Origin of the sequence: Methanobrevibacter sp. (assembly GCF_045539575.1) — an archaeon.
Classification (GTDB): Archaea; Methanobacteriota; Methanobacteria; order Methanobacteriales; family Methanobacteriaceae; genus Methanocatella.
On sequence record NZ_JAZQFM010000014.1, the window covers coordinates 1 to 51,267 of the forward strand.

51 protein-coding genes are annotated in these 51,267 nt (G+C 35.7%); 43 read left to right on the top strand and 8 right to left on the bottom strand.

Going from position 1 to position 51,267, the window contains the following annotated elements; all coding sequences use genetic code 11:
* The first annotated feature begins 121 nt into the window (after positions 1-121).
* The 9 genes from ACKI30_RS01615 (at position 122) to ACKI30_RS01655 (ending at position 5,808) form a co-directional block, all read left to right on the top strand.
* Entirely contained in the window at positions 122-835 is a 714-nt protein-coding gene (locus ACKI30_RS01615; protein ID WP_407409316.1) for a (5-formylfuran-3-yl)methyl phosphate synthase, read from the top strand.
* Positions 836-848: 13 nt separating this feature from the next.
* Entirely contained in the window at positions 849-2,333 is a 1,485-nt protein-coding gene (guaB, locus tag ACKI30_RS01620) for an IMP dehydrogenase (RefSeq protein ID WP_407409318.1), read from the top strand.
* 262 nt (positions 2,334-2,595) lie between these two features.
* On the top strand, positions 2,596-2,865 hold the full coding sequence (gene rpl37A, locus ACKI30_RS01625) for a 50S ribosomal protein L37Ae (protein ID WP_292740060.1): 270 nt from the start codon (positions 2,596-2,598) through the stop codon (positions 2,863-2,865).
* 3 nt (positions 2,866-2,868) lie between these two features.
* Entirely contained in the window at positions 2,869-3,000 is a 132-nt protein-coding gene (locus tag ACKI30_RS01630; protein ID WP_292608962.1) for a DNA-directed RNA polymerase subunit P, read from the top strand.
* Between the two features lie 140 nt (positions 3,001-3,140).
* Entirely contained in the window at positions 3,141-3,530 is a 390-nt protein-coding gene (locus ACKI30_RS01635; protein ID WP_407409321.1) for a ribonucleotide-diphosphate reductase subunit beta, read from the top strand.
* On the top strand, positions 3,523-3,789 hold the full coding sequence (locus tag ACKI30_RS01640; protein ID WP_292740056.1) for a KEOPS complex subunit Pcc1: 267 nt from the start codon (positions 3,523-3,525) through the stop codon (positions 3,787-3,789). Before ACKI30_RS01635 ends, ACKI30_RS01640 begins: the two co-directional genes overlap by 8 nt.
* A gap of 24 nt (positions 3,790-3,813) precedes the next feature.
* Entirely contained in the window at positions 3,814-4,161 is a 348-nt protein-coding gene (locus ACKI30_RS01645; RefSeq protein ID WP_407409323.1) for a prefoldin subunit beta, read from the top strand.
* 35 nt (positions 4,162-4,196) lie between these two features.
* Positions 4,197-4,481, top strand: a complete 285-nt coding sequence (locus ACKI30_RS01650) for a DUF3194 domain-containing protein (RefSeq protein WP_292740052.1) — start codon at positions 4,197-4,199, stop codon at positions 4,479-4,481.
* Positions 4,482-5,118: 637 nt separating this feature from the next.
* The gene (locus ACKI30_RS01655; protein WP_407409325.1) at positions 5,119-5,808 is read left to right on the top strand and encodes a HisA/HisF family protein; all 690 of its coding nucleotides are present in this window, start codon (positions 5,119-5,121) and stop codon (positions 5,806-5,808) included.
* Positions 5,809-5,838: 30 nt separating this feature from the next.
* On the opposite strand, the gene ACKI30_RS01660 is transcribed toward ACKI30_RS01655, so the two are convergent.
* Together ACKI30_RS01660 and ACKI30_RS01665 are read right to left on the bottom strand one after the other, a co-directional pair.
* Positions 5,839-6,480 (bottom strand): hypothetical protein, encoded by a 642-nt coding sequence (locus ACKI30_RS01660; protein WP_407409327.1) that lies wholly within the window; start codon positions 6,478-6,480, stop codon positions 5,839-5,841.
* A 151-nt stretch (positions 6,481-6,631) separates the two neighbouring features.
* Positions 6,632-6,811: a hypothetical protein gene (locus tag ACKI30_RS01665; RefSeq protein WP_407409329.1), complete on the bottom strand. Its 180-nt coding sequence runs from the start codon at positions 6,809-6,811 to the stop codon at positions 6,632-6,634.
* 120 nt (positions 6,812-6,931) lie between these two features.
* On the opposite strand from ACKI30_RS01665, the gene ACKI30_RS01670 reads away from it, so the two are divergent.
* From ACKI30_RS01670 to ACKI30_RS01690, 5 genes are all read left to right on the top strand, one after another.
* On the top strand, positions 6,932-7,780 hold the full coding sequence (locus ACKI30_RS01670) for a cation diffusion facilitator family transporter (protein ID WP_407409331.1): 849 nt from the start codon (positions 6,932-6,934) through the stop codon (positions 7,778-7,780).
* Between the two features lie 44 nt (positions 7,781-7,824).
* Entirely contained in the window at positions 7,825-8,646 is an 822-nt protein-coding gene (locus tag ACKI30_RS01675; RefSeq protein ID WP_407409333.1) for a PfkB family carbohydrate kinase, read from the top strand.
* Positions 8,647-8,805: 159 nt separating this feature from the next.
* A complete protein-coding gene (locus ACKI30_RS01680; protein ID WP_407409335.1) occupies positions 8,806-16,149 on the top strand; it encodes a DUF3320 domain-containing protein in 7,344 nt (2,447 codons plus the stop codon).
* Between the two features lie 8 nt (positions 16,150-16,157).
* The gene (gene uvrC / locus ACKI30_RS01685; RefSeq protein WP_407409337.1) at positions 16,158-17,909 is read left to right on the top strand and encodes an excinuclease ABC subunit UvrC; all 1,752 of its coding nucleotides are present in this window, start codon (positions 16,158-16,160) and stop codon (positions 17,907-17,909) included.
* Positions 17,910-18,008: 99 nt separating this feature from the next.
* On the top strand, positions 18,009-18,548 hold the full coding sequence (locus ACKI30_RS01690; RefSeq protein ID WP_407409339.1) for a zinc ribbon domain-containing protein: 540 nt from the start codon (positions 18,009-18,011) through the stop codon (positions 18,546-18,548).
* Here ACKI30_RS01690 and ACKI30_RS01695 read toward each other — a convergent pair.
* Positions 18,545-18,841, bottom strand: coding sequence for a hypothetical protein (locus ACKI30_RS01695; RefSeq protein WP_407409341.1), 297 nt, complete (start codon positions 18,839-18,841; stop codon positions 18,545-18,547). The two genes, ACKI30_RS01690 and ACKI30_RS01695, sit on opposite strands and share 4 nt — an antisense overlap.
* A gap of 86 nt (positions 18,842-18,927) precedes the next feature.
* On the opposite strand from ACKI30_RS01695, the gene ACKI30_RS01700 reads away from it, so the two are divergent.
* From ACKI30_RS01700 to ACKI30_RS01780, 17 genes are all read left to right on the top strand, one after another.
* A complete protein-coding gene (locus ACKI30_RS01700) occupies positions 18,928-20,634 on the top strand; it encodes an ATP-binding cassette domain-containing protein (protein ID WP_407409343.1) in 1,707 nt (568 codons plus the stop codon).
* Positions 20,635-21,060: a universal stress protein gene (locus ACKI30_RS01705; RefSeq protein WP_407409345.1), complete on the top strand. Its 426-nt coding sequence runs from the start codon at positions 20,635-20,637 to the stop codon at positions 21,058-21,060.
* Positions 21,061-21,183: 123 nt separating this feature from the next.
* Positions 21,184-21,351 (top strand): 4Fe-4S binding protein, encoded by a 168-nt coding sequence (locus tag ACKI30_RS01710; RefSeq protein WP_407409347.1) that lies wholly within the window; start codon positions 21,184-21,186, stop codon positions 21,349-21,351.
* A gap of 4 nt (positions 21,352-21,355) precedes the next feature.
* On the top strand, positions 21,356-22,534 hold the full coding sequence (locus ACKI30_RS01715; protein WP_407409348.1) for an NAD(P)/FAD-dependent oxidoreductase: 1,179 nt from the start codon (positions 21,356-21,358) through the stop codon (positions 22,532-22,534).
* 9 nt (positions 22,535-22,543) lie between these two features.
* The gene (gene galE, locus ACKI30_RS01720; protein ID WP_407409350.1) at positions 22,544-23,512 is read left to right on the top strand and encodes a UDP-glucose 4-epimerase GalE; all 969 of its coding nucleotides are present in this window, start codon (positions 22,544-22,546) and stop codon (positions 23,510-23,512) included.
* Positions 23,513-23,521: 9 nt separating this feature from the next.
* Positions 23,522-24,415: a hypothetical protein gene (locus tag ACKI30_RS01725; RefSeq protein WP_407409352.1), complete on the top strand. Its 894-nt coding sequence runs from the start codon at positions 23,522-23,524 to the stop codon at positions 24,413-24,415.
* A 77-nt stretch (positions 24,416-24,492) separates the two neighbouring features.
* Positions 24,493-25,914 carry an amidophosphoribosyltransferase gene (gene purF, locus ACKI30_RS01730; protein WP_407409354.1) on the top strand — a complete coding sequence of 474 codons (1,422 nt, stop codon included), beginning with the start codon at positions 24,493-24,495 and terminating at the stop codon, positions 25,912-25,914.
* A gap of 6 nt (positions 25,915-25,920) precedes the next feature.
* Positions 25,921-27,165 carry a peptidase U32 family protein gene (locus ACKI30_RS01735; protein WP_407409355.1) on the top strand — a complete coding sequence of 415 codons (1,245 nt, stop codon included), beginning with the start codon at positions 25,921-25,923 and terminating at the stop codon, positions 27,163-27,165.
* Positions 27,166-27,212: 47 nt separating this feature from the next.
* The gene (locus ACKI30_RS01740; protein ID WP_407409357.1) at positions 27,213-27,713 is read left to right on the top strand and encodes a CDP-alcohol phosphatidyltransferase family protein; all 501 of its coding nucleotides are present in this window, start codon (positions 27,213-27,215) and stop codon (positions 27,711-27,713) included.
* Entirely contained in the window at positions 27,706-28,500 is a 795-nt protein-coding gene (gene cfbC / locus ACKI30_RS01745) for a Ni-sirohydrochlorin a,c-diamide reductive cyclase ATP-dependent reductase subunit (RefSeq protein ID WP_292739988.1), read from the top strand. The genes ACKI30_RS01740 and cfbC overlap by 8 nt, the downstream gene beginning before the upstream one ends.
* A gap of 113 nt (positions 28,501-28,613) precedes the next feature.
* Positions 28,614-29,057 (top strand): hypothetical protein, encoded by a 444-nt coding sequence (locus tag ACKI30_RS01750; protein ID WP_407409359.1) that lies wholly within the window; start codon positions 28,614-28,616, stop codon positions 29,055-29,057.
* A complete protein-coding gene (locus ACKI30_RS01755; protein WP_407409361.1) occupies positions 29,054-30,622 on the top strand; it encodes an L-aspartate oxidase in 1,569 nt (522 codons plus the stop codon). Before ACKI30_RS01750 ends, ACKI30_RS01755 begins: the two co-directional genes overlap by 4 nt.
* Positions 30,623-30,633: 11 nt before the next feature.
* Complete coding sequence (locus ACKI30_RS01760; RefSeq protein WP_407409363.1) at positions 30,634-31,305, top strand: 2Fe-2S iron-sulfur cluster-binding protein; 672 nt, start codon at positions 30,634-30,636, stop codon at positions 31,303-31,305.
* Between the two features lie 3 nt (positions 31,306-31,308).
* Positions 31,309-31,797 carry a methylated-DNA--[protein]-cysteine S-methyltransferase gene (locus tag ACKI30_RS01765; protein ID WP_407409365.1) on the top strand — a complete coding sequence of 163 codons (489 nt, stop codon included), beginning with the start codon at positions 31,309-31,311 and terminating at the stop codon, positions 31,795-31,797.
* Between the two features lie 33 nt (positions 31,798-31,830).
* Positions 31,831-32,922: a cation diffusion facilitator family transporter gene (locus tag ACKI30_RS01770; protein ID WP_407409367.1), complete on the top strand. Its 1,092-nt coding sequence runs from the start codon at positions 31,831-31,833 to the stop codon at positions 32,920-32,922.
* 106 nt (positions 32,923-33,028) lie between these two features.
* On the top strand, positions 33,029-34,195 hold the full coding sequence (locus ACKI30_RS01775; RefSeq protein ID WP_407409369.1) for an MFS transporter: 1,167 nt from the start codon (positions 33,029-33,031) through the stop codon (positions 34,193-34,195).
* A gap of 30 nt (positions 34,196-34,225) precedes the next feature.
* Positions 34,226-34,756 (top strand): YgjV family protein, encoded by a 531-nt coding sequence (locus ACKI30_RS01780; RefSeq protein WP_407409371.1) that lies wholly within the window; start codon positions 34,226-34,228, stop codon positions 34,754-34,756.
* Positions 34,757-34,767: 11 nt separating this feature from the next.
* Here ACKI30_RS01780 and ACKI30_RS01785 read toward each other — a convergent pair whose 3' ends face one another.
* Positions 34,768-35,625 (bottom strand): aldo/keto reductase, encoded by an 858-nt coding sequence (locus ACKI30_RS01785; protein WP_407409372.1) that lies wholly within the window; start codon positions 35,623-35,625, stop codon positions 34,768-34,770.
* 104 nt (positions 35,626-35,729) lie between these two features.
* On the opposite strand from ACKI30_RS01785, the gene ACKI30_RS01790 reads away from it, so the two are divergent.
* Genes ACKI30_RS01790 through ACKI30_RS01800 form a run of 3 tightly spaced genes read left to right on the top strand, consistent with a single transcriptional unit; the run spans position 35,730 to position 37,327 of the window.
* Positions 35,730-36,002 (top strand): hypothetical protein, encoded by a 273-nt coding sequence (locus tag ACKI30_RS01790; RefSeq protein ID WP_407409374.1) that lies wholly within the window; start codon positions 35,730-35,732, stop codon positions 36,000-36,002.
* Positions 35,960-36,874 carry an MFS transporter gene (locus tag ACKI30_RS01795; protein ID WP_407409376.1) on the top strand — a complete coding sequence of 305 codons (915 nt, stop codon included), beginning with the start codon at positions 35,960-35,962 and terminating at the stop codon, positions 36,872-36,874. Before ACKI30_RS01790 ends, ACKI30_RS01795 begins: the two co-directional genes overlap by 43 nt.
* 9 nt (positions 36,875-36,883) lie before the next feature.
* A complete protein-coding gene (locus ACKI30_RS01800; RefSeq protein WP_407409377.1) occupies positions 36,884-37,327 on the top strand; it encodes a MarR family winged helix-turn-helix transcriptional regulator in 444 nt (147 codons plus the stop codon).
* A 260-nt stretch (positions 37,328-37,587) separates the two neighbouring features.
* Here the strand turns inward: ACKI30_RS01800 and ACKI30_RS01805 are convergent, their stop codons facing one another.
* The gene (locus ACKI30_RS01805; RefSeq protein ID WP_407409379.1) at positions 37,588-38,082 is read right to left on the bottom strand and encodes a hypothetical protein; all 495 of its coding nucleotides are present in this window, start codon (positions 38,080-38,082) and stop codon (positions 37,588-37,590) included.
* 69 nt (positions 38,083-38,151) lie between these two features.
* Here ACKI30_RS01805 and ACKI30_RS01810 point away from each other — a divergent pair, with 69 nt between their 5' ends.
* The 6 genes from ACKI30_RS01810 to serS all read left to right on the top strand — a co-directional run bounded on the left by ACKI30_RS01810 (position 38,152) and on the right by serS (position 42,526).
* On the top strand, positions 38,152-38,796 hold the full coding sequence (locus tag ACKI30_RS01810) for an HAD family hydrolase (protein ID WP_407409381.1): 645 nt from the start codon (positions 38,152-38,154) through the stop codon (positions 38,794-38,796).
* Between the two features lie 269 nt (positions 38,797-39,065).
* Positions 39,066-39,377: a hypothetical protein gene (locus ACKI30_RS01815; protein WP_407409383.1), complete on the top strand. Its 312-nt coding sequence runs from the start codon at positions 39,066-39,068 to the stop codon at positions 39,375-39,377.
* Complete coding sequence (locus ACKI30_RS01820) at positions 39,374-39,742, top strand: DUF2283 domain-containing protein (RefSeq protein WP_407409385.1); 369 nt, start codon at positions 39,374-39,376, stop codon at positions 39,740-39,742. Before ACKI30_RS01815 ends, ACKI30_RS01820 begins: the two co-directional genes overlap by 4 nt.
* An 11-nt stretch (positions 39,743-39,753) precedes the next feature.
* Positions 39,754-40,104: an arsenate reductase family protein gene (locus tag ACKI30_RS01825; protein WP_407409387.1), complete on the top strand. Its 351-nt coding sequence runs from the start codon at positions 39,754-39,756 to the stop codon at positions 40,102-40,104.
* A 613-nt stretch (positions 40,105-40,717) separates the two neighbouring features.
* Complete coding sequence (locus tag ACKI30_RS01830; RefSeq protein ID WP_292742309.1) at positions 40,718-41,089, top strand: helix-turn-helix domain-containing protein; 372 nt, start codon at positions 40,718-40,720, stop codon at positions 41,087-41,089.
* Positions 41,090-41,245: 156 nt separating this feature from the next.
* Positions 41,246-42,526: a serine--tRNA ligase gene (serS, locus tag ACKI30_RS01835; RefSeq protein WP_292742310.1), complete on the top strand. Its 1,281-nt coding sequence runs from the start codon at positions 41,246-41,248 to the stop codon at positions 42,524-42,526.
* Between the two features lie 50 nt (positions 42,527-42,576).
* Here the strand turns inward: serS and ACKI30_RS01840 are convergent, their stop codons facing one another.
* The 3 genes from ACKI30_RS01840 to ACKI30_RS01850 are packed head-to-tail and all read right to left on the bottom strand — an operon-like array spanning position 42,577 to position 44,228.
* Positions 42,577-42,723, bottom strand: coding sequence for a hypothetical protein (locus ACKI30_RS01840; protein ID WP_407409390.1), 147 nt, complete (start codon positions 42,721-42,723; stop codon positions 42,577-42,579).
* 50 nt (positions 42,724-42,773) lie between these two features.
* Positions 42,774-43,439, bottom strand: a complete 666-nt coding sequence (locus ACKI30_RS01845; RefSeq protein ID WP_407409392.1) for an MATE family efflux transporter — start codon at positions 43,437-43,439, stop codon at positions 42,774-42,776.
* 21 nt (positions 43,440-43,460) lie between these two features.
* On the bottom strand, positions 43,461-44,228 hold the full coding sequence (locus ACKI30_RS01850) for an MATE family efflux transporter (RefSeq protein ID WP_407409394.1): 768 nt from the start codon (positions 44,226-44,228) through the stop codon (positions 43,461-43,463).
* Positions 44,229-44,719: 491 nt separating this feature from the next.
* Here ACKI30_RS01850 and ACKI30_RS01855 point away from each other — a divergent pair, with 491 nt between their 5' ends.
* The 3 genes from ACKI30_RS01855 to ACKI30_RS01865 all read left to right on the top strand — a co-directional run bounded on the left by ACKI30_RS01855 (position 44,720) and on the right by ACKI30_RS01865 (position 50,893).
* Positions 44,720-49,504, top strand: a complete 4,785-nt coding sequence (locus ACKI30_RS01855; protein ID WP_407409396.1) for a hypothetical protein — start codon at positions 44,720-44,722, stop codon at positions 49,502-49,504.
* 115 nt (positions 49,505-49,619) lie between these two features.
* Positions 49,620-50,252: a flavodoxin family protein gene (locus ACKI30_RS01860; RefSeq protein ID WP_407409398.1), complete on the top strand. Its 633-nt coding sequence runs from the start codon at positions 49,620-49,622 to the stop codon at positions 50,250-50,252.
* The gene (locus tag ACKI30_RS01865) at positions 50,249-50,893 is read left to right on the top strand and encodes a flavodoxin family protein (RefSeq protein WP_407409400.1); all 645 of its coding nucleotides are present in this window, start codon (positions 50,249-50,251) and stop codon (positions 50,891-50,893) included. Before ACKI30_RS01860 ends, ACKI30_RS01865 begins: the two co-directional genes overlap by 4 nt.
* Positions 50,894-51,267 lie beyond the last annotated feature (374 nt).

Here is a 51,267-nt window from a genome sequence, read left to right on the forward strand (position 1 = left end):
CGTCTCTAAAAATGATTCTCCTTACTAATTTTAAAATGATTTTTTTTAAAAAACAATAATATTATAAATAATAAAGAAGTAATATTTAAGTATTATAATTATATTTTATTGGAGGAAATACATGCTTCTATTAATAAGTCCTATAAATCATGAAGAAGCTCTTGAATCAATTAAAGGTGGAGCAGATATTGTTGATGTTAAAAATCCTAAAGAAGGTTCTTTAGGTGCTAATTTCCCTTGGGTAATTAAAGAAATCAGGGAATTGACTCCTGAAGACAAACTTGTCAGTGCAACTTTAGGTGATGTGCCTTACAAACCAGGTACAGTTTCCCTTGCAGCAATGGGTGCTCACGTTTCCGGAGCAGATTATATTAAAGTCGGATTATATGGAACAAAAGACCATGATGAAGCTGTTGAAGTCATGGAAAATGTAGTAAAAACTGTAAAAGATGTTAGTGAAGATACAATTATTGTAGCAGCAGGTTATGCTGACGCTCACCGTGTAGGTGCTGTAGGTCCTATGGAAATTCCAAAAGTGGCAAAAGATGCTGGATGCGACCTTGCAATGCTTGACACTGCTGTTAAAGACGGTCATACCTTATTTGATTATCTGGATATTGACCAATTAAAAGAATTTGTTGAAGAAGCTCACAGCTATGGATTGTTGACTGCACTTGCAGGATCTGTCAAAAAAGAACAGCTCAAACCGTTACATGATATCGGTTGTGATGTTGTTGGTATCAGAGGCGCTGCATGTGTTGGCGGTGACAGAAACACCGGTAAAATCCACCATACCGCAGTTGCAGAGCTCAAAGAATTATGTGATTCATTCTAATTAGGTGTAATTTATGTCATATTCAAAAAAAGTTCAAGAAGCAAGAATGTCTTATACTTTTGATGATTTTCTCTTAACTCCAAATGCAAGTTATGTTGAACCTAAGGACATCGACACTACTGTCGAATTAGGTAAAGGAATAAAATTAAACATTCCTGTTTTAAGTGCGGCAATGGATACCGTAACTGAAGCAGACCTTGCAATCGCTATGGCACAACAAGGTGGTATTGGAGTTATCCACAGAAACATCTCACTCGAAAGACAAGTTGAAGAAGTTAAAAAAGTAAAAAACGCTGAAGATTTAACAATTCGTGATGTTATAACCATTTCACCTGACTCCACTGTTGCTGAAGCTCAAGTGTTAATGCGCAATGAACTCATCAGTGGTTTGCCAGTTGTTGATGGTGACAAGATTATGGGTATTATCTCCAAAAGGGATATCAGACCTGTTTTAAAATCAGAACCTTCCACTGCAATTAAAGAAATAATGACTTCTGATGTGGTAACAGTTGAGGAAGGAGTTTCCGCTGAAGAAGCATTGAACGTTGCTTATGAAAATAAGGTTGAAAGACTCCCTGTTGTTCGTGACGGAAAATTAGTGGGAATTATTACTATTAAAGATATCTTAAATCAATCCCAATATCCTGATGCTGCACGTGACAAAAACGGTAACTTTTTGGTTGCAGCAGCTTGTGGTCCGTTTGATTTGGACAGAGCTATGGCACTTGACCAAGCGGGTGCTGATGTCATTTCCATTGACTGTGCTCATGCTCATAACATGAACGTTGTTAAATTCACTGAAACCATTAAAGATAATATTGATGCTGAATTATGTGTTGGTAACATTGCTACCGCTCAGGCAGCAGAAGACTTAATATCCATGGGTGTAGATGCACTTAAAGTAGGTATCGGTCCAGGTTCAATGTGTACCACTCGTATTGTAGCAGGTGTCGGTGTACCTCAACTCACTGCTATTTCCGATGTGGCTGATGCAGCTGCAGATTCAGGCGTTCCTGTAATCGCAGACGGTGGTATCAGATATTCCGGTGATGTTGCAAAAGCTATCGGTGCCGGTGCAGATGCAGTAATGCTTGGAAACTTACTTGCAGCATCCTTAGAAGCTCCTGGTGAAATTGTTGTAATGAACGGAAAACAATACAAAAAATACCGTGGAATGGGATCCATGGGTGCAATGACCAGTGAGTACGATGGTGGAGCAGACAGATACTTCCAAGGTCAAAAAAGTAAAATGAACCATACTAAATACGTGCCTGAAGGAATTGAAGGTGCTGTACCATACAGAGGAACCATTGCAGAAATTTTATTCCAATTAGTAGGTGGTTTAAAATCATCTATGGGTTACTGCGGTGCAAAAGATATTGCTGCAATGAAAGAAAAAGCAAACTTTGTTAGAATTACAAGTAGTGGTATTAAAGAATCCCACCCTCATGACTTGTTAATTACTAATGAAAGTCCTAATTATCCAACTCTTGACTAGTTGGGTAATCACTTATATTTTTAGATGAGATTATTGGTAGTGACATAAAGATTTATAGGTAAATAAAATTCTCATCTAAATCAATATTTTTTATGCATTTTTAATGGTTTTTTCTTAAAAATGCTTATTTTTAGCAAACCTTTAAATATTAGTTTATACTATATTATCATATTAGATAATTTTATGATTATTTTAGATAATCTATGTAAATTCAAAGAATTTACAACTTAATTAAATTTTATTTATTACGGAGAGAATATAAATGGCAAGAACTAAAAAAGTTGGTATCACAGGTAGGTTCGGTGCAAGATACGGAAGAAAAGCAAAAAGATCTGTTAAACTCATTGAAGAAAACATGAAAAAGAATCATGTTTGTCCTAAATGTGATAGACCTTATGTAAAAAGACAAGCTGCTGGAATTTGGAAATGCAGAAAATGTGGTGCAGTATTCACTGGAGGAGCATATGTTCCACAAACTCCTATGGCAAAATCTGCAGCACGCAGTATCAGAGACATTAAAGTGGAGGAATAGGCTTTGTATAGATGTCCACGTTGTGGAGCAGAAGTAGACCATAAAAGCTACATGGAAAATAAATGTCCTAAATGTAGATATAGGATTTTATTTAAAAATGTTCCAGAAACTACTAGAGTAATAAAAGCAAGATAATTTCTTTGCTTTTACTAAATTTTTTACTATTTTTGATTTAAATGTTAATTTCAACTTCTAGAAAACCTTCTCAAAAAACTAGAAAGTTTTGTAAAACTTTAGCGCGCACTACAGATTCAACCTCTGTTAACAGGGGTAAAATGAACATGCGTGAACTTCTCCTTAAAGCTCTGGAATTGGATGAAATTAACGTGGCTGTTGTTAATGAGATAAAGGGAAATCCGAGTAAGATAACATTTTACTCAAATAAGGGTGAAGTCTTGCTTGTGCTTCTCATCAGCGTCTCAATGGATAACAATGAAAAGCTTAACATTGCGCCGTCACAATTGAAAATAGTTTCAAGTTTTGATAAGCTCAATGTCTTAAGTGATATTTTAGATATTGACCTGGTAGATATAGCTGAGGACAATTTTATTATTATTTCTCAAGATGATGATTTAGTAGCTAAAATTAATTTTGTTAATAAATTTGGAGAAAAACTCAAATTCCAAATCAACGTCAAAAAGATTTTAGAGGCGACACATGATTGATGAAACTCCTCTTGAATCAGTCAAAAGTAACATATCAGTTGAATTTGAAAATAGCACTCAGGCAAAAATAATTTATGATGCTATTATCTTAGAGTTTGAAACAGCTCCGGATTTCAGATCATCCATGACAATCGAGCTGGATGATTCAAATATTTTAATTAATATTGATGCGGAAGATTCCACTTCTTTTAGGGCTTCCGTCAATTCAGCTATTAAATGGATTAAACTGGCATTAGAAATAAATAATTTAACAAACTAATAAAATAATTATATAGGTGATATTATGGAGATTCCTGAAAACATTCAAAACCAATTAAATCAGTTTCAACAATTACAACAACAAGCTCAAGCAGTAACCATGCAAGTTCAAAATGTTGAAATTCAAATTCAAGAAACTGAAAAAGCTTTAGAAGAACTCAAAAAAACCGATGATTCTACTGAAGTATTCAAACAAGCTGGAACTTTACTTATTAAAGTTGAATACGCAGACGCATTATCTGAAATGGAAGACAAATTAGAAACTCTTCAATTAAGAAAACAAACCATGACCCGTCAAGAAGAAAGAGTCATGAAAAAACTTGAAGAAATGCAATCAACCATTCAAAATGCAATGCAAGGTATGGGCCAATAGGCTTAATACTTTTTCCTTTCTTTTTTTAGATTATTATGTCCAAACTTAAAAAATTAACTCAAGATGATTTATCCACTATTTCTGACGATTTCGGTGAAATATTAGAGCGTGAAGTTTCTAAAAACATTTCAACAAAAGAAATTGAAGATTTGGATTTGGATATTGTTCTCAATTATGAAAATGATCAGCTGGATGTTGACGTTGATGTCGGCGTTCTATTTGATGAGCTTTCCGAAATCAACCAGGACCAGATTATGAAATCAATTGACGAGGCTTACTTGAAATTTGATTCATACATTGATGAGAACTTCAGGGAATAGTCCCTGTTTTTTTTTTTAAATTTTTGTGTAATACTTTTATTATCTTTTTTATTATATGAAGTAATACTTTTTTTTAAAAAAGTATTTATACTACTAATTTATAAATAATTATTGTGTAAGAAAAAAATTAAAATTCTGCCATTTTAATTTCAATAATTTACCGAATTGGTTTGGAGTAACTTCAATAGCTTAGCAATATTTACATTACATTTATGACTATCTTTCAAATTCCCTCTTTTTGTTACTTCAAACTGATTTTTTTCAAATGAACTTTATCAAGATAATTTTATTAAATTTTAGTGATTTTCTGTTCTTAAAAATTTGCTGTTTTATTATTTTGAGAATGTTTATAATTATTGTTTAATTTTGAATATTTAAATTAAACATATAGTTTATTTTTTCATAAAAAATTAAAAACTTTATATTCAAGTTTACTTTAATTTTTCTAAAATAGAGTAACATTTATATACTATGTGACTAAAAATAATAAGTAGAGGTTCATAACATATTGTTATTAATCAAAATTGATCATTATTTTTATTACTCGGAGGAAGGCTAAAAAACACATACGTCTTCCTCACCTCCTTGAATTTTTTTTTTTAAATCTTTTTATACTTTGATATTCTAATTATCTATTATGTTAAAGAAAATTCCAGTCATTGATTTAAAACAACACCAGGCCGTAAGCGGTAAATCCGGAATGAGGGACACATACACACCACTAAACACTATTTTTGCACCTTCTTCAAACCCTGTTGAAATTGCACAGGGATTGAAACTGAACGGTGCTGACGAAATGTACATTGCTGATTTGGATTTGATTGAATCTCAGGGCCACAATATTGATGATATAAAGATGGTCAACACAATTCTGCCAGTCATGTTTGACGGCGGCGTGAAAAACCTTGAGGCATTCGAATTTTTCCTTGATTATGCATACAAAATCATCGTGCCGACAGAAACTCTTGAAAGCATTGACGAGATGAGAAAAATCTTTGAAAAGTATCCGAAAGAAAGGATTGTAGTAAGCGTTGATGTGAAAAACAATGAGCTTTTGTCTAAAAATTTTGATATGAGTCTCGCTGAATTCAAGCAAATCCTAAAGGAACTTGATCCTAATGAAATAATTCTGCTGGATATTACTGGTGTTGGCACTGAGAAAGGATACAACAGGCAGCTTTTGGATGAATTTGAGGACTTAAAGGACAAGCTCATAATTGCTGGAGGCCTGAACAAGCAGTCCATTGGCGAGCTGGATGCTCTTGGAATAAAAAAAGTGTTGATAGGAACAAGCCTGCATTCCGGTGAAGTAAATCTCATAGGTTAAATTAAAAAAAAGAATAAAAAGGTAGGAATATTATTTTTTAACCACTTCCCCTACCGTATGACAGTCACTGTCCTTGTTCATGGACAGTTCGATTTGGAAGGTGATGATGTCATTTTGAGTCTTATCTTCCAAAATCAGATCTTTAAATTTTCTAATTACCTCATCAAACTGCAATGACCTTCTAAGAAGATCTGCCTCAATAAGTATCAAGGCAGTCTTTTCATCGGTATCTTGAGCTTTCATTTTATTCATTGATTTTAAAGCCATTTTTCTAATTTCAACTGCAAGTTCATCACCATTATCGTCACATGTCCAGGCACAATGCAATAATGATAAAAATTCAGCCCCATAATCTTTTTCCGCTTTGGATATCAGATAATGTTTGTAGAATCTTTCAGACAGTTTGGATTTGAAACTTTTGCCTTCACAGGTTAAATATTCATCTGTATTTAAAAGGTCTGCCGGTACTTCTAGCTTGTTTTCAAGATTGCTCGCCACATAACCGCAATGTGGGCATTCCTCAAGCCAGGTATCCATGGTGCTTCTTTGCATTTCAGGGGGCCTTAAATCAATGTCAGGGTATCCCCATGAATTGGTACTTGATAAAACAGGGTGCATGCTTGTTCTGCCACAAACAGAACATTTCTTTTCAAAATCTCTAATGATGGTCATAATTTAGTGATGTTTTCAGGTTATATTTAAATCTTTGTTTATTTGGTCGGGTGTTGTCAAAAAAATATGAAAAAATAGTGTATTTTAAAATGTATATAAAGTAATATTTTTTAGAAAAAATAATGAAAAAGCTAAAACTTTCATGAAAGTCTTATACTAAAACGCTTAGGACAATATATGGGAAAACACATGCAATAATAAATAAAGCAATTCCTAAACCTAATTTAGGTTGGTCTTCGTCTAATGCTCCTGAAATAATTAATATAATTGAGAAAATTCCGAAAATTACAGGTAAAATATGAGAAAATATTGTTGTTCCAACCATTGCCATTTTTAATCACTACTATAATTTACATTTTTTAATTATATAAATATAACTTAATTTCACTTTAAAATTTATATCTCCTAATTTAAATAAATTTTTTATTATATGATGAACAAATTTAAAGTTATGAGAATTGACGTACATCATCATCACAAAAAAGCGGGTGAGAATTTAGCATTTGTATTTTTCATGAATCTGGCATTCAATATAATTGTCATTGTTGGGGGTTTGGCAACCAACAGTATGGCGATACTGGCTGACTGTATTCATGACCTGGCAGACACAATATCAATTGCAATTGCATGGATTCTTGAGCATGTTGCCCAAAGGGACTCAACAGACAAGTATTCCTATGGATATCAGAGATTTTCAATTTTAGGTGCTGTCATCACATCTGTTTTTGTTATCATATTGGCATTTGTCATTCTCTCAGAGGCTATTCCAAGGCTGTTTTCTCCGGAAGGTGTTGATGCAGGGGGAATGCTCATATTGGCTATCATCGGAATAGTATTCAAGTCATTGTCAGTTTACCGCCTTCATGGAGGTGAAACCTTCAATGAAAAGGCTATCTTTTTCCATCAGCTGGGTGACATCTTTGAATGGGTAACCATTTTGGTATTGAGTTTGATTCTGATTGTTTGGGACGGTGCACCATACCTTGATCCGTTCGTTTCAATAGGCATTGCATTATGGCTCATATTCAATCTTGGAAGAAATCTCTACCATGCCATTGAGGTCCTGCTTCAAAAGACTCCGGACTACTTTGATGTTGAGAAGTTTAAAGGACAAATCCTTGCAATAGATGGTGTAAACGGCATTGATGACTTTCATATATGGTCACTTGACGGAATCGATTCAGTAATGACACTGAAAGTCGATGTGGACTTTGGCAAGAATGTGGAACTTATCAAAAATGAAATCTATGAAATTTCACAGGAGTACCATATTGTTGATATTACCGTTGAGCTGGACTAGGCTAAAACTGTTGATTTTAATTTGTAAAAGGTTAAAGTATTATTATGACACTGGTTATCATAGGTCCTGTAACTCAGGATGTAATAAGGATTGGTGGTGATGAGTCCCACAAGGTTGGAGGGGCGACTTACTACCAGAGTTTTGTCTTTGAAGAATTCTTCAGCGATTATCTGGCTTTTGTAAATTGCAGTGATGAAAGTCTTGTAAATGATTTTCCCGATTTGTCAAAAGTTAGGCTAATCGGTAAGGATGACACTCATTTTTTCATAAACGATTATCCTGACCGTGATGATTTGAATGTTAGGCATCAATTGAGCAATTTTGCACAGGTTCCTGTTTTAAAAAGTGATTTGGAAGAAATCTTGCCTGATGATATAGATGCATTTGTATTGAATCCACTTAACCGCTATGATTTTCCTGCCGAAACAGTTGATTATCTGAAAAGTTTCGGGGTTCCTATATTTTTGTCAATACAGGGTTTTATGAGAATTCCTGGCGATGAAGTAAATGGAAACTACACTATAAAATTATCAAACTTTGATGACTTGACAAATGTTTTGTCAGGTGTCAATGCAATATTTATGGATGAAGCGGAAGCAAACATGATTGGCATGGGTCATGATGTAGATGAGATGGTGATAACTAATGGAAGTCATGGATCTAGAATTGTCAGTGAAGATGAAATAAAAATTGAGGCTATAAAATGTGATAATCCTGTGGATACTACCGGTTGCGGTGACACATATATGGCAGCTTATATTTCACAAAAATTACTGTCCAAATCATCTGAAATTGCAGGTAACTTCGCTTCAAGAATTGCCAGTGAAAAAATAGAATATTCTGGACCTTATAATAAAAATAGATAACTATTTATAATAAATAGTTTAATTGTCTTTTTTTAATTTTTTATTTTTAATTTTTACTCAATTTTAATTAAATTCACATTATTTAGTAAACTTTATTAATTAATATGATTATAATTATATATGAATTTCTGAATTTTTTTTACACTATAAAGGGTCATCATGTTAAACAAATCAAACAACTTAATCGAAAAGGAATTTAAGAATTTACGTAGGGAGCTATTGGACTTAACATTAAGAAACCAGCTTCTTAACTTTAAATCAAGAGCTAAAACAATCACCATAGTAAATCAATCCCCGACAAACCTTTTCCAGACATTGGTTCTTCAAGACAGCAAAATGTATTTTGTAGCCAACAAGAAGGACAAAAAGGAAGACAAGTCTTCAGTTTGGGATCACATTCCGTTTGATTTTTCCAAGTTTTCAGAAGGAGACAGAAAGCTAGCCACTGATTTGACCCCAAAGGAACTTCAAAAAAGATTATATTACATTAACAACCAGGCAAAGACAATGCTTCAGGAGCAGGGTTATAACATTCTATACTTGGCTGTTGGATTTCTTGAATGGAAGGACAAGTCCAAACCTAGGCAGAAAAACAAGGCTCCTCTGGTTTTGATTCCTGTTGCAATGGAAAGGAAGAAGGTAGGGGAATCATTTAACCTTGAATGGACTGGTGAGGATATTCAAACCAACATCTCACTTAAGGCCAAACTCAGGGAAGCGGGAATAGAGCTCCCTGATTTTGAATTCAAAAGATATGGTGAGGTAATTGACCATTATATTGCAAGCGTTCGCCGTGCAGTGTCACGTATGGACGGATGGGAAGTGAACCATGATGTGGCTTTAGGTTTCTTCAGCTTTACAAAATTCGTAATGTATAATGACTTAAACCCTGAAGCTTGGGCAGATAATGTTGATTTAACCAAGAATGAACTTATTCAGGCTATTTTCAATCCTGCAAAAAACGACCAGGAAGCATTCAGGGAAGAAGACATTGATTCACAGCTTGAATACAGAACAATGTATCAGGTTTTGGATGCAGATTCATCCCAGATTGCAGCTATCCAGGACGTTAAGGCAGGACGTAACCTTGTGGTGGAAGGACCGCCGGGAACAGGTAAGTCCCAGACTATCGTAAACCTTATAGCTGAGCTTTTGGCAGAAGGAAAATCAGTCTTATTTGTATCAGAAAAGATGGCAGCATTGGATGTTGTAAAGGACAGGCTTACAGGTGTTGGTCTTGGAAAATTCGTTCTTGAATTGCACTCTCACAAGACAAGACGTAAAAAGTTCCTCAAGGACCTTCAAAAGGCTACCAATGTACGTGCTCACGAGCCTTTAAACATTGACCAGACAATCCGTAAGCTGGAAACATTGCGCCGTCAGCTTGACGATTATTCTCAAATTATTCACAAACCTGTATTTGCAGTAAACCTGTCAGCATTTCAATTGTACGGTATGAAGGAATCTGCTGACGATCATTTTGCAAGAAAGGATGCTCTGATGCCATTGGTCAGATTTGAAAGCCCTGAAACCGTCACCCTGAAAGATTTGGATGACATGAAAATAGCTTTGGAAAACCTGGCCGAACTCTATCAGACTATCTCTAAGGAAAATCCTTGGAGCAAATGTTCACCGAAAAGCTTGCTTCCTGCTGATTTAAGGGAAATTGAAATACTGATAAACGATTCACTTCATGCGTTGGATAACTTCCTGGTGGAACGTGGAAGGGTTTATGACATTTACGGAATCAAGAAACCTGACACATTAAATGAGTTCCAGAATTCACTTTCAGCATTTGAAATAATCAAGTCACAGAATGCTGAGCTGATTGACGGCAGTATCCTCAAGTCAGGCGCATGGAACAACAACAATGATGATGCTTATTTATTAATTAGGGAACTTGAGAAATATCAAAAGTATGCTCCGGCATTGGATAAATTCAATCAAAGCATTTTCCAGGCAGACATTGACAGGATTATCTTTGAGCTGCAGCAGCTTTCCCATAAGAGGTTCCGTTTCTTCAACTCAAATCAGCACATTGAAATGGTTCAAATGTATTATGCAGTTCCTGTAAACGGAAGCATTGACGACATCATCCGTGAGCTCAAGCAGGCAAAGGCAATCATTAAAATCAGAAAAAACCTCGAAGCCAATAATGCTCTAGGCCAAAAGTATTATGGTGGATACTGGCATTTGAATGCTGATCCGAATGATTTGAAGGCAATAGCAAGATGGATGCATGAATTTACCGCACTTGTGCGTGAAGGAACATTTTCCGAAAATACAATAGACCTCATGAGTAAGGATTTATTCGACATCAAGCCTGAAAGGGACCTTGCGGAATACATTGATGCCGGTGAGGAATTCGTAAGGGTATTGTCAAGATTAAAAGATAAGCTAAATCCTAGAAGCAAATTGATTTTCAAAAGAGAAACTGGTGACGTGCCGTTTGAAGCATGGCAGGAACAGTTGTATAATTGGAGAGGACAACTATCAAGCCTTCATTTATGGTCACAATACCTCAATACCAAAAATGCTCTAAAAACATCAAATGCAAAGATGTTCGTTGATTCAATTGAAAAAAGAAACATCAAAAAAGAGGATATTGAAGCATTGGTTGACGGAAACTTTGCAGATTCACTCTTAAATATATTATTCGTTAAAAACCATGAACTTGCAACATTTGTCGGTGAACTTCACGAGAACAGAATCCGTGAATTCAAGGACTTGGACAAGAAGATTTTAACACTTAACCGTAAGAGAATTTTCCATAAGCTGAACAGCAACATTCCAAAGATATTCGGCGGAACAGAAAATCCTCAGGCAAAAATATTGGCCGGTGAGTTCACACGTAAAAGCGGGCACATGCCGGTTAGAAAACTCCTTGAAAAAGCCGGTGGAATGATTAAGCAAATCAAGCCATGTTTCATGATGTCTCCTCTGTCCATTGCACAGTACCTGGACCCGACAAATGAAGAACTGCAATTTGATGTCGTTATTTTCGACGAGGCAAGTCAGGTAAAACCTGAAGATGCACTTGGTGCATTCATGAGAGGAAAAACAGCTGTTGTTATGGGAGATACCCAGCAATTGCCTCCAACTTCATTTTTCGACCAGATGTCCGATGCCGAAAGCGATGAGGAGGAAGCGACATCACTGGATATGGAAAGTATCCTTCATTTATGTAAACTCTCTTTCCCTGTAAAAATGCTTAAATGGCACTACCGTTCACGCCATGAATCATTGATTACAGTATCAAACCGTGAATTTTATGACAATGATCTGTTGGTTTATCCGTCCCCGTCACATTCAGACCCGGAACTTGGATTGAAGTTCCATTACAATCCTAATACTCAATACTTAAGAGGAGCATCATCCAAAAACCCTCTTGAAGCTGAAGATGTGGTGGAAGAGATATTCAATCACTTCGAAAAATACGGAGATACAAAAAGTTTGGGTGTCGGAACATTTTCCGTAGCACAAAAAAATGCAATTCTGGAAGCATTGGAAGTAAAACGTAAGGAAAGACCTGAATTCGAACCGTTATTCTCAGACAATAAGGAAGAAAGATTCTTCGTCAAAAACCTTGAAACAATTCAGGGGGACGAAAGAGACGTTATTCTAATCAGTGTAGGATACGGTTTTGACCAGGATGGAAAGATGTCATTGAACTTCGGTCCTCTTAACCAGGACGGTGGGGAAAGAAGATTAAACGTATTGATTACACGTGCAAGAGAAAAATGTGTAGTATTTTCAAACTTTAAGGCTTATGACATGAACCTGACCGCAAACCCTCCATACGGTGTAAAATCCCTGAAAGAATTCCTTGAGTATGCTGAAAACCTGACTCTTGGAACTCAGGGTGCGGATACATACACAAAAGAACCGTTTGAAGATGCAATCGCAAGCTTCTTGGAGGAAAACGGTTACACTGTTGACAGACAAATCGGATGTGCAGGATTCAGGGTTGATTTAGCTATTGTAGATGATGAAAATCCTGGAAAATACATTTTAGGAATCACAACCGACGGAAAAATGTACTCTTCAAGCAAAGTGGCCCGTGACAGGGACAGACTTCGTGAACAGGTATTGACAGGTTTAGGCTGGAAGCTCTATCACTTATGGTCAACCGATTGGTACAGAAACAGGGATTTGGGACGTAAGAAACTCCTTGAAAATGTTGAAAAATCAATCAAGAAGTCACGTGAAGAGGAAAGGCGCAGGTCTGAAGAAGAGAAAAAACTTGCTGAAAAAAGAAGACTTGAAGCTGAGAAAAAGGCAGAAGAATTACGTTTGGCACGTGAAAAAGAGGAAAAGGAACGTGCTGAGAAGGAAGCTGCAGAAAATGAAATCAATGCAGAAGACATTGGTCCAAGTGATTTTGTAGAAGTCGAAAAAGCCGATGACGGTGACTTTTTAGAAAAACCGATTGATGTTTCAGAAATTGATCCCGAAGAGTTCTTCGGGGAAGATGCAAAGGCAACTTCCGGAGATTCCAAACCAATCAATGAAGATAACAGTTCTCAAAAGGAAACTCCATCTGAGTTTGTCGTAGTTGATACTCCTGATGAAGATGTAAAATATGAGGAAACTCCGTCAGAGTTTGTTGCATCTGATGATGCTGATGAAGATAATCTGGAAATTAATTCCAAAGAAAAACAAGAGAGTGAACCTTCAGATGTTAATGTTGATTCCGCTGTTGATGATATAACTGTTGAAGATGTTACTCAAAGTGATGTTGAAACTCCAATGGATGATATTGTTAGTGAAGATGTGGAACCAACTGTAAGTGAAGAAGTAATTGAAGAAACCCCTCAAAATGATATAGAAACTCCAATTGAAGATGAAACTTCCAAAAATGAATCAGAAGATGACAAGGAAGTTTGGGAAGCAGAAGATGAAATGCCTTCTCAAAATGATGATGCTGAAGTTTGGGAAGATGATGAGGGTGTTTCACCTGAAGACAATGCCGAAGTTTGGGAAGATGATAAAGATTATGCGGATGACCCTGAATCAGAATCAAGGTCATTCAAAGACAGAATAAAATCATTTATCAAACATGATAATGGTGATGAGGAAGAAAGTTCACCAAAAACTTCATTTTTCGAATCACTTAGGTCAGTAAAAGATTTCAATGAGGATTCAGATTCCAAGGATGAAATGGAAGAGGAAATAACTGACAATACTTCTGTCAAAAGTCATTTTGAAGATATTAAGGTTGATTTGGGTTCTGATGATGATTACATTTATGTTGATCATTCAAACGATGAACTGCATGAGGAATTTGAGGAGTCAGCAAAGCCTGACATTGAAGATTATGCAACAAAAGATGATATGGACTACTCATATGATGATGAGATAATTCATGATAAAACACATCAAGAGGATGATGTTAAGGAAACCACATTTAAAAAACCAATTTTCAGCAATAAAATTAATATAAAATCAGATGATTCTTCAAAAGAAAATGAACCTATTGACGAGCATGACAATATTGATGTAAACATGCCTGAAAACGATAATGCTGATGAGGAAGTGGTTTTCGAAGAAAATCATGAACCTGAAAGCGATAAGGTTGATTTGGGTTCTGATGACGATTACATTTATGTTGACCACAGCGGTGATGAGACAGTAGAAGATAAAGATGATGATGCTCATGAGGATGTAAGTTTCGATGAGACTCCTCAAAAAGAAGTGAAAGTCAAAAACAAATCCAGAAGATCCAATTTTGTAAAGTCAATCATTTCCGATGTTGTCGGTGGCGAATCCAGATTGGAGCCTGAAGAGGTGGAGACAGTTCGTGGTGAAGTCATTGAAGAGGATGAGGTTCCACTTCACAAGCCTGCACCTAAAGATGAATTTGTAGTGGAAGCAGAGATTGTTAATGGGGTTAATCCTTCTGAGGATAATCTGGAAAGGCCAACTCCTAAAGACGATTACTTTGAAGAGGATGAGGAACTTAACATATTCACCGATGAACTTCCAGATTTAAGTCATGATGAGTATGATGAAATTCATGAAGAGGCTACACGTGTCATTGACAAGGCTATGGATGAATTCATGGATGACGTATTTGATAAAAAACCGGTCAATGATTCCTTTGAGGAAAAAATCAGGGATAAATTTGTTGATGAGGAAATTATTGATGTTGAATCCGAAAACATTGCAGACGTTAAAGTTTCTGATGAAATTAACTTCAATGATTCCAAAGCTGCAAAAGACTTTGTCAGACATTCTGATGACATTGACATTCGGGATAATGATGTTGCAGATAAAGCAGTCAAATCACCAAGTGAATTTAATGACATTAACGTTCAAGATAATGAAATAAAAGATGGAGTAATTAAGAATGATGCTTCAGATATTCAAGATTCTCAAAGCATTGATGATACAGAACCGATTGTGGACGATGCATCTACTGTTGAGGAAGTAATTTACTTTAAAGGTGCAAATGATGTCACCAATCCGTTAAGGAAAAATAATGTATATTATAAAAATGAGCATAAAAACAAGTCCATAAGGGATTCCATTAAAGGATTTAAAAAGGACATGCAATACATTAACAAGTCCCTTAACGAAATTGAAAATCCTACACAAATCGATTATGTTTCTGTAGTCGACAGAACTGAAGAATATGACCCTAACGATTATTTATCAAGACCTAGTGATGACGATTCCGATAAAATAATTCAAATGGAAGAGGAATTGACATTTGCAGAAAAAGAAGAAAGAAGAATTGAAAGAGATTTGAATGAGGAAAGATTTGAAAACAGCATGCCTTCCAATGATGACGTTATTGTAACCGTCAATAATCCTCAAGTTCGCGAAGAGCTAAAAGATCAGGCTTTGGAAAACATCATTCAAACTGCAAATGAGGACTATAAGGAAATTGAAAAAGAAAGATTCAAAAATGAAAACCAGCTGAAGGCTTTTGATGATAAAAAGCTTCCGGGTAAAAGAAAACTGGAAGATGAGATAGTCGATTATGTCCAGGCCTCAGACATCGGTTTAACTCCTCAAAACGATTTGTATGCAGTGCCGATTTCCAAAGTTGCCGAATCAGTTAATGCAATTGTGGATATTGAAGGACCTATACACATTAAGGAAGTAACCAACAGGGTTAAGGATAGCTGCAACATTAAAAGGGCAGGCTCAAATCTCAAAAAGACTGTTAATCTAGCTATTGATGAGGCTGAAAATGCCGGAGATATTATCAAGATTGGTGATTTCTTATACGATGCTTCAAACAATAACGTTCTTGTCAGGAAGAGAAACAAGCCTAATGTTGATTTGATATCCGATGAGGAAATCGCAAAAAGCATAGAGCTGGTATTGCTTTATAAGGATAATCTTACAACAAAACAGATTGCAAAAGAAGCTTCACGTAACTTTGGATTCAGGTCCACTTCCAAAAAGACCGCTTCCAGAATAAATGGCGTTTTGGATTTGATGATTGCAAACAACAGAGTTAAAATCGTCAACGATTATGTTGAGCTTAACTAGGTGGGATTATGTCAACAAAAGTCAAATCTCCCGATAACCTGCCGAGCAAACCCGGCGTCTACATCATGCGTGATGCATCAGACACAATAATTTACATAGGCAAGGCAAAAAACCTTATCAAAAGGGTAAAATCTTATTTTCGAGAAAAGCTTGACAGGCCAAAGACTCAAATCCTGATGAGTCACTTTGACAGCTTGGAATACATTGTAACCAATTCCGAAAAGGAAGCTCTGATTCTAGAGGCTACATTAATCAAGAAGCATCGTCCAAGATATAATGTTCAGCTTAAGGATGACAAGAGATATCCTTATGTTAAGATTACCGATGAGAAGTTTCCCCGCTTGGTCATTACAAGAAACGTCACTAAAAATGGAATTTATTACGGTCCGTTTACCGATGTAGGCTCAGTTAAACAGACTGTCAAGTTTTTAAAGTCATTATTTAAAATCAGAACCTGCCGTAACATGAACGGACCATGTCTAAACTCCCAAATAGATTTGTGCTATGCTCCGTGCATCGGCAAAATCACAGAAAAGGAATATTCAGAAATAATCAATAAGATCGATTTGTTTTTCCAGGGCAAATACTCTACAATTGTCAAGAACCTTAAAAGGGAAATGATGGATGCCGCAGCCAATGAGGAATATGAAAAGGCGGCAGTAATCAGGGATCAGATTGCATCAATTGAAGAGATTATGGAAAAGCAGTTTGTTGATTTGGTTGATGATGATTTGGACCAGGATGTAATAGCCCTTGCTCCCGGAGATGATGAGGTCGTTGTAATTATCATGCCGATTCGTAACGGTAAGATAGTGGGCCGTGATGACTTTTTAATGAGCGCATCCCAGTATGATTCATCATCCGAAATCATGTTTTCATTTATTCAGCAGTATTACGGCTATAACAGGCACGTTCCAAAACAGATTCTTTTGGATGAGGACATTGATGATAAGCAGCTGTTGGAAGAGTGGCTGAGTGATTTGAGAGGAAATAAGGTTTCCATCAAGGTTCCTCAAAAAGGGGTCAAGGCAAGGCTTGTTAAAATGGCCCGTAAAAATGCTGAAATCATCAAGCATCAAAAGAAAAAGATGGAGTCATCATTGATTGAACTTAAAAAATACCTGAAACTTGAAAAGGTCCCTCACGTTATTGAAGGGTATGACATAAGTAACATTTCAGGTAAATTTGCGGTGGGTTCAAAAGTGTCGTTCAAGGACGGAAAACCCAACAAAAAAATGTATAAACATTTCAAAATGGAAACTCCCGGACCGAACGATTTTGCCATGATGGAGGAACTGCTGACTCGCAGATTGAAAATGATAGATAAAGATCCCGAACCAGACCTCATAGTCATCGATGGAGGTAAGGGACAGCTGGGTATGGCATGTGGAGTTTTAGAGAAATTGAATCTCACTCATATTCCAATCATTGGTCTTGCAAAGGAGTTTGAAGAAGTGTTTACTCCAAATTCTTCTCGTCCAATTATCATTCCTAAAAACAATCAGGCTCTGTACTTGCTTCAGCAAGTTCGTGATGAATCTCACCGTTTTGCGATAACTTATCATAGAAAGCTTCGTAGCAAAAATATCTCGGCTTCTTCATTGGACGATATCGCTGGCATTGGTAAAAAACGTAAGGTTAATCTTTTAAAAGAATTTGGTACAATAGATAATATTAAAAATGCTTCTGTTGAGGATTTGGCTAAAACGGAGGGCATGAATCAAAAAACGGCGGAAAATGTCTATAATTATTATCACTAAATTCTTATTTAGTTTCAGTAAAAACAACTAATTTTCCATTAACTTTAAATATAAGTATTTTTAAAAGTCTTTATAAAGAATATAAAAGGAATTAAAGTTATGGTTAAATGTCCAAGATGCGGATACGAAAATGCATCCTCATCTGTATATTGTGATAACTGTGCCTACCTCCTTTCTGAAAAAAATAGTGCTAGGGTAACTAAAGAAAATAAACCTGGCAGGTGGAATGTGGGCATAGCTAGAAAAATTGTGATTGTTTTGGGTATAATTGTTATTGCATTATTATTGTTCTCTTTTGCGTTTAATAATTCACAACCTTCTCATAACGATACACTAAATGTTATTTACGATGATGGAAGTCACCATCAGTCATCTACTTATCCATTCAAAGCTATTGTCAAAGGCGACGGTAACTGGTATGCCGAAATGGGTAATCCTGATTATCTTGTTTCTAAATCAGGTTCAGGTTCAAAATCATTTTCACTGGATTGTGCTGCATGGGATGATGTTGAGATAAATGCTCAAAAATATAGTGGTGAAGGTGAACTTTCCATTCAACTTTTAAGAAATGGTAAAGTTGTAGCTGAAAATTCAACTACAAACGGTACAGATAGTGTTTCAATTTATTTTGACAGTTAGATTTGGCCAACAGCCTTTTCTAATAACTCTATCAGCTCTTCAGTTTTGTAGAGTCTAATTTCCTGCTCATCGTTTCCTTTAAATATTTTGATAAATGTGATCATGTCATTGCATAACTGCTCATATTGAATATTTAAGGTGTTAAAGTTAGACAGTAGTCCGAATGCTCTTTGCTGATCTAATTTGGGATTGTCCATTAAAAGGCGTTCCATATTTGCAAAATGAGTTTCAATCATTATTTTTTCCTGTTCTAATGCATCTAAATATTCTTGAATTTTACTTTCATTTGCCATTTTTATCACTTGTTTTTAAATATGTCAATATAAAATATAAATAGTTTCATGAATATAATTGTATTATTATAATAGGGGCATCGAGAATGATAAAAGTAGAAAACGTAAGTAAAGATTATGAATTAGATGGCGGAACTAAAATTACTGCACTTAAAGATGTCAGTTTTGAAGTAAAAGAAGGTGAAATTTTAGGAATCATGGGAAAAAGTGGTTCCGGTAAGACTACACTTTTAAGGGCTTTAAGAGGAGTTGAACACATTGATGCGGGAAGCATCACTGTTGGAGAAGTTACTGTTACAGAGGACTCTTCTCAATTTTATTATAATAATCTTAAAAAGGAAACTGCAATCCATCTTCAAAGGTCTTTCGGTTTATGGCCTGACACAGTACGTGAAAACGTATTGAGAAAGTTATATGCCAGGGAATACTTTGATGAGGGAGACACTAATTTTCAACTTGCTGAAAGTGAATTCGGTGATGAGGCCGATGAGCTTCTGGAACTGGTTTCACTCACCCACAAGGCAGACCATTATGCGTCAGTCTTAAGTGGTGGTGAAAAGCAAAGACTTATTATGGCTCGTCAGCTTGCAAAAAGACCTAAAGCCTTACTTCTTGATGAACCTGCTACCATGGCATGTCCTAAAACTAAACAGGAAATTTTAGATGCTGTTAAAAAAATCAATGATGAGTTAAATATTACTGTTATTCTTGTTTCTCACTTGCCTGATGTCCAAAAATACCTGGCGGATAGGGTGATTTTACTTGAAGATGGTGAAATTGCCGATGAGGGAAATGCTGATGAAATCTGTGATAAGTTCATGGCGGACATGGAGCCTGTTGTGGACATTGAAAACATCGCAACCGATGAGGACTTAATTGACGTTAAGGATGTAAGAAAAAGGTTTTATCTCCTGACCGGTGGGGAAGTTCTTCAGATGGAAGATATCAACTTCAAAGTTCAAAATGAAAATATCTTAAGCATTATCGGACCTAGTGGTGCAGGTAAAACAGTTCTTTTAAGAATGCTTGGAGGGCTTGACCATCCAGATGATGGGGATGTGCTCTATTATGCCGACGGCGAATGGAGAGATATTGAAATTCCTGGAATGAGCCGTATGAAAATCCGTTCAAAATTAGGATTCATGCATCAGGAATTTGCTCTAACCCATTATGCAACAGTTTTAAGCCAGCTTGCAACCAGATTAGGTTATAAAAATCAGAATATTGTTAAGGAAGCACAAAAAAGAGCTGAAAGACTTGGTATTGGTGAAGAATTATTGGATTCATTCTATCAGCTCACTGACTTGCCAGAAGCGGAAGCTAAACGTCGTTTGGAACAGGTCGGTTTGGATGCTGAAATCTTGAATGATTTATTCCCAAGATTCCCTGAAACCGCAACTAAAGAAGCTGTCGCTGATATATTTGAAAGTCTTGACCTTGATTTGGATATCCTTTACAGAAAATCATATGAACTGTCCGGTGGTCAGAAGGTACGTGTAATGCTTGCACTGATTTTAGTCTCAAGACCTAAATTCCTTCTATTGGATGAACCGTTCGGTGATTTGGACCCTGTAACATTAAGGGATGTAACAAACTCCCTCAAAAAGATTTCAAAAACATACGGAATTACCGTTGTAATGATTTCACATAACACTGACTTCATTAAGGAACTGTCCAACAGGGCAATCTTTATGGATGACGGTAAAATCATAGACGACAGCGATAACATCAATGAAATAGTTGACAACTTCATTGATTTCTGTCATGCCGACTACCTTAAAGGGGACTGCTGAATGTTTGACGTAATAATGGTTCCCGTTGACGGCTCAGAATATTCTTTCAAGGCTGCTGATGTTGCAATTGAAATAGCTCAGAAATTTTCATCCAAAATTGCCGCAGTTCATGTTCTGGAGGAATTTTCATTCAACAGCTATGATTCCGAAGAGGATTCCGGTGATGCGATTTTAGGAAAAATCACCAAAAAGGCAGGTGAAGTTGGTGTTGAGGTTACAGAACACCTACTTACTGCAGATCCGTTAAGGGATATGAGCTTCATTGTTGCCCAGACACGTGCTGATTTGGTTGTTATTCATGCTCATGGGGCTAACAATAATAGATTCGTATCTTTTGAGGAAAATGACGTTTCAGATACTCAAATAGGTTCCGTTTCAGAAAGATTGTTGAGGAACTCTAACGTCCCAGTATTATTGGTTAAATAATACTTTTAAACTTTTTATTTTCTTTTTTTATTCATTTAATTACTGTTTTTTAACTAAACTTTTAAATATAATAAAAATCTAACTTAAAATAACATAAATTGTTTATATTAAAGGAGATATTTTATGATTGTTAAAGATTGGTGCTCATTCTGCGGAGAATGTGCCGGAGTTTGTCCAAGAAATTTAATACAAGTAAGAGAATACGCTTTAGTGTTCGATGATGATGACTGTAAAGATTGTGATACATGCATAAAAGCATGTCCAATTGACGCTTTAGAAAAAGAGGAATGATTATATGATTGAAACTGATGTAATTGTAGTGGGATCAGGACCTGCAGGTTCTAGCGCAGCAAAACACGCTGCATTAGGTGGAGCAAAAGTTATTTTAATGGATAAAAAATCTGAAATTGGTTCTCCAAAAAGATGTGCAGAAGGAGTTTCAATTGAAGGGTTAGAAAAATTAGGAATCGAACCATCCCCTCGTTGGGTTACCCAAAAAATCGAAGGTGTAAGAATCCAAACCCCTGACGGAACTGACGTATGGTTAACCGAAGACGAAGTAAAATTGCCTGAAGCAGGATACATCTTAGAAAGAAAAGTATTCGATAAGCATATGGCAATGGACGCTGCTAGAGCTGGTGCGGAAATCAGAATCAAAACATTAGTTACAGGCGTTGAAAAAATAGACAACGGTTACATTGTCGAAACCGAATGCATGGGCGAAAAAATTGATTACAAATGTAAAATCCTAATCGCTGCAGACGGTCCTGAAGGTCACGTTGCAAGATGGGCAGGTTTAAGACCAGCTGCAAAAGCAAAAGAAATGGAATCAGGTGTACAATACGAAATGTGTAATGTCGAATTTGAAAAACCTGGAATCATTGAATTCTACTTAGGTTCATGTGCACCTGGTGGTTACGTATGGATTTTCCCTAAAGGTGATGACATTGCAAACGTCGGTTTAGCAATATTACCTCACAAAGCCGAAAAAACCGCAAAAGAATACTTAGACGACTTCATTGCTAAATGTCCATACACACAAAACGCTCAGGCTGTTGAAATGAATGTCGGTGGTGACCCTGTCGGTGGAATGACCAAAAAACTTTATGCTGATAACATAATGGTTGTAGGGGACGCAGCAGGACAAGTAAACCCATTGACCGGTGGAGGAATCATTTCCGGTATGACCGGTGGAATGTGCGCAGGTCAAGTGGCTGCTCAAGCTATCAAAGAGGACTGCTCTAAAAAATTCCTAAAACAATATGACAAAATGGCTCACGAAGCTTTAGACCATGAAATCAAAAGGTATAAAAAAGTGCAAGAATACTTATTAACTTTATCCGATGATGAACTCAACAGTATTGCACACGCATTTGAAGGAGAAAGCTTTGATAAAATCTCAACAACTGAAATCGTACAGAAATTAATTAAAGTATCTCCAAAAGCATTACTCAAATTAGGTAAATTTATCTAAGGTGTTAACATGATTTTAGTTACTGGTGGAGCAGGTTACATAGGATCACATACAAATAAGGCCCTACATGCTGCAGGTTATGACACTGTTGTAGTGGACAATCTGTGCAAAGGTTATGAAAACTTTGTAAAATGGGGATTTTTTGAAGATTGCGACTTCGGTAGTGGCGATTTAAGAGAAGTCTTTAAAAACTATGACATTGATGGTGTTATCCATTTTGCTGCTTTTTCATCAGTGGCAGAATCAGTACAAATGCCTCAAAAATACTTTAAAAACAATTATAAAAACACTCTAAATCTTTTAAAGATTATGAGGGAATTCGGTGTAGATAAATTCATTTTATCATCAACCGCTGCAGTATATGGAAATCCTAAACAGATACCAATAACAGAAGACAGTGAATTAAAACCAATCAATCCTTACGGACACTCCAAATTCATCACTGAAAAGGCTCTTGAAAGGGAAGCTGAAAAAGGTGATTTCAATTATGTATCTCTAAGATATTTTAATGCGGCAGGTTGTGATTTTGATTGTGAAATTGGGGAATTGCATGACCCTGAAACTCATTTGATTCCTTTAGTATTGGATGCTGCTATCGGAAAAAGGGACAGCATTTCCATCTTCGGAGATGATTACGACACTCCTGATGGAACATGTATCCGTGATTATATTCACGTAAATGACCTTGCAGATGCACATATTAAGGCATATGAATACTTATGCAATGAAAATGAATCAAACATTTTCAATTTAGGTAATGGGGAAGGTTATTCCGTACGTGAAGTAATTGACATGTGTAAAAAGGTTACCGGACGTGATTTTGAAGTTAAAATCGATGAACGTCGTGAAGGAGACCCTGCTGTTTTGATAGCTGATTCAACCAAAATTCATGAAAAGCTAGGCTGGACCCCTCAATATGACCTTGAACAGATTGTTGAGTCCGCCTGGAAATGGCATGAAAAAATTAATAAAATTTAGGTAATTTTCATGGAAAATGAAAATCACGAATCAAAAATAGATGTTAGAATAATAGTACAGGATTTGAATATTGCACAGCTTGTTTCAAAAGCTGTCAATAATATTCAACTTGAAAGGGATTATAACATTATTGTTTCATCCATAATCCCGACCAATGAAATAAGCATCGTTAAAAAGGTAGCCGGCGGTGCGGACATTTTACTGATCGGTGGCTATGGTCAGGATGAAACATACAACATTCTTTTTAATGAATTGAAAACTGATTTTAATCATATTGGGTTATTTGATTACAATAATATTATTGTTGATGATGAATCCGTAGATTTCAGATTGGCTGAAAAGGAGATTCTAAATTCAATAATAAAATCAACATTGTCTTATTCTTTAAATTTAATTAACATCCACACTTTGGAAAACAAACTGATGAAAGTAACTCATAATTACAATAATTTGCTTGATGATTACAATAAGCTAATAAAAGAAAGTGAAGTATTATCTCAGCAAAACAGGGAACTGATAGAGGATCTTGATGAGGTAAAATCTGATTTTTCAGACTTTAAATTACGTTATGAGGACATATATTCCAAAGATATTTTAGAAATTTTTAATCTTGAAGAGCTTTGGCAGGAAACATTCAGGCAGGATTTGTCTGATGAGGATAGAATAGTAATCGCAACAAACAAGTTCAGGCCTGAAAACATCATTGTCGGTCAAAACTATATTGCGGCAGAATCCAAATCAAAAGCTGTTGAATGGCTGAATATTGTCAGAACCGCTTTGATATTTGTAGATGATAATGCTGAAGACTTGAAAAAAGAATTGAATGAACATAAAGAAGAGGAAATTCCTGAAGTTAGACAGGATTATGATATGAACAACACATTTGAAAATTTCTGGGATTGAACATATTAAAAACAATTATTATTTTATACTAGTTTTTAGATAATTATTATTATACTATTTTATAGGGAGTTTAATAAATGCAAGGTGAAATGGAAGATAAGTGTGGTATTGTTGGAATTCATTGTAATGATGAATCCAAGGATGTCGCATCTTTTGTTTATTATTGTTTGTATGCTTTACAGCACAGAGGTCAAGAATCAGCAGGTATTGCTACTTTTAATCCAGAAAATGGTCTTAATCACTACTGCGGAATGGGTTTAATCACTGACGTATTTAAAGATGATATAATCCACAGTCTCAAGGGCAGTATGGCCATAGGTCATGTAAGATATTCCACCACCGGCCAGTCAAAACTGGAAAATTCACAACCGTTTGTAACTGATTTTGGTGACGGATTTATTGCAATGGCTCACAATGGTGACATTGTCAACTCTGATGAGTTAAAAAAAGAGCTTATTGATGACGGATTCTATTTCAAATCAGACAGTGATTCTGAAGTAATCTGTTACATGCTTAAAAAAGAGCACTATGACAACAAAAAGAGTGTCATTGAAGCTATTGAAGCTGTATGTAAAAAACTTGTCGGATCATATGCATTGACAATTCTTGTTGACGGTGAATTGTATGGTGTAAGAGACCCTATGGGAATTAAACCGCTTGCCGTTGCAAAAAGAGATGACGAATTTATTTTAGCCTCTGAAACTGTTGCTTTTGATGTTATTAATGCTGAATTTATAAGAGATATTGTTCCAGGTGAAGTCGTTTACTTTGAAAACGATGAAATCAACTCCCACATGTTAGAAAGTGCAGGAAAATGCAAGCTTTCACATTGCATGTTTGAATATGTTTACTTTGCAAGACCTGACAGTACAATTGATGGTATTAACGTTTATGAAACCAGGATGAATATTGGCCGTCAGCTGTATGAGTTATATCCTATTGACGCTGATGTTGTAATTCCTGTTCCGGATTCATCAATTCCTGCAGCTATCGGATATTCCAGAGCATCAGGAATTCCATATGGTGAAGGTTTAATCAAAAACAGATATGTTGGAAGAACATTCATCATGCCGACTCAGGAAGAAAGGGAACTTGCAGTCAGGCTAAAATTGAATCCTATTAAGGAAGCCATTAAAGGCAAAAAGATTATTTTGATTGATGACAGTATTGTAAGAGGAACCACCTCCAAACAATTGCTGGACCTTGTAAAAGAATCAGAACCTGCTGAAATCCACTTTTTAGTGGGATGTCCTCCTGTAGTTGCTCCATGTTATTACGGTGTGGCAATGGCAACCAAAAAGGAACTGATTGCAGCAAATTATTCTGTTGAAGAAATCCAAGAGCAGCTTGACATTGATTCTTTAGGTTACATTACCCTTCCGGCTTTGGTTAAAGCTATTGGAATGGATGAGGATAAGTTATGCTTAGGCTGTCTGAATGAAGATTATCCTACTGAAATTCCAGAAGGTCTTGAAGCTGAAACCTATTATAAACCTTAGATAATCATGGTTGAATTATTAGCTCCTGCCGGAAATTTCATTTCACTTCGAGCAGTTTTGGAAAATGGTGCCGATGCTGTTTACTTTGGCCTTGATGATTATAACATGAGGGCCAATGCTAAGAATTTTTCCTTGGATGACTTAAGTCAGGTGTCTAAGACAGCCGGTGAATATGGAGCTAAAACTTATTTATGCACCAATATTATTTTAAATGAAAAGCTGGCTTGTGAGCTGGAGTCAAATTTGGAAAAAATATCATCATCTGAAATAGATGGACTGATTCTATCGGATATCGGTTTGATAGAGGATACCGTTTCACATGGTCTTGAGGCGCACATTAGCGTTCAGGAAAACGTAACTAATTCTTATACTCTTAAAACTCTTAAAAAGCTGGGTGCAAAACGGGCAATTCTCTCTCGTGAGCTCTCCCTTGCTGAAATAACTGATATTACTCGGAAATCGCCGATTGAAACTGAAATATTCGTTCACGGTGCAATATGCATGGCAATTTCAGGAAGATGCTTTTTGAGTTACGGATTATATGGGAGAAGTGCAAACTGCGGGGACTGCCTGCAGCCTTGCCGCAAGAACTGGACACTGACATATGAGGAAGGTGATGATAATGTTGTCAATTTCTCTGAAGTGGAGGATGAAACATTCATCGTTACCGGAAGTGATGATGTAAGCTATAGAACCAACTTCTTCTCACCAAAAGACATGTGCATGATTGAATACATTCCAGAGTTGATGAAAAGCGGCGTTGCATCATTCAAGATTGAAGGAAGAGCCAGAAGCCCTGATTATGGTGCAATGGTAACCGGAATCTATCGTGAGGCCATTGATGATTATGAGAGGGATCCTCTAAACTATAATGTCAGGGATGAATGGATGGATGAGCTGACAAGTGTATTCAACAGAGGATTTGACACTAACTTTTACTTTAACACTCCTTTTGAGGTAAGTGAGGACAACCAGGCAAAATACATTAAAAAGGACATCGGTCAGGTTGTCAACTATTACAATAAGGTCGGTGCCGCTGAGCTGAGGATTTGGGATGACTTGAAAATAGGCGATAAAATCATCATTCAGGGCCAGACTACAGGCTCAATCACACATACTATTGATTCTATGCAAATCGAGGGAGAATCTGTGGAAAATGTCAGTAAAAATTCCAATGTGGCCATTTTGATTCCAACAAAGGTTCGAAAAAACGATTTTGTTTATAAATTGATTGAGAGGGAATCAGTTTAATTAATATCAAAAACTTCAATCAATTATTTTTTTCTTGAGGTAATATCGTGAACAGAAGTATTGTTAATGCATTATCCGTTTCAAGAATACTGTTTGGATTTTTCTTTTTAATTGCAGTAATTTTGGATTATAACATTGCTTGGCTGATAATCATATTCGCTTTAGCTATCCTCAGCGATATTATGGATGGATACTTAGCCAAAAAATATGGTCTGATTGTTGATAACGGGTCTAAAATCGATGTTATCTGTGATTTTTTATTCATCATATTTTCAACATTTGCAGTTGTCTGGATTGATTTGGCACCTGCATGGTTTTTATTGGTTATCATTTTGAAATTAATCGAGTTTTTTGTCACTTCAGGCAAAGGTGCATTGAAATACGACAGATTCGGAACTTTTGTAGCATACATGTTTTATGCGTTTCCTATTGTCGCAATGTTAATAAATTCTAAAAACATAACATTAGTATTGACTATAATTATAACTATATGTGCAATAACATCTTCACTTTTGAGAATTAAAAATACGAGAGAATTAAATGATTAAAAAAATAGCTATTTATGGAAAAGGTGGAATTGGAAAAAGTACTACAGTGGCTAACCTGACTGCAGTATGGGGTAGTGACGATTTGAACTGTCTGGTTATCGGCTGTGACCCAAAAGCGGATACCACACGTACTTTATATGGTAAAAGAATTCCTACAGTTGTAAATACACTAAAGGATAACAGGTCACCTGAAAAAGAGGATTTGGTTTTCACAGGTTTCAAGGGCATTCAATGTGTTGAAAGCGGAGGGCCGGAACCTGGTGTAGGATGTGCAGGCCGTGGTGTTATTGTTGCAATGAAAAGGCTTGAAAAGATAGGAATATTCGATGATGATTTGGATGTTGTCGTATATGACGTTTTGGGCGATGTAGTATGTGGTGGTTTTTCAGTGCCTTTACGTGAAAAATACGCTGATGAAGTGTTGATTGTTACATCAGGCGAATACATGTCACTTTACGCTGCAAACAATATCGTTCGTGGTGTTAAAAAGCTTAAGGGTAACTTGAGCGGTATCGTGTGCAACTGCAGAAATGTCGACAATGAAGAGCAGATTGTCAATGACTTTGCAAAAAAGATAGGAACACATGTAGTTGGTACAATTCATAGGAGTAATTTAATTCAAGATGCTGAATTAGATGCAAAAACCGTTGTAGAAAAATACCCTGAAAGTGAAGAAACTCAAGAATACATTAAGCTTGCTTCAAGCATTATGGCTAATGAAAACATATCAACTCCCGAACCTATGAGCGATGAGGAATTCGAGGACTTCTTCAAGTCATACCTCTAGATAATATGATTTCACTTAGAAAAATAAATAGCATATTAATAGTCATTCTAATCCTGATGCTGGTCTATCATGCATTGCTGGCCACTTTATATTTTTTAGGCATTATAGGTTATATGCCGGATTTCAAGATCACCGGAAGACGACTGTTCTATCCTCTTGTTTTGCATATAATAATCAGCCTATATCTTTACCTTAAGGAAAAAACAAAATCAAAAAGGTACTCAAATCTGATAAAGGAAACAAATCAGCAGCTGATAACAGGTATTTGCATCATAATATTTGCTGCACTCCATATTGTTAATTATTCATTAGGCAGTGTAAGCGATAATGCAGACATTTTCAGGACTTTAAGCCATATTATTGTAGATAATCTGTTGATTGTTTCAATTGCACTTCATTTGAGAGTGTCAATTCCAAGACTTATGATTTCATTTGGATTTTTAGAAGGCAAAAATGATTATGCAAATGCCAAAAGCAAAATTAACATGTTTATTTTAGTTTTATTGATTATTATTTTCATGGCGGAGGCAATATTTTACATTGGAGGAATATTATGAGTGAGATAATTGTTGTTGGAGCTGGGATAGCAGGTATGACCGCAGCAATCAAGGCAAGTGAATTGGGCTCTCATGTCACTCTCATTTCTCCGGATTACTCGGAGCGCTCACAATCAGTAATGGCTATGGGAGGAATAAACGCCGCATTAAGCAAAAACGATTCTGTAGAGGAACATTTCGCAGACACCATGAATGGGGGATGTGGGATAAATGACGTTAAAGCGGTGAAAAGGCTTACAGACGATGCTCCACAAATCATTAATTGGCTTTCCAGTATAGGAACGACATTTACAAGAGACGGTGAAGGCAAAATTGACCAAAGATACTTTGGAGGTCAAAAGAAAAAACGAACCGCCTATGCAGGTGCAAGAACCGGAAAGCAAATAGTTACTGCACTGATAAATGAATGCAGGAAAAATGAAGCTGCAGGCAGTATCACCAGAGTTATCGGCTGGAGATTCCTATCATTAATTATAAAGAATGGAAAATGTTTAGGTGCAATCTGCATTAATGAAGACACTTCAGAAATCATGGAATTCATATCTGACAGTGTCATTATTGCTACCGGCGGCTTGAATAAGCTGTTCGGAAAAACCTCAGGTTCCATCCATAATGACGGTGTTGCAACAGCAAGGCTTTTCATGCAGGGTGTAGAACTGGCTAACCTTGAAATGATACAGTATCATCCGACCACTGTAAATACTCCGGTCAAGAGAATGCTGATAACCGAAGCCGCCCGTGGTGAAGGGGGAAAGCTATACACTATTCGTGATGGCGAGAAATGGTATTTCATGAAGGAATGGTATCCGGAACTTGCCGAGCTGATGCCAAGGGATGTGGTGTCAAGAAGCATATATAAAGCTTCAGAGGCAGGTAAAAATCATGTTTATCTTGACATAAGCCATTTGGAGGAGAGTATTATTAAAACCAAATTGGATGAGGTTTATGAAATATGCACAAATTACCTTAATCTTGATCCGACTTCAGATGCAATTCCTGTCTATCCTGGTGTGCACTTTTTCATGGGAGGCATAAAAACAGATGAAAATCACAAAACCAACATTCAGGGTTTATATGCCGCAGGAGAATGTTCAGTGCAGTATCATGGAGCAAATAGACTTGGCGGAAATTCCCTCTTGGGTGCCGTTCATGGAGGGTGGATTGCAGCCGAAAATGCCATAATGGATTCAAATGATGATTATATGAATCAGATTGGCGATGAAATTGAAGCATTCAATAAGTTTGCAAAAAGTGGAAAATCAGCAGATGTTGAAGATGAGCTGGCCGGAATAATGGCGCAATGCATGGGAATATATAGAAATGAAGAGGATTTAAAAGAGGCATTGGCGAAACTGGATGAACTGAAAGTAAATGCCGATAGCTATTATGATCATATCAAGCTGGAATCATTAATATTGCTTGCAAAAGCATGTGTAATTTCAGCATTAATGAGAAAGGAAAGCAGAGGAGCCCATCAAAGAACAGACTATCCTCAGACAAGTGAAGAATTTAAAATGACAACATGTGTGACCTATGACGGTGAGATTAATGTTGCCTTCAGATAGTTGGTGGGAAAATGAGCATTAAGGTTAAAATTAAAATCGATGGGAAATATCAGCTGTTTGACTATGACGGCGATTTGAATATCCCTGTGACAACACTCCTTGAAAGACTTGACTATCCTATAGAATATTCCTGCAGCTGCCTTCAGGGACTTTGCGGAGCATGCGCAATGGTAATAAATTCCCAGCCAAAACTTGCATGCAAAACCTTTGTAAATGAAGAAATAATGGTTAAGGAGTATGGAATAATTACAATTGAGCCTTTATCAAAGTTCCCACTTGTTAAAGACTTGAAGGTTGACAGGTCCATTTTGCATGATGTTATGATTGACTGTGAACAATGGCTTGAAAGCGATGCAAGAGTCGGTGATGATTTGAAATTTGATTATGAGATGTCAATGTGTCTAATGTGCGGATGCTGCACGGAGGCATGTCCGAACTATGGCTTTGATGATTTTGTAGGAACACAGGTTGCCGTTTCAGCATCCAAACTGATTTCACAGGAAAGCGACAGGGACCATTCAAAATCAATCAAAAAGAAATACAAGGACAATTTTTATCCTCATTGTCTAAAGACTTTGGCTTGCGAGGATGTATGTCCTATGAAGATTCCGACACAAAGGGCAATATCAAAAATGAACAGGAAATCAGTATGGAGAATCTGGCAGATTTTAAGTGGAGATTAGATAATGTATTTTTCAACAGATTATGATTCTCCATTGGGTAAAATGCTGATTGTAAGTGACGGTGAAGCTATTTGCGGTGTTTGGTTTTACGCCCAGAAACACTTTCCGTCATTAAATCTTGAATTCAAAGATGACTTGACTATTTTTAAAGAGGTAAAGAATTGGTTTGACGATTACTTCAACGGTGAAAATCCGAAAATCAATTTCAAATTGAATCCTAAAGGGACTGATTTTAGAATTAAGGTCTGGAAGATTTTATCAGGGATTGACTACGGTGAAACATTAACGTATGGTGAGATTGCTTCAAGAATCTCTCCTACAATGTCTGCCCAGGCTGTGGGCGGTGCTGTAGGCCACAATCCGATTTCAATTTTAATACCCTGCCACAGGGTTTTGGGCGCTGACGGGAAATTAACCGGTTATGCTGGCGGAATTGATAGAAAAATTAAATTGCTTAAATTGGAAGGGATTTCTTTTGACGATGGCAATTAAATTTAAATTAATAAAAAGTCAAAATAAATAATTATGTCACGACAGGATAAAATCGTAAAGACAAGTATAATTGGTATTGTTGTTAACCTTATACTGGTTGCATTTAAGGCTGTTGTTGGTATTGTTACCAATTCCATTGCAATTACCTTGGATGCAGTTAACAATTTAACTGATGCATTATCATCCATTATTACAATTATAGGAACTAAACTAGCAGGCAAGGCTCCGGATAAGGACCATCCATACGGATATGGCCGTATTGAATATTTTTCATCTGTAATCATTGCGGCAATTGTGTTGTGGGCAGGTGTCACCGCATTCATGGAGTCATGGCCAAAGATATTCACACCTGACGTTACAAATTATACGACTGTTTCTCTTGTAATTATTGCAGTTGCAGTCGTTGTCAAATTTGTTTTGGGCCAATATGTAAAGAAGGTTGGTGAAGACATTAACTCCCAGGCTCTTGTTGCTTCAGGAAGTGACGCATTCTTCGATGCAATTTTATCACTTTCCACTTTGGTTGCAGCTATAATTTCAATATTTTTCAATATTTCCCTTGAGGGAATTCTTGGGGTCATTATTTCAATTGTCATTATTAAGGCAAGTATTGACATGTTGAGGGAAACATTGGACAGCATGATTGGTGCAAGGGTTGACTCTGAATTGTCCCGCAAGATCAAGAATTCCATTCTTGAAGTCCCTGGTGTTTACGGTGCATATGATTTGAGCTTGCATAATTACGGCCCTGAAGATATGCAGGGATCCGTTCATGTTGAAATTGATGACTCCCTAACTGCACTGGATATTCAAAAGCTGTCAAGAAGCATTTCCGCTAAAATATTCAAGGAGTTCTCAATTATCTTGACTGTTGGAATTTATGCGCACAATGACACATTCAGTGATGTCCGTGATGATTTGTACCACATTGCTTCAAAATATCCGGAAGTCTTGGAGATACACGGTTTCATTGTTTATGAAGAGGAGAATCTAATCACCTTTGATATCATCGTTGACTTTGATGCGGACCGTGAATCAGTAAAAGAGAAAATTTTAACTGAAATTAAAGCAAAACATCCTGAGTTCAATTATGTGATGATTGACGATTATGATGTCAGTGATTAAAAGGATGTTAAAGTGATTTTTAATTAAAAAATCATTTTATTTTTTTTATTTTTTTATAAAATTCAAAACGAAAATATTTTAAATTTGTTTTAACTATTTTTAATTAATGAATGCTGGGGTAGACGAAGACAGGATATTTACAAAATCATTTTTTCTAGTTTTTGGAGCTTTACTGTTTACGGCTCTTGTGATGTATGTGCTGATGTCTACCGTAACTGAGTATGCCACTGCAATGGGCTCCTCGGCCATGATTGCAGGGCTTGTTTCTGGAATTTATATTTTTGGCGGACTGTGTTCCAGAATATATTCCGGAAATGCGCTTGAAAGAATCGGTTGGAAAAAGACTGCACTTATTTTCATGAGCATCCATTTCATCTCATGTCTTTTGTATTTTCTCGTCAGTGATGTGACTCTGCTTATCATTGTCAGATTTATTCATGGAATAGGTTTTGGAGCTTCTGCAAATGCAATTGTGACAATAGCTTCTGATGTGCTTCCTAAAAAACGTTTCGGAGAGGCATTCGGATATTTCATGCTTGGAACCACATTAGCGGTAGGTCTTGGACCTTTCATTGGAGGATTTGCATATGATTTTACAGGTTCCAACGGATGTTTTCTTTTGGCAAGCATATTTTCAGCTTTAGCCTTGATTTCTATTTATTTTGTTGATGTTTCCGCACATGATCCTGGAAATAATCCTAAAGATAGTGAATCTTCTTTTGGGATTGACAAGGTATTTGAAGTCAGTGCGATACCTGTTTCACTTTTTACAGCTCTTACAAGTCTGGGATACATTTCAATATTATCATTTAATAGGCTTTATGCAGCAGAGATTAACTTGACAAGCGCATTTTCATGGTTTTTCATAATATACTGTGTTGTTTTAATCATATCAAGACCGATTGCAGGTAAAATTCAGGACAGGGGTGGTGATATGATAGTATGCATCACCGGAATTGTTGCACAGGCAATTGGACTCTTTTTAATAGCTGTTTATCCATCAACATTAACAGTCATAATCTGTGCAGTGTGCGCAGCTTTAGGATTTGGAACACTGAACTCAGCATGCACAACAATCGTCACTAGAAACGTATCTGAAAACCGCAGGTCTTATGCCGTTTCAACATTTTTCATATTCTGTGATGCTACAATGGGTTTTGGACCAGCACTTTTAGGAATATTTGCAGCAAACGGTTATGCGCCTGTTTATTTGATATCTTCAGCAATAACTCTATTGGCTCTGCCGGTCTGTATTTTTGCTCTTCGAAAATAATTTTTAACATGAAGTGTAAAATATTCTAATATGGATTGGGCAATAAATTTAGTCATTGGTAACATCATATCATTGATTGCGGGAATTTTCATAATTCTGAGCATGTGGGTCAATGATGAGAAGAAAGCCTATTTTTACCAGTTCTTAAATGCTTTTATCTTAATGATATCATCAGTTTTTTTCTTTTCATGGACTGGTGTCGTTACCATGGCCATTGCCGCTTCAAGAAATCTCATGGTTTATTATGATAGGCTGACCATGAAATGGACAGTATTTTTTATAATACTTTCAGTTATTTTGGGTGTTGCGGTAAACACTTTAGGCTTTGTCGGATTATTGCCTATAATTGCAATAATTCAGATTACATTATGCAATTACTATCTAAAGACTATCAAGCCAATTAAAACAAGTTTCATTGTAAACAGCGGAATCTATATTGTCTACTTTTTGGCGATTCTTGATTTCTCATCAGCAGCTATCGAAAGCATAACTGCCTTGATTGGTGTGGTTTCACTTATAAAACTGATTTTGGATACAAAAAAGGAAAAAAAGATAAATTAGTTAAAATTTAACTAATCGTTTGCATGAACGTCAAATGCATTCAACAACATCTCACCGACACCGGGAGCGTCAGGGTCATGTGATCCTTTACCGGTATCCAATGCTCTGATTTGTAAAATTTCATCTTCTGTTAATTCAAAGTCAAAGATATCCATGTTTGATTTGATGCGTTCGTCTTTTGTAGATTTTGGAAATACTATGATTCCTTCCTGATTTTCAAACCTTAAAATGATTTGGCCTGCATCCTTGTTGTACTTTCTGGCAAGCCCTACAATTACATCATCAGTTAAAAGGGAATTGTTTCCCCTTCCCAATGGTCCCCAGGCCTGGATTTTAACATTATCCTTAGCCAAAATTTCTTTAAGTTCATTTTGTTGGAAGTATGGGTTGAATTCAACCTGATTGACACTTGGGATAGTGTCGAAATCGGGAACCCATTTCATCCAGATTTTAGGGGTCATGTTGCTTACACCGATTGATTTGATTTTGCCTTCATCTTTTGCCTCTTCAAGTGCCCTCCATGCTTCATCCACTTTTCCGTAAGGTTGATGGAGAAGATATAAGTCCATGTAATCTGTTTGAAGCTTTTCCAAAGAAGTGTCAATAGCTTTTTTTGCATCCTCATAAGCATAATCCTGCAGCCACATTTTAGATGTAATCCATATGTCTTCACGATCCACTTCACTGTCTTTTACCGCATTTCCAACTTCCTGTTCGTTGAAGTATGCTGCAGCGGTGTCAATGTGTCTTATTCCAAAGTCCAATGCTTTTTTAACAGTTTTATATGTTGTTCCGTCTGCTGGAATTTCAAATGTTCCAAATCCTATTGCAGGAATTTCATTACCGTCGTTTAACTTAAAGTTTTTCATTTTATCACGCAATGTACAGTTTTATATACTATTAGTATGATATTAGTATATATAAATCTTTCCTAATAAAAGAGTTATCTTATGAAAGTGTTTGTGTGATACTAATGAAAAATGAAAATTTGATAATTTATATTATGATGCTTGGTACTTTTGGGGTTTTAAGTACTGAAATGGGAGTAGTAGGCATTTTGCCTCAAATTGCACAGTATTTCAACGTGGACATAACCCAGGCAGGTTTGTTTGTAAGCTTATTCGCACTGACAATAGCAATTTGCGGAATATTCATGCTCTTGTGTTTTCAAGATTTGACAGAAAAAAGAGTTTCATACTGGTATTGGCAGTCTTTACCGTATTTTCAACAGTCGGTGCATTCGTGACTGATTTCAACATTGCTTTAATCTGCAGAATTATTCCTGCAATTTTCCATCCGATCTATTGTGGCCTTGCATTAACTGTAGCTGCAGAGATTGTTGAGCCGGAAAGGGCACAGGATGCAGTCAGTAAGGTTATAATGGGAGTTTCTGCAGGTATGATTGTTGGAGTTCCGATTACAACATTTGTAGCATCCAACTTCGGATACCAATTCGCAATGCTTTGGTTCAGTCTGGTAACATTCATTGCCTTGATTGCAACAGTAATATTCTTCCCATCCCTTCCTGGAAAGGAACAGTCATATGGAGGCCAGGTAAAGGTTGCAACAACAGGGGTTTTCATAGTCTCAGTTTTAGGTGTGATTTTTCTCAATGGTGGAATGTATACTGCATATTCATACATTTCCGAGTTTTTAAATGCATTGACAAACATCTTTGGAACAGAATTGAGCATAGTGCTTTTCATATATGGTGTTGCTTCAATTGTTGGAAACTGGCTTGGAGCGAAACTGCTAAACACAAAAACAAAACTTACAGTTTTGACATTTCCGGTGATATTCTCAATATTGATGGTGGCCATATTTGTTGTTAGTGGTCTTAAAATCCCAGTGGTCGCTTTAATGATTGTATGGGGATTGCTTGCAGGAATAGGTAATGATATTGCTCAGTATTGGATGGTGTCAGCCGCACCTGAAGCACCTGAATTTGCAAATGGAATATTCCTGAGTATGGGAAATGTTGGTGTCACTTTAGGAACCACCATTGCAGGAGCGGTTGTTTTGGGAATGGGTGTTCAATACGTGATGCTTGCAGCTATTGTTGTAATGATTGTGGATTTGGCATTAATATTTTTAAGGACAAACAGATATAATATATAGGGGATAAGTATGGCATTACCAAGTCAATTTAAAAAGGAAAACGCTCAAAACATTTTCATTTATCATTATGTTGAGGAAATGATTGCAAACTATGGGCAATACATAAGGGAGGTATTTGACGAGTCTGAAATTACTAGAAGTGAGGTTCCGTTTTTGTTAAGAATCAGATTCAGCGAAAACACTACTCAAAAGGAATTGGTTGAGCTGTTCAAGGTAAGTGAAGGCTACACTGCAAAGATTTTAAGAAAATTTGAGGATGCAGGATACATTGAAAGGCATGAGAATCCATCAAACAGGCGCATAAAAATAGTTGAGCTTACCTCTAAAGGAATTGAAAAAACAGATGAGCTGATTAATATTGTTTCCACATGGGAAGAAAATGTCACATCAAATTTCACTGATGATGAAGTCGAAACATTGAAAAAATTGTTGTTTAAAGTGGTTTCAGATTAGTTTAATAAAGTGGTGTTTTAAATGATATGAATAATGTTAATTGTTTTTTAACATTATTCTGACTCGTCTTCTTCTTTTTGTTTTTTTAGGTTTTCGATACCAATAATCATATTTTTACCTCCGGTTTTTATTAGTTCACTTAATCTATTATTATATTTTTATCATATATAAATATTTAGGTATGCCTAAATTTTTTATTCATAAAGTGAAATATAATTTTCAAAGCTGAAATAAAAAAGAAGAGAGTTAATTAAATTAACTCAGTAAGTTTTATAGTAAACCAAAGCCTTGTAAGGTGTATATCCGCTAATCAGGTTGGTTCTGATGTGTCCCCCGTTACCGGTTACTGTTTTTGTTTTGATCTTTTTAGAGTCCTTGTTGTTTTTGAAGTAGAATTTCACTTTAACGAGTTTTGTGTGATGGGGCACGATATCTCCATTGATACCGTTTCCTATGTACCATGCGCTTACACCGGTTCCCTTATCAAACTGTGAGTTTCCTGTATATGTAACATAGCCTGCAATTGCATCGCCGTTCTTGAGTTTGGTAGCCTTAGGTCCCCATAAAACGCCAGGCTTGAAGTTATTGATTTTAACGGTAACTGTTTTAACTTTGTTTTTTGTAACTTTTTTAACGATATTTGATGTCTTTAAAGCGCCGCTGTCATGGATGTCCTGAGCATAAACTCCTCCGACAATGGCCAGTGCGCCAACCAATATCAAAAAAATCAATATGTTTTTTCTGTTCAAAAGCATATTATCACCTAATTAATAGTATTGATTTTTAGATATAAATATTAATTATTGAATGACATAAATTAAAACATGAAAAAGCTTGCAATTTTTGATTTTGATGGGACTCTATTCGATTCAATACATGATGTATTGATATGTTTTAACAAAACATTGGAATTTTACGGTTTTTCGACATTGACAAGGGAAGAGCTGATTCCGTGTTTGGGTGGAAATATTGATGAGATTACCTCACTGGTTTTAGGTGAAAACTCATCTCCCGAAAACGTAGAAAAGGTAAAGGAATCCTATTTAGAATTATATAATCCATCAAAAAAGGAACTGACAGTTCCGTTTGAAAATGCCCATGAAGTCTTGAAGAAATTGCAGGACAATAATATTTTACTTGCAGTTAATTCAAACAGACTGACCTATTCTTTGGAGGAACTGGTGGGAAAATATTTCTCAGACATTGATTTTATTGCAATTGAAGGCCACAGTTACGGCAACCCCTCAAAACCTGATCCTTACGGTGCAAAGAGGATTATTGAAAAGGCAAATGTCGATGATGATGAGGCAGTTTATATTGGAGATTCCATCACTGACATCATGACGGCTCAAAATGCAGGAATCGATTGCATACTTGTTAAGTGGGGCTATGCCAAAAAAGAAGACTTGCAGAATGATTATCCTTCCAAAATAATTGATGACATTAATGAACTGGTTGAAATATTATAATATCATTATTGATTTTATTTTATAATATTCATTGGCTTTATAATTAATGTTAAAGAAATTAACAATAGTTTTATATGTAATAAAATTAATACAGTAATTTAATTAAAAAATTGCTTGTTTACATAGTTTTTAAATCAATTTTACTAAATAAGAGCAATTTTTCAAAATGAAATCAATGATGTGATTTTTTTGTTTGAAGATTTAACATTATTGAGCAAGAATTATTTGATTTCTTTAAGCTGGAGATGTTCATAGTAATGGGGTGGAATATGAGAGATTATAGTATCGAAGAAGCAATTGAAATAATCAATAATTGTGATGAGTCTTTTAATCCTGATACTAGGCATTTTGATGTACGTAATGTTCAAAGAATTGGAGATTTTGGATTAATATTCAAAACATTTTTATATAATCCTTTGATGGGTATAATTAAACAAGATTACAATAAATTCAGATTATATTTTGAACATGATAGAAAGCCATCAAAAGATATATCATTGGTGATTGGGATAAATGATAATAGAATTGTGAATTTTGTTACAGTAATTTTGACTGATAGAAGTAAGAGGGTGGGATCATGAACAAAAATAATGTTGTGTATGATTATGATTATCAAAACGATTCATTATTTATTCATTGTGTTGATTCCTATGATTATGAAGTTTCACTTGAATTAGATAATGATGTGATACTTGATTTGGACACTAATGGAAAACCTGTGGCATTTGAATTTTTAAATGCATCTAAAGTGTTTCATTTAGATAAAAGTTACTTTAAGAATCTTGTTAAAATTAGTATTCAATCATTAATTGATGAAGAGTCTATTAAATTAAATGTAGAATTGAATGTTTTAGTTCACAATCGAAATCAAGTGTTTAATGTTAATTGTATTGCTAGCAATTTAAATAATATTCCATCTATGGAGACTGAATTGGTTACTGCATAATAGGTGTTAATATGTTATTCGTACAATATCCGAAATGTTCAACTTGCCGCAAGGCTAAAAACTGGTTAGATGAGCACAATATAGAATATGAATCAAAGCACATCGTAGAAGACAATCCTGCTGCTGAAGAATTGCGCAAATGGTGGGAAATATCTGGTCTGCCTCTTAAAAGATTTTTCAATACAAGCGGTATGAAATACAGGGAACTGAAATTGAAGGATAAGCTTCCTGAAATGTCTGAAGACGAGCAATTGGACTTGCTTGCAACTGACGGCATGCTTGTCAAAAGACCAATCGTCGTTGATGATGATACTGTTCTGGTTGGTTTTAAAGTAAAAGAATGGGAAGAAAAATTGTTGTAGTTGTTGCACGACACCTACTTCAAAACCATTTTTTTTAAATTGGAGATGGCTAGAATTTTTTGATTTTAACCATATTTTAGGATTGTTTGGATTTAGGGGATTCGGAGAATGGTGACAGCTTAATGCCGTCTCAAAAAATTCTTTTTTTTGGAAATCCGATGAATTCCTGTGACTTAATATGGGTTCGATGTTAAATCGCTTTTGTGTTTTTGGAGTGAATTTTTGCTTCCGGGTTGTATCGATACGTGGATATCCTAACATAACTCATGTGGGGTCATGAGTTAGCTTGTATCAACACATTTTTTGGTTCACTTCTGCTTTCAGTGCATTTCAACAGCAGGTCTGAACATTATTTTTGTTCGCATTGTTTCGAATAACATTCTGTTCAATTTTTTGAAGGGAAAACTTTTCATTTTCATTCCAATCGTTTATTCTATAAATTTTTGCCATCTCTTGGATTTTGAAAGCCACATGGGAGTAACTTTCAATACAGACTTGGATTAATGATATATAAAAGATTTTCGTAACTGTTTGGTAACTTGAAAAAAACGAAACATTTATATGTAATAAAAACAAGTTATTATAACCGACTGATTTTTAGGAGGTCACTCTTATGGAAATAAATAAACATATTAAATCATGTCCTATTGAATTGGTTGTAACATTAATAAGAAAAAAATGGGTTATTCAGATAATTCGGGATTTGTTTTATGGCAAATCAAGATTTCATGAATTTTTGGAAGGAAAACCTGATCTTTCAAATAAGGTGTTAAGCGACTGCTTAAAGGATATGGAGAAAAACGGTTTAATCCATAAAATTGTTGACAAATTTGACAAGAAGAACGTAAAATACAAATTGACTGAAAAGGGCAAATCATTAAACAAGGTTTTATATGAAATTGCCATGGTAACTCTTGAGAGTGAAAACTACTCAGAAAAGCTTAAAAATGACTTAAAAGAAAGTTTCAAGGAAAACTTATTGTAATTATAAATCAACTATTTGGGTTTCGGTGTGGACCCTAAACAACTATTTTTTTAAAATCCCTATTATTTAGGCTAAATCTTTTCAATTTTAACATTAACTTTAAAAAATAGAAGAATCATATTTTATATTGAATAAAATATTTTAGGGGACAAAATATTGTTAGATATAAAATTATTCAGAGAAAATCCAGAAATTATCATAGACTCTGAAAAGAAAAGATTTAGAGACACAGAAAACGTAGAAAAAGTAATAGAATATGACACCTTATGGAGAGAAGGTGAAAGGAAACTAAATTCCTTAAGATCTGAGAAAAACAAGTTATCAAAATCATTCAAAAAAGCAAAAGAGGAAGGCAATTTCGAAGAAGTCGTTAAAAGATCAAAAGAAGTTGCTGCAGAAATCAAGGAATTGACTGCAAAAAATGCTGAATATTTAAAACTCAGGGATGACTACAGATACAAGGTCGGAAACATCATTGATGAAGATGTTCCTATTTCAGACACTGAAGACGACAATGTAGTTGTGAGAACCTACGGTGAAATTCCTGAATATGATTTTGAGCTTTTAAATCACGTTGACTTAATCAATAAAATCGATGGTGCTGACCTTGAAACAGCAGCAAGCATTGCAGGAGCACGTTTTTATTACTTAAAACGTGACATATTGCATTTGAATTTGGCATTGATTCAGTTTGCTCTCTCTGAACTTGAAGCTGAAGGATACATTCCAATGCAGACACCGTTCTTTGTTAAAGGAGAGGTTGCAGCGGAAACATCCGAGCTTGGTGAGTTTGAAGAAACACTATACAAAGTGGATGGTGAGGACATGTACCTTATTGCAACCGCAGAGCAAACATTGGCTGCACTTCACAGGGATGAAATCATCTCACCTGACGAATTGCCTTTAAGATACTGTGCACTTTCAACCTGTTTCAGAAAAGAGGCAGGTTCACACGGAAAAGACACTTTAGGTATATTCAGGGTTCACCAGTTCGAGAAAATCGAACAGTTCATCTACTCAACACCTGAAGATTCCAGAAACCAGCATGACCATCTTATGGAAGTCACTGAAAGAATCTATCAGAAACTGGGCCTTCCTTATCAGGTAATAGCTATCGTATCATCTGCCTTAAATGACAATGCTGCTATTAAATATGACCTTGAGGCATGGTTCCCAGGTTCCGGTGCATTCCGTGAACTGGTATCATGTACCAACTGTAAAGACTATCAGGCACGTAAGACAAAAACTCGTTTCGGAAGAGCAGGTTCTGGAGATGCTCAAATCCTACACACTCTTAACAGTACAGCTATTGCAACAGAAAGGACAATGTGCTGTATTTTGGAAAACTATCAACAGCCTGACGGCAGCGTTAAAGTTCCTGAAGTGTTAGTCCCTTACATGAACGGAAAAACTGTCATTGAAGCTAAAAAAGAGTAGATTTATCTAGGAGATGCAATATCTCCACAATATCTTTTTTTTAAATTTTTTTAAGCCGACACATTGATGTATGCTCGGTTATATCCTAAAATCGGACTGTATTCTGCATTACCGTCTATTGCACCTAACTCATCGTTGTTTTCCTCATTAATCGGATTAATTAATTTTCCTTCATAGGTTAGGGTAATGGTTATCACATTTTCGAGGTATGTGACTGTTACATCGACACTTTCAATCTCTTCATCTTTTAAGATATTATCGCTGATTTTTCAAGTGTTTCCATGGCTTTCGGCGATTTTTCCTTGAGCAGATTCTCCATTTTCTTCATGAATTTCATGTTTTCTTCATTGAAGTAATCTTCAGGGTCGTCATGGCCTCGGATATAGGTCCATGAAGCGGCATTTGTTTCGTTAAGTAGCAGAATTGAATTGATTCTATCTTGATTATTCTTCTTATAAATCCATGAAAATGATACATATAATACTAAAGGCACAATATCAGCCAATACAAGCGCATACCAGATTCCCACACCTCCAAACATTGATGTTAATATGTATCCTCCGGTAAATGCCATTATGAATTCCTCCAATAGGTTCATTACTGATGCAAGCCTGTTTTCTTCTATTGCTTGGGCATAGTTTGAAAGCAGCATGGATAAACTTCTTCCGATAAGGCCGACAGAGGTGATACGAAGTGCCGAACAGATTGCCTCAAGTTCTCCAGGATCATCAATGGTAAAAATAAATACAAAAATTTCAGGATACACTGCAAAGAGAATGCTTATTGGTATTGAAATGAGGAGGACCTGCTTTAGGGACTTTTTAATAATGTATGCAACTGCCTCATAATCCTTTTCCTTATAAAATACAGTAACGATTGGGCTCATGACCTTTGCAATTGCTGATAAAAACATATATACCACTGTTCACTGTTGTCATAGACAAGATATGCCATTAAACCTACGGTGCCTAAAAATTCTGAACATAGGACTGTGTAAAAAAATGACTTTTAATGTTATGAAAATTCTTGAAATAATTTCAGGAGTGTTCATTATGAAATCATAAACGGTTTTATATATCTCTTTTATTTTAATTTTGTGGACCCAGTGGAATGAACGGTCTTCCTTGCGGAAATATCTTGAAATATAAACTGCCCCGAGGCCATAACCTATAACGCTACCCAGTGATGAACCTTCAACACCCAAATTAAAGACTCCCATTAAAATAATGCTTGTAACCAGGTTTGTAATATTTGCAATCAGCAATGCTATGAAAGGCATTTTAGGATAGCCGTCTGAACGCACGAAGTAACCAAGAGTCAATATATAACAGTTAAATGGGAAATAAAAGACAAGAATGTTGAAATACACTAAAAATACTTTATAAATTGTTAGTGGAGGACCATAAAGGGCCATAATTAAATTGTCTCCAAGAATTAGACTAACTATTATATAAAGGATATTTGCTATGAGCACTCCTCTAATTGAAGCGCTAAAGTAATAGTTTGCCTTTTCATCATCCTGGTCTGATTTTGCCCTGAGCGCCAATAAGCTCCCACCTACACCAAATAATGTGTATAAAACACCAGTAAAATAGATAAAAGGGCTGGCAAGATTTATTGCAGCAAGCAATGTTGAATCAGGTATGAAGAAACCTATGAGTGCAACATCTATGATAAAGTATATTTTATCCGAAAGTAGCATAAGTAATGTTGGAAGTAACAGTTCTCAGTATTTATGCTTTAAAAAATCAAAATTTCTTGCTAACATGTTTACTCTTGCAATATTTTTTTTATACTTATATATGTGTTAATTTTTATATAAAGTATTCATTTTTTCAGCTTTGATTTTTGATGGGGGTTCAAAAGATTAATTGAAAAATTGTTGGTGTTGCTAAAAAATTGGTTCGATTTTTAAATTTTTTTAAAACTTTTTTCCACAATTCTTCTTTAAAATTAGATTTAATACTTAATTTTATTATAAAATATTTTTAACGGAATTTGATTCTTATTTAGGAAAAATACTGGATTTAATATGTAAATTTAAATATTAAAGCTTTCATATATATTTACATGTCTTTTGATTAAAAAGTAGTTTTTAAATTAATTGCTTTTATTTCACAAGAGATTTAGCTAAATCGGGTAATGGGAGAATTTTTAAGAAATTCTTTTAAGACTAAAATGGGTTGTTAATTTATGAAATACAAAAAGATAATGCTAGTGGTCCTTGTGCTACTGGCTATTTTAACATTGGGTGCAGTCAGTGCATCTGAAGATATTGTCTCAGATGACTTGGCTATAAGTGTGGAGGCAGCAGATGATCAGCTGTCTTTAGAAAATGATGTAAATGATGTATTGAGTGATGAAAATTCTACTAATTTTGAGGATAATGATGATGAGGGGGACAATCCTTATTTTCTTTATGTAACTGACAATGATGAAATCATCACTGACAGTGAAAGTGAAGATTATGATGAAAATGCAATTATTGGAGGAATAATTTTACCTCCTAATACTGAAGATGGGCATCTGGATATCTTTACAGATGATGATGTGGAAATTTATAGTCTTATTGTTCGGGCTGTCGGTGAAGGTGATTGGCATATAGATGAAAACGGAAATCTGAAATCCCATATATTTTTGAAGGATTTGGATTTAACAAATGTCAATGACGGAGATAGAGTAAATTTCATTTACTTTGATGAAAATGGAGATAAGGTTGATGATTATGCCTGTTCAAGAACAATTGAAATTACTGAATCATATATTAAATTCATAGATGAAAACAGCGATGAAGGTGATGATGATGCTGAAGATGGTGTAATCATCAATGTCCTTGATGGTGATCAGAAGGAATTTGATTTAAATAATGATTTAGAAGAGACTTTTGCTTTCATTTCCGTTTCTGATGAGCTTCAGGGATTTATCAGGATTTACACATATGATGAAGAGAAAGATGAATGGAATATCTTCTTTGAAAAATCATTATCTGAAATAACAAATCAGGAAGCTGATGAGGAAAATGAAGGATTCACTGTTTATTTCATTAGTTTGAGCGATTTCGATGAAAAATTAACTGAAGTTCTTGAAGAAAGATACTTTGAAATCGGATTTTGGAATGATGAGGATGATAGGATAGATAATCGTGCATATAATATAGAGTATTATGATGACGGCGGTTCTGTAAAATTCTGGGAAAATAATGGTGATGATGAAGGTGATGATGAAGAAGATGGACCTATAGTAAGTATTTTTGTGGACACTTCAAAAGATTATCCTACTTCAGGAGATGGCGATGAAAGTTTAATAACTGTTTACGCTCAAAATGGTGAAGAATATCATGTAGCTGTATTCAGCAGCAAAAAATTTTTCTTCGATAAGAATTTGACAGATTTCGAAAATATAGTTCCTGTTGAAGGTGATGAGGAACTTGAAGGGTATTATAAATATGAGATTACTCCTAAAGATGTTGATTTCTTTAATGGATCGGATGATGGGGATAAAATCTGGATAGGTGTTTATAAGATTGAAGACGGATTTAAATGGATTGATGCTAGTTCAACATACAATGTAATATTTAATGGCAATTCATCATTCAGATTATTGGATGCTCTCGACATTCGTATTTTCTACGGAAATTTAACCAGCGGTGAAACTGAAGAGGGTATGATTACTTTCACCACAGATAAATTTATTGAAATAAATATTCCAAGTTCTTCAAGTGCTGTTGGAGTAAATGTTGCAGTTGATTGGGGAGATGAAACTATAACCTATTCATTAGATGATTTTGACTTTGAAGAAGTGTCAGATGAGGAGTTTTCAGGTAAAATTTACTACATTGAACTAAATGATGAAATTAAAAATATTATTCGTCAGCATGAAAATCAAAATATAACTTTCAATTTAAGTTACGGATTTAATGGAAAAAGTATCTCCTCATCATTTAAGCGCATTTTAATTGGTGATGTTTTCTATAAAATAAATACTATTTCAGATTTGAATTATCTGTTCGATTTTAACATAGCGGGTGATGTTTTAAACAGCAGTGATAAGGAAGCTGTAAACATTTTCTGCTTTGATGGTAATTGGCATTGGGCCCACAATGATTTGGGAGGAGGTTATTTTAAAGTTTATGTAAATGATAATTGTGTTGAATCACTTGAATTACATAGCCAGCTAGTTGATTATTCTCCACGTGGTGTTTCTTTCAGTTTAGATGATTTGGGAATTTCCACATCAGGTAACTATACAATTAAAATAACTCAATTGCCTGACAATGAAACTGAAATTGATGAGGAAACTGGCAAAATAATGCCTCAGTATAAATTAACCAGTGAAAATGAAATTATCAGTAAAGATGTGGTAGTGAACTTTGAAGATGTTTATGAACCAGTTGATCCTGAATTGACAGTAGAATTGTCTAAAGATGAATATGAATTTGAAGAAATAATTGAAATAACAATCAGATCACTGGCAAGTCCTGTCACTGTTAGCGTTGATGGGAAAACATACACTATAAATATAGTTGATGGTGTTGGCATTCTTCAGATTCCTAATTTAAATGCAGGAACTTACACTGTAATAGCAATATCCGAGAAAACAGACTTATATCATGCCGGTGAAGTTAATAAAACATTCAGTGTCAATAAAGTTGATGTTCCTTTAACACTCAGTGTTGCAGATATTGAAGTTGGCCAGACTGCTGTTTTAAACATTGAAATGGGAAAAGCAATCAATGATGTTGTTTTAGTTAGCTTAGCAGGCAATAACTACACCGCATCTCTTACAGACGGTAAAGCCAGTCTGGATATTTCAGATTTAAAAGCCGGTGATTATGAGGCAGTTGCAATTTATGCGGGAAATATTAACTATAACTCTGTATTAAACACCACTTCCTTTAAAGTATCAAAATTAACTCCTTCTGTTGAAGTGACTGTTGGTGAGGCTGTTGAGGGCAGTGATTTGGATGTGACTGTTGAAGTTCCTGATGCAACTGGTAGTGTTGTTGTTAATGGTGTGAGTGTTGCTTTGGTTGATGGTAAGGCTGTTGCTACCATTGAAAACTTGGTTGCTGGTGATTTGACAGTTGAGGTTAATTATGCTGGTGATGACAAGTATTTAAGTGCTTCTAAAAATGTTACTGTGGTTGTCAAAGCTAAAGAAAGTCCTGATTTGACTGTTTCTGTTGAAGACATTATTTTCGGCGAATCTGCAATTGTTAACATCGTCATTAATGCAGATGTAACTGGTAAGGTTACTGTTGATGGTAATGAGGTTGAAATTGCTGATGGTAAAGGAACCTATACAATTTCTGGTTTGAATGCCGGTAATTACACTGTTACTGTTTCATTTGATGGTGATAAATATTTCAATGCTGAAGAAATGACTGCTTCATTTAAAGTTTTAAAATTAACTCCTTCTGTTGAAGTGACTGTTGGTGAGGCTGTTGAGGGCAGTGATTTGGATGTGACTGTTGAAGTTCCTGGTGCAACTGGTAGTGTTGTTGTTAATGGTGTGAGTGTTGCTTTGGTTGATGGTAAGGCTGTTGCTACCATTGAAAACTTGGTTGCTGGTGATTTGACTGTTGAGGTTAATTATGCTGGTGATGACAAGTATTTAAGTGCTTCTAAAAATGTTATTGTGGTTGTTAAAGCTAAGGAAAGTCCTGATTTGGAAGTTTCTGTTGAAGATATTATTTTCGGTGAATCAGCAACTGTTAACATTATCATTAACGCAGGTGTAACTGGTAAGGTTACTGTTGATGGTAGTGATGTTGAAATTGTTGAGGGTAAAGGAACCTACACAATTTCTGGATTAAATGCAGGTAATTACGCAGTAACTGTTTCATTTGCCGGTGATAAATACTTCAATGCAGATGAAAAGACTGCAGCATTTAAAGTAAATAAGGCTGATTCTTCAGTCAGTGTTTCAGATGTTGTATTTGATTATGGTGACAGTGGTGTTTCTAATGTTGTATTGGCTGGTGCAGACTCTTTTGATGCCAGTGTTGATGATGATGCTGCCGTTGTCAATGTTGAAGGAAATGTCATCACTGTTTCTAATTTGGATGTTGGTGAATACACTTTGACTGTCACTACAATTCCTGATGAAAATCACAATGAAATTACAAAAACTGCAAAAGTAACAGTCAACAAAATCAAATCCACACTTGCTTTAACTAATGATATTGCTTTCACTTATGGTGAATCAGGCTCCACAAATGTTTCATTTACAGGGGCAAGCGATATAAATGTCAAAGTAATTAACCAGTCTGGTGCTGTTGTTACTGTTAATGATGGTGTAATCACCGTGGCAGGTTTGGATGCGGGCAGTTACGTTTTAGAAGTTACCACAGTTCCTGATGAAAGTCACTCTGCTGTGACTAAAAGAGTTAACATCACTGTTGGCAAATTGGCTACTAAACTCAGCGCTTCTAAGGTGACAACTACATATGGAACAAGCAAAAACATTGTTGTAACTTTAAAGGATGTCAACGGCAATGTCTTGGCTAATCAAAAGGTCAGCGTTAAACTAAACAATGTGGTATATACCAAGACCACTAACGCAAAAGGACAGGTTTCAATTGCAGTTCCAAAAACTTTAGCCGTTAAAAACGCATACACTGCAACAATAACATTTGCAGGTGACGATAACTATGCCAAATCAACAGGATCTGTAAAAGTTGTTGTAAACAAGGCAACACCTAAATTAACAGCTAGTGCAAAATCTTTCAAACGCACAACAAAAACCAAAAAATACACTGTTACTTTAAAAACAGATAAGAAAGCTGCAATGAAAAATGTGAAAGTTACCATCAAGGTCAACGGTAAGACTTACAAGGCAACAACCAATTCAAAAGGTCAGGCTACCTTCAAGATTACCAAACTGACCAAAAAAGGCAAATTCACAGCATTAGTCAAATTTGCAGGTAACTCAAAATATAAAGCAGTTAGCAAAAAGCCAAAAATTACAGTTAAATAAGTGGATTGATTTTCACTTATTTCTTTTTTTATTTTTTAATAATTCATTTTGACAAATACTTTTTTTAATCATTAATTCAAATATAATTAATTAAATTAGTTATATGGGGATTTTAATGAAAACTATTGTAATAAATGCAAGTCCAAGAAGAAGATTCTGCACTGCACAAATCATGAAGGAAGCTGCAAAGGGTGCGGAATCAGTAGGGGCAGAAGTAGAATACATTGATTTATATAAATTGGATTTACACGGATGCATGAGCTGTCTGATTTGTAAAAAGGCTGACCAAGAGAGATGCAAATGCTACTGGAAGGATGAACTGTCTCTAATAATCGAAAGAATCCTTGATGCGGACTGCCTTTTGATAGGCTCACCAATATATTTCGGCGAGCCGACAAGCCATTACAGGGCATTGCTTGAAAGGCTGATATTCTGTGTTCTTTCATATGACGGTTTCGGTTCATATTATGAACGCAAACTGAATGTGGGTCTTTTTTACACCATGAATGCTAACAAAGAGTATTATGAAAACATGATGAAAAATGATCTGGAATCTTCAGCGGGCGTCTTCAACATGCTCAACGGTGAAGTGAGGATTTATCCTGTATTAAATACAGTTCAGGTTAAGGACTATTCCAAATATGCAATGGGCGCCTTTGACGGGGATGCTAAAAAGGCATACAAAAAACAACATTTCCCGATTGATTTGGAAAATGCATTTAAGATTGGTGCGGAGCTTTCAAAATGAAAACAATCGTAATCAATGCAAGTCCAAGAAAAACATGGAACACCGCTGAGATAATGCAGTCAGCCCAGAAAGGAGCGGAATCAGTAGGTGCCGAGACCGAATACTTCAATTTGTATGATCTTGTTTTCAAGGGATGCAGGAGCTGTCTTGCATGCAAGCTTAAGGAAAAGACAAAAGGTAAATGCTACTGGAGAGATGACCTGACTCCTGTCATTGAAAAGATTTTGGATGCGGATTGCCTTTTGATAGGCTCACCGATATACTTCGGCCAGCCTACAAGTGAATTCAGGGCACTCATAGAGAGGCTGATATTCTGCATAATGTCATATGATGACGGTTCAAGCTACTTTACAGGCAAGGTCAATGTCGGAATATTCTACACCATGAATGCTCCATTGGAGTTTTATGAACAGGCAATGAAGGACAGCCTTTCAACAACCGAGTATCTTTTCTCATTTTTGCATGGTGAAATTGTTACTTACCCGGTCTGCGATACAATTCAGGTCAGCGACTACTCCAAGTTCAACATGGCCGGATTTTCACAGGAGATGAAAGAAAAGCAATGGATTTTGCAGTTTCCAAAAGACCTGGAAAAGGCATTTGAGATTGGTGCGGAGCTATCTAAATTAAAACAGTCGTAATCAATGCGGATCCTAAAAGAAAGGGAATCTGTGCTCAGATTATGAAATCCGCACAGAGTGGTGCTGAGTCAGTTGGCTGTGACGTTGAATATGTTGACCTTTATCTTAAAAATGCGAGAATACCTCGACTTCTTAAGTCGAGGATGAATCGCAAGTTTGGGTATACTGTTGTAAATACCTTTTTTTTAAGTGTTTATTTGTTTCAATATTGCTTATTTCTATTTTTTTTGTTCATCTTGGCTTTAGGTGTACATTTTTATTATAATTTTCTTTCGAGTGAATACTCTTCATTTGCTCTTGGTATGAGTTTATATGCTATTACATTAGATATAGTATAATATCATTTGTAAAAAATGAAAAATTGTATTTCTGGT

Excerpts from the sequence above, each read along its gene's own strand:
- ACKI30_RS01615 (WP_407409316.1), top strand. The coding sequence starts at position 122 with ATGCTTCTATTAATAAGTCCTATAAATCATGAAGAAGCTCTTGAATCA.
- guaB (WP_407409318.1), top strand. The coding sequence starts at position 849 with ATGTCATATTCAAAAAAAGTTCAAGAAGCAAGAATGTCTTATACTTTT.
- rpl37A (WP_292740060.1), top strand. The coding sequence starts at position 2,596 with ATGGCAAGAACTAAAAAAGTTGGTATCACAGGTAGGTTCGGTGCAAGA.
- ACKI30_RS01635 (WP_407409321.1), top strand. The coding sequence starts at position 3,141 with ATGAACATGCGTGAACTTCTCCTTAAAGCTCTGGAATTGGATGAAATT.
- ACKI30_RS01640 (WP_292740056.1), top strand. The coding sequence starts at position 3,523 with ATGATTGATGAAACTCCTCTTGAATCAGTCAAAAGTAACATATCAGTT.
- ACKI30_RS01645 (WP_407409323.1), top strand. The coding sequence starts at position 3,814 with ATGGAGATTCCTGAAAACATTCAAAACCAATTAAATCAGTTTCAACAA.
- ACKI30_RS01650 (WP_292740052.1), top strand. The coding sequence starts at position 4,197 with ATGTCCAAACTTAAAAAATTAACTCAAGATGATTTATCCACTATTTCT.
- ACKI30_RS01655 (WP_407409325.1), top strand. The coding sequence starts at position 5,119 with ATGTTAAAGAAAATTCCAGTCATTGATTTAAAACAACACCAGGCCGTA.
- ACKI30_RS01660 (WP_407409327.1), bottom strand. The coding sequence starts at position 6,480 with ATGACCATCATTAGAGATTTTGAAAAGAAATGTTCTGTTTGTGGCAGA.
- ACKI30_RS01665 (WP_407409329.1), bottom strand. The coding sequence starts at position 6,811 with ATGGCAATGGTTGGAACAACAATATTTTCTCATATTTTACCTGTAATT.
- ACKI30_RS01670 (WP_407409331.1), top strand. The coding sequence starts at position 6,932 with ATGAGAATTGACGTACATCATCATCACAAAAAAGCGGGTGAGAATTTA.
- ACKI30_RS01675 (WP_407409333.1), top strand. The coding sequence starts at position 7,825 with ATGACACTGGTTATCATAGGTCCTGTAACTCAGGATGTAATAAGGATT.
- ACKI30_RS01680 (WP_407409335.1), top strand. The coding sequence starts at position 8,806 with ATGTTAAACAAATCAAACAACTTAATCGAAAAGGAATTTAAGAATTTA.
- uvrC (WP_407409337.1), top strand. The coding sequence starts at position 16,158 with ATGTCAACAAAAGTCAAATCTCCCGATAACCTGCCGAGCAAACCCGGC.
- ACKI30_RS01690 (WP_407409339.1), top strand. The coding sequence starts at position 18,009 with ATGGTTAAATGTCCAAGATGCGGATACGAAAATGCATCCTCATCTGTA.
- ACKI30_RS01695 (WP_407409341.1), bottom strand. The coding sequence starts at position 18,841 with ATGGCAAATGAAAGTAAAATTCAAGAATATTTAGATGCATTAGAACAG.
- ACKI30_RS01700 (WP_407409343.1), top strand. The coding sequence starts at position 18,928 with ATGATAAAAGTAGAAAACGTAAGTAAAGATTATGAATTAGATGGCGGA.
- ACKI30_RS01705 (WP_407409345.1), top strand. The coding sequence starts at position 20,635 with ATGTTTGACGTAATAATGGTTCCCGTTGACGGCTCAGAATATTCTTTC.
- ACKI30_RS01710 (WP_407409347.1), top strand. The coding sequence starts at position 21,184 with ATGATTGTTAAAGATTGGTGCTCATTCTGCGGAGAATGTGCCGGAGTT.
- ACKI30_RS01715 (WP_407409348.1), top strand. The coding sequence starts at position 21,356 with ATGATTGAAACTGATGTAATTGTAGTGGGATCAGGACCTGCAGGTTCT.
- galE (WP_407409350.1), top strand. The coding sequence starts at position 22,544 with ATGATTTTAGTTACTGGTGGAGCAGGTTACATAGGATCACATACAAAT.
- ACKI30_RS01725 (WP_407409352.1), top strand. The coding sequence starts at position 23,522 with ATGGAAAATGAAAATCACGAATCAAAAATAGATGTTAGAATAATAGTA.
- purF (WP_407409354.1), top strand. The coding sequence starts at position 24,493 with ATGCAAGGTGAAATGGAAGATAAGTGTGGTATTGTTGGAATTCATTGT.
- ACKI30_RS01735 (WP_407409355.1), top strand. The coding sequence starts at position 25,921 with ATGGTTGAATTATTAGCTCCTGCCGGAAATTTCATTTCACTTCGAGCA.
- cfbC (WP_292739988.1), top strand. The coding sequence starts at position 27,706 with ATGATTAAAAAAATAGCTATTTATGGAAAAGGTGGAATTGGAAAAAGT.
- ACKI30_RS01750 (WP_407409359.1), top strand. The coding sequence starts at position 28,614 with ATGCCGGATTTCAAGATCACCGGAAGACGACTGTTCTATCCTCTTGTT.
- ACKI30_RS01755 (WP_407409361.1), top strand. The coding sequence starts at position 29,054 with ATGAGTGAGATAATTGTTGTTGGAGCTGGGATAGCAGGTATGACCGCA.
- ACKI30_RS01760 (WP_407409363.1), top strand. The coding sequence starts at position 30,634 with ATGAGCATTAAGGTTAAAATTAAAATCGATGGGAAATATCAGCTGTTT.
- ACKI30_RS01765 (WP_407409365.1), top strand. The coding sequence starts at position 31,309 with ATGTATTTTTCAACAGATTATGATTCTCCATTGGGTAAAATGCTGATT.
- ACKI30_RS01770 (WP_407409367.1), top strand. The coding sequence starts at position 31,831 with ATGTCACGACAGGATAAAATCGTAAAGACAAGTATAATTGGTATTGTT.
- ACKI30_RS01775 (WP_407409369.1), top strand. The coding sequence starts at position 33,029 with ATGAATGCTGGGGTAGACGAAGACAGGATATTTACAAAATCATTTTTT.
- ACKI30_RS01780 (WP_407409371.1), top strand. The coding sequence starts at position 34,226 with ATGGATTGGGCAATAAATTTAGTCATTGGTAACATCATATCATTGATT.
- ACKI30_RS01785 (WP_407409372.1), bottom strand. The coding sequence starts at position 35,625 with ATGAAAAACTTTAAGTTAAACGACGGTAATGAAATTCCTGCAATAGGA.
- ACKI30_RS01790 (WP_407409374.1), top strand. The coding sequence starts at position 35,730 with ATGAAAAATGAAAATTTGATAATTTATATTATGATGCTTGGTACTTTT.
- ACKI30_RS01800 (WP_407409377.1), top strand. The coding sequence starts at position 36,884 with ATGGCATTACCAAGTCAATTTAAAAAGGAAAACGCTCAAAACATTTTC.
- ACKI30_RS01805 (WP_407409379.1), bottom strand. The coding sequence starts at position 38,082 with ATGCTTTTGAACAGAAAAAACATATTGATTTTTTTGATATTGGTTGGC.
- ACKI30_RS01810 (WP_407409381.1), top strand. The coding sequence starts at position 38,152 with ATGAAAAAGCTTGCAATTTTTGATTTTGATGGGACTCTATTCGATTCA.
- ACKI30_RS01815 (WP_407409383.1), top strand. The coding sequence starts at position 39,066 with ATGAGAGATTATAGTATCGAAGAAGCAATTGAAATAATCAATAATTGT.
- ACKI30_RS01820 (WP_407409385.1), top strand. The coding sequence starts at position 39,374 with ATGAACAAAAATAATGTTGTGTATGATTATGATTATCAAAACGATTCA.
- ACKI30_RS01825 (WP_407409387.1), top strand. The coding sequence starts at position 39,754 with ATGTTATTCGTACAATATCCGAAATGTTCAACTTGCCGCAAGGCTAAA.
- ACKI30_RS01830 (WP_292742309.1), top strand. The coding sequence starts at position 40,718 with ATGGAAATAAATAAACATATTAAATCATGTCCTATTGAATTGGTTGTA.
- ACKI30_RS01845 (WP_407409392.1), bottom strand. The coding sequence starts at position 43,439 with ATGTTTTTATCAGCAATTGCAAAGGTCATGAGCCCAATCGTTACTGTA.
- ACKI30_RS01850 (WP_407409394.1), bottom strand. The coding sequence starts at position 44,228 with ATGCTACTTTCGGATAAAATATACTTTATCATAGATGTTGCACTCATA.
- ACKI30_RS01855 (WP_407409396.1), top strand. The coding sequence starts at position 44,720 with ATGAAATACAAAAAGATAATGCTAGTGGTCCTTGTGCTACTGGCTATT.
- ACKI30_RS01860 (WP_407409398.1), top strand. The coding sequence starts at position 49,620 with ATGAAAACTATTGTAATAAATGCAAGTCCAAGAAGAAGATTCTGCACT.
- ACKI30_RS01865 (WP_407409400.1), top strand. The coding sequence starts at position 50,249 with ATGAAAACAATCGTAATCAATGCAAGTCCAAGAAAAACATGGAACACC.